Genomic DNA, 57,671 nt, shown 5'->3' with positions numbered 1-57,671 from the left:
GTGGATAATTGACTTCTGCGCCAGATGGCTGTGGAACATATTGACGAAAAGAAATGTCAGGGACAATACCCCGACCATATTCAATACCTGATCCTGGGACATCAGGCAGCGCACCGCAAGCGGAAGAATAGCTGGAATGGCGTAGGCAAAATAAGCGTATTTATAAACGGACAGGGCCGCCAGCGACCCGGCAACCATCCCGACAAGCAGCATCACCGTCAGAACCATCACCAGGACATTGTCCGTCACCGGAAGTATGATCCCCAGAGACCCCCATAACCCGCCGGAAAGTGCCGAAAAAAACACCAGAAGCACCAGAAGGTTCATATGGCTGTCAACAGTAATCCGTAAATCTCTGAGTGAACGATAATGCCAGTAGCGCATTGCCGAAACACCGCAAATTAACAGACACCAGATGGCAGCCACTTCTGTCGATACCCATTGCGTTATAAAAAAGGCGATCACCAGAGCGACAAGAACTGCAAGAAGAGCCAGGGACGGCACCTGTTTCAGCAAAAGCTTGGTTTGTTCAACCTGAGTATATCTGTCCTGAGCCGATGCGATCATGACAGGTCAATCCGACGTCTCGATGAGCCCCTCCTGCATGGCGGCATAAGCCGCCTCGGTCCGGTTGTTGACATTCAGAACCTGGAATATGGCCGAAATATGAACCCGGACCGTATTGTCGGCGATGCCCAGAGAGCGGGCGATCTCCTTATTGGATTTCCCCATCGTAATATGCTTGAGGATCTCCAGCTGACGAGCGGTCAGGGACTGAAAACTACGTTTGTTGTCATCGGTGGAGCTCAGAAGGATATTGTCGGGCACATATCTGCCCCCCTTCATGATCAGTTGCAATGCCTGCAGCATAATGTCGCTGGTGTGCGACTTGGGAATATACCCCATAACGCCCATTTCAAGGCCACGACGGACCAGACTGCCATCCTCGGAACCGGAAAGTATTACCACGGGGACAATCGGCGCAATTACCCTGATTTTCTTGAGCCCCTCCAGCCCGGACATGCCGGGAAGATCAAGGTCAAGAAGAATCAGATCAAAATCATCATCATTTTCCAGGACGACAAAGGCATCGTGACAATTTCCCGCCTCCAGGATTTCCACTTCCGGATCCAGCTGATTCAAAACAAACTTGAGACCATCCCTGAACAGGGCGTGATCATCAACAAGAAGCATGCGCATTCTTTTCCTCTCCTCGGACTCTTTTTTTTCTCTTGTCATGCTCTTGCTTCACATTTTTAGAGGCCCCTTGGGAAAAGGCGTTTGTTTAGTCGGACTTTGGCTCAGGAACTTTAGCACAGCTTAAAATATGATCCCAGATGTTTTACGAGACCTTTAACACTTATTCCGCGATTAAAATAGCACATATGGATTAGTTTAATAAGCCATTTATCGTATTTACGCCCCCCTACGCGGCACCTATTATAGAACCGGCAAGGATTGCTCTTGCGTCGGAATTTTTGCTGCAGGCAGTTTTGGGGGCACGATAGAAGGGACGTTTCACCTTTTTCCGCTTGGGGGATCGGATAGGTGAAACGTCCCTTTGCTCCAGAGGTAATTGACCATACCTCACTCTACATTAGACTTCAATAATATTTCACCGCCTGGACCGGATTTATTTTTCCTCCCTCCAGGCGCATTTCAATGATGCGCTTTTCCCATGCCAGAGTATCTATCCGTATATTCACATTAAATGTATTTGGGTGGTGCCCCCGGTCGGACTCGAACCGACACGGCCGTGAAGCCACTGGATTTTGAATCCAGCGTGTCTACCAATTCCACCACAGGGGCCTTCGACAAAGCGAAATCTGGAGTGTGGGCTGAATATTACTCATGCCCCCGAGCGGGTCAACCGGGAAATACATCCACGGCTAAAAAATTACTGAATGTTAAAACAGGATGAGCTATCAATAAGGCACCTTACAGACAGGCGGATAACGGATGTTAGAGACTCTTTACAACAAAACGCTCGAGCTGGCGGACAAACCCCATGCTCTCACCACACTGGCGATCATATCCTTTATTGAAAGCTCGTTTTTCCCCATTCCGCCGGATATCCTTCTGATCCCGATGGTACTGGCCGCACCAACCAGAGCCTGGAAAATTGCTTTTGTCTGCACCCTCAGCTCGGTACTGGGTGGATTGTTTGGTTATTATATCGGTTTTGCACTGTTTGATGTAGTGGGTCAGCCTCTGGTCGAATTCTACGGCTATGAGGAAAAATTTGCCAGCTTTACAGCGCAATATAATGAATGGGGCGCCTGGATCGTAGCCTTTTTCGGCCTCACTCCCTTCCCCTACAAGGTGATCACCATTGCCAGCGGGGTAACGCAACTCAGTCTGCCGACCTTCATACTGGCCAGTCTGGTCTCCCGGTCCGTGCGCTTCTTTCTGGTGGCTGCGCTCTTGTGGAAGTTTGGCGACCCCATCAAGAATTTTATCGAAAAGCGCCTGGGACTGCTGACAATTTTGTTTTTCATCATCCTGTTCGGCGGCTTTCTGGCCCTGAAGTATCTATGACCCGGCCCCGGTCACGGATTATTCATTTGCAGTTCAGACTGAAGCTTATATTCTGTGCCAAAGAACAAAGAGGGATATAAGCATGTCAGTCATTACCCGGCTCGGTTGCCTGGTTATCAGAACAATTCGCACCTGCCCGTCGCGGGCGGCGATCCTGTTTTCAGCCGCCATGTTGGCCGGGGCCTATAGTTTCGAGCATTTCGGCAACATGGTACCCTGTGATCTGTGCTGGACCCAGCGTTACGCCCATATGGGGATTATCAGCCTGGGCCTGTTTCTGATCATCCTGCATCAGCTTGTGAATGTTCCGGCTAAGATCCTTGATTTTCTTCTGGTGCCGGCCCTTTTTGCCGCAGCCGGCGTCGGCGCTTATCACGCCGGAGTGGAATATAAATGGTGGCAGGGCCCGGCCGACTGCACGGCACAGTCGATCGGTGGCAACTTCGATCCTGACCAGTTCCTGCAGTCGCTGCAAAGCGCCCCCATTGTCAGCTGCGACGAAGTTGTCTGGGAACTGTTCGGCATTTCCATGGCCGGCTACAATTTCCTTTTCACCCTTGCCATGGGCCTGCTAGTATTGTTTGCCCTTACAAGGAAAGAAAATGCCTGAGACGCAAACACCGAAACAAACCGCTGAGGCACGCCTGCCAGGTGATCCGGACAAGCAACAGCTGCTGGACCGTTTCCTGCGCGTTGACCACGCGGGGGAATATGGTGCCGTGCGCATCTATCAGGGCCAGCTTGCCGTCCTCGGCGATCGTCATCCCAAAAGCGCTATGATCCAGCACATGAAAGAACAGGAAGACGTTCATCTCGACCGCTTCAACAAACTCCTGATTGAGCGGAATGTGCGCCCGACCGCCCTGACCCCGCTGTGGCATATTGCCGGATTTGCGCTGGGTGCGGGTACAGCCCTGCTGGGTGAAAAAGCCGCCATGGCCTGCACCGAGGCTGTGGAAGAGGTGATTGACCGGCACTATGCCGCCCAGATTGAAGAACTTGGCGAGGATGAAAAGGAACTGGCCGCAGATCTTGAAAAATTCCGCCAGGAAGAGGCGGAACATCACGATATCGCCGTGGAACACGGTGCGCGGGAAACCCCCGGTTACACCCTTCTTTCAAACACCATCAAACTGGGGTGCCGCACTGCCATAAAAATTGCAGAACGGCTCTGACCCCTCAGCTTTCCAGTTCGGAATCCCAATATAAAAAATCCCGCCAGCTCTCGTGGAGATAATTTGGCGGGAAGGATCGTCCGTGGTTCTGCAGTTTATGAACTGTTGGCCTCATGGGTTTGGTCAACAGCCGCATACGAGCTTCCTGCGGCGTTCGCCCGCCCTTTCGCATATTGCAGGTCGGACAGGCCGTGGTAATATTCTCCCAGGTCGTCTTTCCGCCCGCCCGACGCGGAATGACATGATCAAAGGTCAGTTCCTTGCCGTTCGGGGCCCTGTGCCCGCAATACTGACAGGTGAACCTGTCCCTGAGGAACAGATTGAACCTTGTGAAGGCCGGGTGTTGACCCGGGTTCACATATTCCTTCAGGCTGATCACGCTGGGAATGCGAATTTCACATGACGGACTGTGAATCACGCGGTCATATTCCTCAATCACCTGAACACGATCCAGAAAAACCGCTTTCACTGCGGTCTGCCAGGGCCAGATAGAAAGAGGGAAATAGCTTAACGGCTGGAAGTCAGCATTAAGTACAAGTGCCGGACAATGTTCCGGCTTTACTGGCGATGGGCCATGGCCTGTTACGGGCACAGTCAATCTCCTTTTTGAGCCTAGCTCCGGTTAAGCGACCCAAATTGTCGCACTGCCATATTAGCGGGCTTTCTGTGACAGCCATATGACATGTTAACCATAATAGCGCTTTTGCGGCAAAGACCCAAGAGAAGTTTGCACAGACCGCTTCATTCCTACATTTTCTGCAGGAATTCCAATGCCTTCTGAAGACCGTCCGCACCGATGCTATGGGTAATTCCCGGGGAAACATGCGTCGTTACCTCGACACCGGCAGACTGCAGGGCCTCTTTCGCATCATGCATCATCTGGAGAGGCAGGACATCGTCCTGGTCACCGTGAATCAGCATGACCGGCGGTCGTGATGTCACTTCCTGCTGCCAGTTGTCCGGCAGGGTCATGGCGCCGGAAAAACCCAGAATACCGGCTATCGGGTTTTTACGCCTGAGACCGACATGGAGGGACATCATGGTGCCCTGGGAGAATCCGCTAAGCACAAGGTCCTTCTCTTCCAGGCCGTAACGATCCAGTTCCTGATCAATAAAGTTATGCAGCACCGGTGCTGCTTTCAGGGTTCCTTCAAGACGCTCCTCGCGGCTCAAGCTGGACAGGCTGAACCACTGGTAGCCCATGGGCGCCCCCGGACAGGCTTCCGGCGCATTGGGAGAGATGAAAACTGTATTGGGCATGACCCGCTGAAGGTGCGGAACCAGGCCGATCAGATCATAACCATTGGAGCCGTACCCATGGGACAGAATGACAAGCTTTTCTATTTTTTCGCCGGCTGGCGGCTCGACCCGCGGGCCGGAAAGTGTTGTGACCGTTGACATGGAAACTCCAATACATATGATTTGCAGGTTATAACCATAACATATAGTCAAATTTATCCATGGATCAATCTCCGGATCAGAAGAAGGCAGATATAGTTACCCGTTTCGCGCCAAGCCCGACGGGCCTTCTTCATCTTGGCCATGCCTACTCCGCCAGGCTGGCCCATAACTTCGCCCGTCAGCACGGGGGACAGTTCCTGCTGCGCATGGAAGACATCGATCAGACCAGATGCAAGCCGGACTTCATTGACCAGATTGTCGAAGACCTGCACTGGCTCGGCCTGACCTGGGATGGGGAAATCCGCCTTCAGTCGGAACATTTCGATGACTATCGGAAGGTTCTGGACTCTCTCGAGGAAGAAGGCCTGCTTTATCCCTGCTTCTGCAGCCGCAAGGAAATCCAGGAAGAAATTGCCAGAAGCGCCCACGCGCCACACGGCCCGGAAGGCCATCTCTATCCCGGCACCTGCAGGAAAATGAGCCTGGAAGAACGTAATCGCCGGATCACGGCCGGAGAAAGTTACGCCCTGCGCCTGGATATGAACCTGGCCCTGCAATCTCTTACAGCCCCCCTCACCTGGCATGACCGGGAAAAAGGCCTGCAGACTGCGACACCTGAAATCCTTGGCGACGTTGTGCTGGCGCGCAAGGATACTCCCGCCAGTTACCACCTCTCGGTCGTCCTGGATGATGCAGACCAGAGCATCAGCCACGTCATCAGGGGGGAGGATCTTTTTTATGCTACTCATTTGCACCGTTTGCTACAGCATATCCTGAAACTGCCGGTGCCGGAATATTTTCACCATCCGCTGATCCTGGACCACAAGGGCAAACGGTTTTCCAAAAGGGAGGAGAGCGTGACCCTGAAACATCTGCGCGAAACGGGCCACCGGCCGGACGAAATTTTTGCGCTCTGCTCCATTCCACCGACGCCAAGCTCCTAATTTATCTGACTTTTCAGGTTTTCTTCATAAACAGCTGTTACATATTTTGACCATATTTTTATTCCCTATTAGAATAGAAGCAGAAGAAACGCAAAAAGGTTGGAAAATGGTCCGGAAAATTCAATGTCTTGTTATCCTTGTCCTGGCACTTGCCCTGCCAGCTGTTTCCCATGCCCAGGTGGGGATTGAAAAGAAACATAAGTCCTATAAGGACAACTACATGGTGACAGGCTCGGTCAAGGGCCCCTTCTATGATCCGCATAGCAAGAGCTACTTCGAGCTGAGATGGCGAAAGAAAGGGCGCAAGTGGCGCCAGGCATATCTGGAAGCCCAGACCCTGGAGTATAAAGGTACAAAAGGCAGGCTTGCCCTGGTCAAGGACCTGGAAATCCATAGCTTCATCCAGACCCATTTCAATATATCCGCCGCCACCTGGATCGGCCTTCAGTATTATTGCGATGAACAACGCCTGAACTGGGCCGACAACAGCACCCTTCAGAAAGGGGACTTCAGTGCCTGGCATTATCAGTGGGCCCGGCGCGACGATATCCGATGCGGTTTTATGAGCAGAAAATTCACCCCCGGGCTGAACATGAAGTCCCACATGGGGGTTTCCTATATTCCGCTTTCGAAAGGCATGCCCGCCATGTGGCAGGCATCAGGTCCCGAAAAGGAATATGATTTCTTTATCGTAGAATATCCGACCGGCAAGGAATAAGCCCGCGGCTCTACAGTGACGGAAGTTCCCCGATCTGGCTTTCACGCTGCTTTTTCAGTTTTTCGAGCGCTTCGAGAAGTTCATCTTTCTGGGAAGCGCTAGCCGCACCTGAGGTGGTACTCCTGGCCTCCCTGATCAGGGTGTCGAGCTCCTTTGAAAGTTTTGTAAATCGATCCACCAGCTTTCCTGAGGCTTCGGAAATAGTGCCCATATCCTGGCTCGTTTTCTTAAGTCCCTGTACCAGAGAGTCCTTGTCTGCCATCGCGCCGTTGAGCACGGCCTGTGTTTCCTCTATCCGCGCCATATGTTCGCCGATAAATTCACCGTACTTCTTGTAGTTCTGGTCGATTTCCTCTTTCAGGCTTTCGAGTATTTTTTCGGTCTGCCTGGTCAGCTTCTGTTCGGAAGCCTTTTCGTCCTTATGAACAGCGTCCTTCATCTGCTCGAGCTGCTTGGCGAAACTATTGGCCGTGGATGAAAAATTCTTTTCCATCTTTTCGGCGGTCTTCTGCGCCTTGTCCAGGGAAATGGTCAGGGCAGACAATTGTTTGCCCGCATTCTTTTCCATTTCCTGCTCGAAAGCAGAAAGCGCCCCGGACAGAAATGCCTCAAGCCTGGCACCCTGGTCATCCGCCAGCGCCTTGGTTGCCTTGCCAATCACGTTCAGAGGGCGCTGCAATGCTTTTTCAACTTCGCCGGACAAAGAGTCCTCCTGCATCCTCTCGGACATATCCCGCAAATACATATGCAAGCCGTTATGATGGAATAGATAATCGATCAGAACGGGGATCTCCCCGGCATTCTGCCGCAGCACACCGATGCTGAACGTCACAAGCGCATAAATCAACAGAGCAGTAAATGTCGTATAGGCCAGTGCAACCAGACCCGGCTGCAATTGAGCGACAAAATCCCCGAGTGTGGTCATATTCACCTTGAGGGCCGGATCAAAGACACCAAGTACGAGAATATTGATAACCAGAATAAGCCCCCCCACGGCCAGAAGCAGCCTGGGCAGGGCCACCATAAACCACAGGAATAATCGCTGATCCACCAGTTGCGCCTGACTGAAAACGCTTTCCGCACCGGCTGCTGCAAGCACCGGTTCAACTGTCACCTTCTCTTCTTTGTCCTTCCTTGCAATGGCCCGGCTCGTCTTTGTCTTTTTCAGAACTTCTTCGGGCACTTCACGTGCAGGTAATTGTTCAAGGTTCCCACCGTAGATCACGGCAAGCTCATGAACAAAATCAAGACCCTCCAGACTGGAAAGAAACTTCTTCACCGTGGTCTGGCGAATCTTGTCACAAGCCAGCGGCAACTGTGCCAGACGTTTTTTGGCCCGCACCAGATAGACCCAGATATGCAGGGACGGTAAAAGATGCGCAAATATCACCATGGACATGAAAAACACGCAGACATATCCCGCAACAGCAACAAGGTCACTGGTCATAAGCATCTGGAGAAAATCGCGAGGCATTTTTTCAGTTGCCAGAAAAACCGTCAGACTCATTATGATCGGCACGGCAAAGTAGGCAACAACCGCCGAAACCAGAAGAGTAAGCAGAAAAAACAATATCCTAGGCACGATAGATCGATCCCCTCTTGCGATCCGGGCCGTCATTTGTTCCTGACGGACCAGAACTTTCCAGTGCATTTTGAGTGCAAGCTATTATAATCATTATCAAGTCAGTAGTTTTACCCTATTTTGGACGAAACTTAAATTGTTAATTCAGGCGAATATTATATAGAAACCCCATGGCTGAGGCTCCAACCGGCAATAAAAGACCGCATCTATTTCACGTGATCCCCAGCTTTGCACACGGGGGGGTCCCTATCCGGATTTCCTATCTGATCAACCATTTCGGCCCCAAGGCACGGCACAGCCTGATCGCGACAAACGGTGAATATGACTGCCGGTCCCGGATCGATGGCAGCATTGATTTCTCAATCCCCGACATCCCGCCCGCAGACGGTCTTCTTGGAAAAATATGCAGTTATCGCAAGGTGTTGAAAGATATCCGCCCGGACCTTTTGCTGACCTATAACTGGGGGTCCATGGACTGGGCCCTGGCCAACAGTTTTGCCCCGCTCTGTCGGCATATTCATCTGGAAAGCGGATTCGGGCCGGAAGAAGCAGAAGGAACCCTGTTCAAACGGGATATGTATCGCCGCCTGGCCCTCAGGAACATTGAATCGATCGTTGTTCCGTCCCATACCCTGGTTCAGATATGTCGAAAGAACTGGAAACTGCCGGAACGTAAAATCCGGCATATTCCCAACGGCGTGGACTGTGAAAAATATGGCACCGCCCCCCGCCCCGGCATCCTGCCGGGCTTTGACAAACGCGAGGGCGAGATTGTGATCGGCACCATGACTCCGCTACGCCCGGAAAAGAACCTGCCCCGCCTGATCCGCGCCTTTCACAGGGTAACAACAGACAACCCGGATATCGCCCTTCGCCTGGTGATCATGGGAGAAGGAAATGAACGGGGCAGCCTGGAAAATATGATTGCCGCCCTTAAGCATGAGGGCAAGGTCCTGCTTGCCGGTCATGTCGAGGAACCGGCGCAGGCGCTTGGCTGGCTTGATCTTTACGCCATTTCATCCGATACCGAACAAATGCCAAATTCGGTCAACCAGGCTATGGCTGCCTCGCTTCCGATCGTGGGGCTTGCCGTCGGCGACGTGCTGCCCATGGTTTCGGCGGAAAACCGGGCCTACATTGCCCCGGCGGGTGACGATGATGCCTTTGCCGGCGCCATGGAGGCCCTCGTCCGTGATCCGGGACTGGCGAAAAAAGTCGGCGAAATCAACAAGAACCATGTCAAGAATACCTATGACAAGGCGATCATGTACCGGGAATATGCAAAAATCTGGGGCGTGTCTGAATAGACAGACCTATTTCCTGATATTCGCCAGACGCTCGAACACGGCGGAATAGTTGGCAACGGAGTTCTTCCAGTTACGGACTTCCTCCACATAGCGACGACCGGCCGCAATCATCTCCGGCCATTTGTCACGGTTATCCAGCATGGCAAAGATAGTGCGGGCCAGATCAGCCGGATCATCCGGGCTGAACAGGGTACCGGTCACACCGTCTGTAATCAGTTCGTTATGCCCGCCAATATCGGAAGCCGCCACCAGCTTGTGCTGGGCCATGGCTTCCAGCGGTTTGAGCGGAGTAACCAGATCGGTCAAGCGCATCTTTTTGCGGGGATATATAAAAATATCAACCAGATTGTAATAGTTCTGGACCTGGTCGTGGGGCACCCGACCGGTAAAGATCACACTGTCCGAAAGCCCGAGGCGCTCCACCTGCTTCTTTAGATTGTTTTCTTCCTGGCCACCGCCCACAAGAAGAAGACGGGCCTCCGGCTTTTGCTCAAGAATCTGTGGAAAGCTTTCCACCAGGATATCGAGCCCTTCGTAATCATAGAACGAACCAATGAAACCCAGAATGATCTTGCCTTTCAGGCCCAGTTGTTCCTGAAGCTGCGGATCCGGCTCGCTGGGGCCGGAGAACTTGCTGATATCGACTGCATTGGGAATGATAGTGATCTTTTCCTCCGGCACACCGCGTGAAACCAGGTCCTGCTTCAGGCCATTACAGATGGTGGTCACCGCGTCCGCCCGCTGGACCACATAGGTTTCAAGCTTTTTGGTCAGATTGTAGCGCAGATCCCCTTCCCGGCAGGTGCCGTGACTGACCGCCGCATCTTCCCAGAAAGCGCGAATTTCATAGAGTACGGGAATACCCAGTTTTTTCCCCACATCCACGGCAGCAAGGCCGTTCAACGCCGGTGAATGGGCATGTATCAGGTCGACCGGGTTCTCCCTCAGGATCTCAAACATGCGCTTTTTTAGACTTCGCACCACTTCATACTGGTTCAGGATCGGCAAACTGGCGAAAAGCCTGTTGTATTGATTGGTACGAAAGAACCCCAGGTCTTCCACCAGTTCATAATCAGCCATGCTCGCGCCCTGCTTGATCCCGGTCACATGCAGGGTTTCATGACCAAGCGCCTGCTGCCCCTTGATCAGCTGATAGCTGCGGAAAGTATATCCGCTATGCAACGGAATTGAGTGGTCCAATACATGTAAGATACGCATTTTTATTTATCCCCGATCAATCCCCGATAGCCCGACGGATCATGCAGCCGTCAATAATATCGTCAAACAGACCCATGGCTCGGGTCCAGTTGTGATGACTGAGCACCCTTTCCCGCCCGGCCCTGGCGAATTTCTCCCGCTCTTCGGCGCTGTCGAAAATACGCGAGACACAGGCGGCATATTCCTCGGGCGTCGAGGCGGCAAGTATATGTTCGCCCACAACGGCATCAACACCCCGGGCGGCAAGCCGGCTGCTGACGACCGGTACGCCGAGAGCCATGCCTTCCAGAATTTTGTTCTGGGTGCCACGGGCAATTTCCAGCGGCGCGACAACCACTTCGCTATTGCGGACATAAGTGCGCACATCATCCACGGTGCCGGTTACTGTTACACCCGGCAGTTCCCCCATGGCCTGCACCGATGCCGGCGGTTCGGCACCGACGACCGTAAAGGTAACATCGGGGTATTTTTCCCGCAGGGTCGGCAGCACCTTTTGACAGAATGAAATCACACAGGCTTCGTTAGGATAATAATCCATGCGGCCGACAAAGCTGATATTATGCTTCTGAAAACTGCCATCCGTTGGTTTGAAAAAATCACTATCCACCCCGTTGGGAAAGAATGCGGACGTGATCCCGGCATTGTAACTGTCCAGGGTTTCCACTTCAAAATCAGTAGCGCAAACCCCGACATCAAATTTTCGGGCCAGCCTTTTTTCCTCGGCCTCCAGCTTGGTGCCTTCCAGCCAGTAGCCCCAGTTAAACGGCCATTTCTTAAACCCCGCATAGGCAAGCCATTTCTGGCTGTCCATATCGCAGTAATCAAGAATTTTCGGTATATCCTTCACCTGCTCCACATACTGGGCGGCAGACGAACTGAAGACCACGATCAGGTCGAATTTTTTCTCCGCCAACTTGCGATTGATTTTCGCCTGCAGGTCACGGGAATAAAAATAGCCCATGGACGACGGGGTCCTGGTGAGCAGGCAGCCCACCATGCGGATTTTCTGCCATACTTCGTTGATCCGGCTATAGATAAACTCGTGGCAATGATCCTTGATCCCCTGTATTTCCCGCTCTTCCTCTTCCGATCTGACGAGTGAGGCCACCGTTACCTTGTGACCGCTTTCATGAAGATGGCGGACCATATTAAAGGAACGGATCTTATCTCCCCGCGTCGGCGGAAAGGGAAATCTGTGACTGACAAATAGTATATTCACTCAGCTTCTCTTGCTCTACTGTTACGGTCTGTTTTCCGGGTACGGGGCCACATGGAAAGTGCGGCCCCGGATGCTCTATTTTCTCAGTTTTTGCAGAAGGGTCTTGGCGTCTTCAAGCCCCGTAAAGGAGACACCGGAAGTCACAACCTGTTCCAGTTCCTGACGTGCGGCGCCATTGCGACCAGCCTTGTGCAGCGCCACTGCCAGATGGTAGCGGATCTCCATATTGGTCGGGGCCTTGCTGATGGCCTTTTGAAGCAGGTCCAGCCCTTCTTCATGCCGCCCGGCGGCAACAAGTATCCAGGCATAGGTATCAATGATGGAGGCATTTTCCGGTGCCGCTTCATAGGCCCTCTTGCCGAGATCACTGGCTTTTTCCAGACTGCCCTGCTGGGAATAGAGCCAGGCCAGATTGTTCAGATTGACAAAATTGTCATCCTTCCGGGACAACAGCGCTTCATACTGCGCCACCGCATTGTCATGATCGGATGCCATCAGATAGCTGTTGGCCAGATTGCGACGGACGACAAGATTTTCAGGGTCCTCTTGCAGGTAATCCACCATGGTGGCATGTGAATTCTCCATATCCCCCATGTCCTTGTAGGCCTGGGCGATACTGACGATGAGACCACTTCCTTCTGCGCCCTTCGCCTTTGCGTCAAGATAAGCGTCAAGAGCCTTCTTGGGTTTACCCTCCGCAAGAAAGACACGCCCTTCCAGAACACTGGCCGCGGAATCATCCGCATTCAGATCCCGGATCGTACGAATATGTTCATGAGCCGAAGCAAAATTCTTCTGGTTCATTTCCAGACGTACAAGCTCCGTGAGGATGGCCTTCTTGTTTTCAGAGAATTCGAGGGCTTCCTTATAGGTATTCCGGGCACCGGAGTAATCTTCATTTTCCATCTGGGCGCGCCCCAGCAGAAGATAGCCCTTCTCGTTCTTGCCAATAATACCCAGAAGCTTCTGGAAGTTGGCGACGGCGGACGCCCGGTTCCCCATGATACGATCAAGCTTGCCTGACGCTTCATATCCAGCGCCGTTTTCCGGAAAATCCTGGACCATCTGGTTCGCAACGGCCTTGGCCTTGTCGAGACGACGTTCTTTCAGATATAGCTCGGACAACTGGACGCGAACGGATATATTTTCGGGCGCTGCCGACACAGCTTCCTGCAGATACTCTTCCTGTTTTCTAGTATCTTTCTGCCGTGCCGCTACATCACTGAGACCAAGCCAGGCGGCCAGATAGTTTTTGTCTTCAGCCAGAATGTCACGATAAATTTTCACCGCCTTGTCAGGTTCGCCATCGTGAATGTGAAGTTTGGCAAGATTGATCTTTGCCGTATTATAGCTGGGCTGGATTTCCAGCGCTTTCTTGAAAAACTCCCTCGCCTCGTCAATCCGCTTCAGACCAACCAGGGCTGTACCTTTCAGGTTATAACCCACCGGATTGTCCGGCATCTGCTGAATGGTGCGTTCTGCATCAATAAGCCCTTTACCGTATTCCCCCTGCCTCAGGGAAATCAGGGTCAGAAACACAGCCGCCTGGGAAGCTTCCGGATCCTTTTCCAGAATTTCCGTGAGCTGTTCTTCCGCAGATTGGGAATCACCAGCAGCAAGACGGCTCAGCGCCAGCTGCGTGCGAAGACGGCTCTCCTCCGGACGGGTTTCCACCGCCTTTTCGAAAAATGCCGTTCCTTTTTCATGATTTCCCAGCTTGAGGTGCGCACTGCCGAGCAGGGCATAAACCACTGAACCGGCTTTTCCGGATTCCGCAAGCGGCATCAGCGTTTCAATGGCCTGCTCCGGGTCCCCCTGGCGGATCAGTGAGGCGCCGAGAAGGCGACGGCCAACAACATGATCCGGGTTCAGGTCCACCAGTCTGTTCAGATAATAAATCGCCTGGGCATAGTTGTTCTGGGCATAATTGATCACGCCGCGCAGCATCAGGGCGGGTTCGAACTTATCCAGCGGCACACCGCCGCGGTCCAGATATTCGGTAGCCTTTTCACTTTCGTTCTTACGGGCATATATAACGGCCGCAAGATAGTTAGCCGTAGGATGCCTGGGAATAAGTTTAAATACGCCTTCCAGATTTTCCAGAGACTCGTCATCCCGTTTCAGGTCAAACAAAACACCAGCTTTCTTGATCATGGCATTGATGTTTTTCGGGGAATATTGCAGCGCATTGGAAAAATAATCGAGCGAGGCTGCAGGTCCCTCACGGCGGTGGACAAGTTCACCCTTCAGCATTAGCGCGTTAACATTCTTTGGATTGAGCGCCAGAGCCTTGTCGGCCATCTCTTCGGACTTTTCGAAATCCTCCTTGAAATTATAAATCTGGGCAATGCCGACAATGATATTGTCGTCATTTTTCTTCAGTTCCGCCCCCTTCTGAAGATACTCAAGGGCCTTGTCCGCGTCCGCCAGTCCCTGATGTGCCATACCGAGTACAAGATAGGCACGCGCCTTCTCTTCCCCTTCGACAGCGTCCACCTTGACGGTTTCAAGAACCTCGTCAAATTTTCTCAGGATCAGATAGGCTTGTCCCAGATCCAGAGAAACCTCTGATTCCGGTTTTCCCAGTTCGACCGCCCGCAGCAATTCCTTTTCCGCAGACAGCCCGTCCCCTTTTTTCAGATAGGCTTTTCCAAGCTGGAGCCTGACTTCCGCATTTTTCGGATCAACCCTGGCGGCATTCTTGTACTGAATAATAGCCGCTTCCAGATTGCCTTTTTTCAGATACTCCCGGGCTTCCTGGATATATTCGGCACTTTCACTGTTGTCCACCGCGGCCATTACCGGCGTTGCAACTCCGATCGTCAGAGCCAGGCAAGGTATCAAAAAACTTTTCATCATAAGTCCCCTTGGGTCATTCCAGTCTTGTGTAGCGGCACGCCGGTTTCCGGCACGCCTGTCCTACAGATTGATATTGTACTGTTTTATAAGTCCATAAAATGTCGGCCGGCTCACCCCGAGAAGTTTTGCCGCATGGCTGACATTGCCATTTGCATTGGCCAACGCCTTCCTGATGGCCTTGATATCTGCCAATTCCCTGATCTGCTTCAGGTTCAGGAGTTCCTCTTCCATTTCATCAACGGCCAGTTCCAGGTCCGTGGCATCGATCTTGGTACCCTCACACATGATCACAGCCCGCTTGATGCGATTTTCCAGCTCCCTGACGTTCCCGGGCCAGTGATAACCGGAAATGACCGCAATGGCTTCCTTGCTGAACCCTTTAACCGACCGCTTCAGTTCCTTGTTGAACTTGTTGAGAAAATTGTGGGCCAGCAAAACAGCATCCCCGTCGCGATCCGCAAGCGGGGGGATGTTGATGACAATTTCACTAAGACGGTAAAAAAGATCTTCCCTGAACAGGTTTTCCGTAATGTGTGTTTCCAGATCCTGGTGAGTGGCGCAAACGACGCGCACGTCCACCGGGATTTCCTTGCGCCCGCCGATCCGTTCAATCACTCTCTCCTGCAGGAATCTCAGCAGTTTGACCTGAAGGGGAAACGGCAGGTCGCCGATCTCATCCAGAAACAGTGTACCGCCGTGAGCCACTTCAATCTTTCCAACTGTCTGTTTGACTGCACCGGTAAAGGCCCCTTTTTCATAGCCGAAGAGTTCGCTTTCCAGAAGGTTTTCCGGAATTGCCGCACAGTTAATGGCGACAAATGCCTTGTCCTTGCGATCGCTGAGCTCATGCAGGGCCCGGGCCAGGAGTTCCTTACCGGTGCCGCTGGCCCCCAGAAGCATCACCGACACATTGGTCGGCGCCACACGCTCAACGATGTTGCAGACCTTGTTCATGCTTTCACTTGCAGTAATAACCCGGTTCAGACGGGAACTCTGCTGTCCGGTGGCAAGTTTGCGGTTTTCCTCTTCCAGGTCATACACATGGTAGGCCCGCTGCACGATCAGACCCAGTTGATCAGGATCCACAGGTTTTTGATAGAAGTCATAGGCCCCGAGCGAGATACTCTGGAGGGCGCTTTCCCGCGCACCGTGACCTGATGCAATAATCACCTTCGTATGTGGCGCCTTGGCCAAAATCTGCTCGAGACAAGCCAGGCCCTCGGAAGTTCCATCCTCATCCGGTGGCAACCCGAGATCAAGCGTGACCACCGCCGGCTGGTCGCGATCAACAATTTCCAGGGCCTCTTCGCGCGCCCCGGCAATCTGGACATCATAGTCCTCGAAATTCCACTTGTACTGCCTTTGCAAGCCAGGATCATCCTCGACGACCAGTAGTTTTCTTTTTATTGTATCTGACATTTACTTCGCCTTTATTGCGCTGCTTGATCGAGTATTTTTTCTTCCTGGCTGGCCAGTTTCAAATAAACAGTCATTGTCGTCCCTTCTTCCGGAATGCTTTTCACGCTCAACCGGCCGCCCATGCGTTTGATGATCTCACGGCTTTCGTATGCGCCAATGCCATATCCCTTTTCCTTTGTGGAGCGAAACGGCCGGAACAGCTCGTCCCGGATGAATTCCTTGCTCATTCCACATCCATTATCTATCAGCTTGACAATGGCATAGTCTTCTTCCGATGACAACCTGAGGCCGACCCGCACATCGTCGGGATCACAGGCGTCAATGGCGTTCTGGATCAAGTGCATAAATACTGTTTCAAGGCTCTCCAGATCCCCCTTCACCATCAGGGGCCCTGTGTTTTTCTGAAAACCGACTTCGGTACCGCTTTTTACCGTTCGGTCGATGATTTTTTCCAGAAGCCCCGACAGTTCGCTTGTCTCTTCTTCCTTCTCCTTCGAGGGTTCCCGTACTACAGTAATCCGGGACAGGAGGTTATTCATCTTATCCGCAGAATCCTTGACCGTCAGCAGCATATCCTGCTGGAATTCCGGGTTTCCCGCATGTTTATCGGCGTTACGCACAATCAGAGACAGCTGGCTGGCAAGGTTCTTGATATCATGAACCACGAACGCGAACTTGCGGTTGAAGGCTTCAAACTCGCGGGCCTCCGCAAGAGCCTGTTCGGCAATTTGCTCTGCCAGGTAACTTCCCACCTGCCGGCCAACAATTTTCAGAAGGTCCAGGCTTTCCCAGTTCAGGTCCTTGCTCCCCCTTGGCCTCAGCAGGAGAATGAAACCCACCGTGCGGTCATGGTGCAATAGTGGAACCACAAGCCATAATTCGGGAGATTCAAGAAGCCAGTTGGGGATGGGACAATCCGCTCCCTTAATTTTACCGTCCTCCACCTCGTCCAGATTAACCACCCATTCCTGTTGTTCGATAAAGCGGATAAACTCGTCATGGATATCCAGTTCGCCTTCCATTTTCGGATGGTAATTCCATTTGGCCGCCATAACATAGGCGTCGGGTTTTTCCCTGAGCCACAGGCCACCGCCAGGACTGTCCATAATATCGGCCATCGCCTGGATTGAGCGCTCCCTGAGACCATAGTGATGCTGAGTATCGGAGATGGTACCGATAAATCGCAGCCATTCATCCCGGTAATCATATTTGTAACGGAACAGATGCTTGCTTAGGAACACCCTGCCCCGGGCCCTGAACCGTCCGGAAGACAGCGCCGCAACAAGCAACAGAATGGCAACAACAACGAAGGTGGCCTGCAAAAGGTTACCCCATTTCCCACCGTGATTCTGTAGATAGTAGCCGGCGGCCGACATCCCGATCAGATAGGCGCCACTGCCGATCAAAGTGATGGTGTGAAAGGCCGCCTTGCGGGAAATCTGTACCTTCAGCGACCAGTCCGGATTGCGCGAGGCGGAAATGCCGATCAGGGGAACGACAAGAAAATTGATCAGTCCGCGGGCGTCATACAGTTTGGGGCCAATGGAGGTGAAAAGAATATTGTCCGCGTAAAGCAGAAAGTCGAAAACATATAGAGTACCGAGGGCAAGACACAAATATCGGATGCCCCAGCGGTTTTCCTCTGCCGTACTGCGATAAACATTCTCCACCAGCAACAGGACAAGAATGGCGACGAAAAGATTTTCATAAAGATTGACCTTGGCCGGAATGACAATATCGCTCCAGCCGGCTTTCCCGCCGACAGTCAGCAATTCAATGGTCAGCAGAATACCGAAACCAATACCGTAGATGCGGCCGATCTTGCGGGCAAGCTTTTCATTACCCTGCGCACACCAGATGTTGAACATCAGGTGTACAAGCAGGAATATCCAGGAACTATTGCGCAAAAAATCCACAAGAGTGAGGAACAGGCCCGAGCTGTTGCCCGGCAGATAATTCAGGGTATGAACCACCGCCCAGATAACGTTGATTATAAGGACAAAAACAAGCCACTTTTGGGTCGCGGAGATTTTCTTACGGCTGGTGGTCAGCAGAATTGCGGCCAGCAACAGAAAGCCGCCTGCTGCCAAGGCATATGTATAGAATCCTATTTCGCTGAAAACACCTTCCATCAGATTCTCACCTTACCCCGTCCGGCCACAATACTACACGCACGGTCTGAATCAGAATAAGGAAATCAAGAAATACAGAATAGTTTTTGATATAATAGAGATCATATTCCAGCTTTTTACGGGAATCTTCCTCCGATGCCCCATATGGATAGTTCAGCTGAGCCCAGCCGGTAATTCCCGGCTTCACCCGATGCCTCTCGTGATAATAAGGGATAGTCTGCCCCAGCTTCTCAACGAAGAAAGGACGCTCGGGGCGCGGCCCGACGAAACTCATATCCCCTTTGAGAACATTGAAAATTTGTGGAATTTCGTCAATTCGCGTGGTCCGGATTACCTTGCCGACGGCAGTCACGCGGACATCGTCCTTTTTAGCCCACTGAGGAACACCGTCCGCCTCCGCATCCACGGTCATGCTACGGAACTTCATCACATCAAAGGTCTTGCCTCCCAGTCCAACCCGCTCCTGACGATAAAACACCGGCCCATGACTAGAGGTTTTGACCAGCAGCGCAGTGATCATCAGAATCGGCATAGACAGAAAAAGAAGAAGCAGGCTGGCAGTAATATCAAACAGGCGCTTGATTAAAAGATCTGCGCTTTTTGCCCCCCCGAAGCCATCGGAAAAAATCATCCAGCTGGGATTTACGCTGTCCAGGTTCACCGTGCCGGTCTGCTGTTCGATAAAGGAAGTGGAATCCGTGACGGAACAGCCGTTCATTCTGCAGTCAAGCAGATCATCCATCGGCAACGTCCCGCGTCGCTCCTGAATGGCGACAACAATCTCCTGAATATGCTTTTTTGCCACATAGTCCCTCAGCAGGCCGACAGACTCATACGGTACGGCACCTTCAACATCCGTCTCCAGGTTGGTCATTCTCAAAAAGTCGGAAAATCGAACATGGGACCCCTGCCCGATCCCGCTGGCGCGAACCCGGCTTGCCCGCTCTCCGGCCCCCAGGACAAGCACATTCTTCTTGAACTGCCGTATGTCGACCACATGCAGGAAAATGTAGCGAATGATCAGCAACCCGAATGCGGAAAAGGACAAGGCATAGAAAACGACACTACGCCAAAGGCCGATATCGGGGAACATGTACAGAATGACGGATATGGTCAGCAGGGCGATAAACATGCTGACAACCAGACGCAGGATGGAAATACGAAAATCCCGACAGGCCTCCAGCTGATACATTCCCGTTGCCAGCATCACCACATAAACGGTCACAACGAAAGCGCTGATCTCCGGGATGTAGTCAATAAAACTCACCTCCCGAATACCAATCTGGGAAAAGCGTATGGTCATTCCTGCCCAGACCGCAGCCAGCAACAGCAAGCATTCAATTATCCCCAGAAACAGAAGCGGCTTTGGAATATAGTGCCTGAAAATCCTTATCATATGTTTTTACTTTTTCTTTCCGGTCCGGCATTTCATCCGATAAGTTTATATTCGTATAAACCGGGCTTTATTTTTATCCGCAAGTCGTTCAAATTGCTCCAACAATAATCGGCATATATGAAAAAATGATTTCCAAATCCTTATTCAAACCTTTACGGATTAAGGAATTAACCGATTTTTCTACATTTTTCGTTCAACAACATCATCCGGTTTCCTGCTTCCCCTTCATAAGGTCTTCCAGATCCCGGCGAACGGAACGGTCGGCAGGTTTGGACTGCCCCGAATATCCCAGACGACCCGCAAATACCACGCGCGCAGCCTTTTCGCCGGCGATTTCCTTCAGTGCCGCCACCAGTCCGGAAGTCTTGTCCGCAAAAGGTTTCTGAGCCTCGGAAAGTTCCTTGTCGTGCAACAGGCTGTTGGCAAAACACAGCGGCGCCAGGGAAGGTTGCAGCGAGAGGCCCATCTCGGCCGCCCGCAACCAGAACCGCTGAAGTTTTTCACCGGCCTTTAGAAAATCCTCAATGGTCCGCTCTTTGTCGTCTGGCCAGCTTAGAATAAAATGGGCGCTGCAGAACCATCCGGGGATCAGGTCCATCTGAACCCGCGCCAGAACAGTCCCCCCCATATATTTGTTCATAAAATCCATGCGGGGCCATTTTCCCATGGCCCATTTCATCATATTCAGCGACATGCTGTCGATTCCGAGAGCCGTGGCGGGGATACCTGTCTTGCTGTCCCCCTTGCTCCAGTCGATGATCTTTGTATGCACGCGATAGCATGCCTCCATACGAAGGCGAATATCGGTCGCGATGGCATTCAGTTTCGAAAATTGCCGACGCTCCCCGTTGCTTTCCAGCCATCTGATGTCAAAAAGCCCCTCCAGCTCCCTTGCCAGATCGGCCTTCTGGTGATCCGTCAGACGCAGGTTGCGATAAGGTCGCCGGTCAACGGACCGCAAAGGCACAAAGGGTGCCAGATCATCGGTGCTGTTTTCCTTGCTGTTGAGCGTCACGGCAATCTTCAGGGCCGATCCATCCCATTGGCCGCCCTCTTCAATCGTCCAGGAAACAGCCTGTTTTTCGCGATCGGCGGCAATCCTGATGGTCTCCAGAAGCATTCCCACGGAAAGATAGGTGGGCTGCCCGTTGTTATATTCATATGGGTTATCGCTTTCGATAGCGGGAATATGAACGATCAGCCGATTTTCATCCACCACTTCAAAACGCCAGGGCTGGGTATTGTCACCGCTGGGCGCCCAGCGCGCCTGGTCCAGTATCCTGTCCATCATGTTCTTCGGGGCCTCAGCGCTCTCTTCCAGAGATGAAGAAGGGGACTGCTTCGCCATTTTTGCGTACATGCGACGACCAATGGCAAACTTGAGCCGTTGTATCGGGTTGGCATTCCCCATCGGCATATAGCCCTTGATAAACCGGCAGCGATAGGCGTCAAAGAGCTGATATCGGGGCGCCGCGCGCACTTCTCCCCGGCCAAGCATGATCTTGACCGCTTCGGTCACAAGGAACCCCGCTGCAAGTTGCACTCCCGTAGGCGTCGAGGGCACCTTCTGTTCCTTCATATTAACGCGTGAGGGGTCAACCAGATAGGAGGGATGAAGAGGACGCGGTGTAAGGCCAATGAGAAACTTCACATAACGGTCTTCCCGAACTTTTTCTTCATCCAGCCGGAAATAATCGGCAGCGCTCATGCCGCCTGGCAGGAAGCTGAGCATGGCCACGCCCATGCCCACCGGTGCGGCTGTCACTGCAGGAATGGAGAGTTCATGACAGCGCTTGAAAACAGCCATCCTGGTATCCAGAACAAAAAAGTCGAATCCGTCAATGAAAATATCAGCCCCGTCCAGAAAGGCGTCTATATTCCCCGGCCGGCCCTCAAGGTCATCACGAATGCCGTCCCCGAAAACGGTGATTTCGGCCTCCGGGTTGATATCCCTGATCATGTCGGCCATGACATCGACCTTGGTTTTGCCGATGGTGGACATCATTGCCCCGACCTGACGATTGAAGTTGGCCTGTTCAAACACGTCCATATCTGAAATATGAAACCTGCGAACTCCAAACCTGGCCAGCAGTAACGCATGGGCGCCACCAACACCGCCCATGCCGGCAATGGCCACTTTCTTGTGCCGGAGTATTTCCATCTCCCGGTCAGTAATCCAGCCGAGATTACGGGAAAAGGCTTCTTTGTGATTAAACACTGGTGGCATTTGTCGCCTCACATTTCATTTATTTGTATGTCAGATTACTTCTCGATATTTTCCAACAACTCCATCGCCTCGATCTGGCCGTTGAAAATTCTGCCGTCGGCCTTGATATTCCTAAGAATTTCGAGAGCACGGTCGCGATCCCCTGACTGATGATAGGCCTGTGCCAAATGATACTTTATCTCCAGATTCTGCGGAGCCAGATCTGCAGCTTTCTGCAATTGCCTGACCGCCTCTTCGAACTTCCTCGCCTGAATGAGAATCTGTCCGTCCGTATCCAGAATATCCGGATTAAGCGGCGCCAGTTCCCGGGCCCGAGAAATAACCTTCCGGGCCTCATCCACCTGTCCCTGCTTCATACGGGACCAGGCGAGGTTGTTGAGAAGTGTCAGGTTGTCGGAATTCTGTTCGAGTAACTGGGTGTAATATCCCGCGGCGTCAGCATATTTCTCATCCAAAAGGTAAACATCTGCCAATAACCACCTGACCAAACTATCATTTTTATTCTCCTTCAGCCAGCTATTCATCAGTTTTTCTGCTTCGCCATATCGCGAAACAGCCATATAGGCATGGGACAGGTCGCGGACCAGATTGGAATTCTGGTTCTGTTCATAGGCCGCTTCAAAATATAGAATCGCTCTGCCAAAATCACGGCGCGCCATATTGATACGTCCGCGCAGTTCCAGAATTTCATAATCGCGGGACACCTCATCAACAAACTCGGCAAGTATGGCATCCGCCCCCGCCCAGTCCCCGGTTGCTGCCTTGACCTTGGCCTTATAGACCAGTGCCTTGCGGCCGTTAGGCAGCATGGCCAGCATCTCGTCGGCAACCCCATCAAGAGCTTCCCAATTCTGGGCCTGGTCATAGGCATTCGCAAGAAACGCCAGCGGTGCCAGATTGTCAGGTACTTCCTCCCTGAGCCTTTCGAATGTCATGATGGCCGCCACCGTCTGGTTCAGCGACAGCTCGGCAAGCCCCTTGACTTCAAGCAGAAGCGCATTGGACGGGTGAAGGGAAATTACTTTCCTGGCCACCTCAAGTGCCTTGTCCGGCTCGTTGCGCAGCAAATGATAACGAGCCATTTCCACCGCAACATTCGCTGAATTGGGGTTTTTATCATAAGCCTGGAAGAGATAATCATCGGCCTTGACCATGTTGCCGTTTTCCTTTTCCAGGTCATAGAGCGACAACAGCCCGTATTCATTTCCGGGGTTGAGTTTGACAAATTTCCTCAACACTTCTCCGGCCTTGTCCTTGTTATCGTCCTGGAAATATTTGTTGGCCATAACAATTGCAGCAGCAGTATGTCCGGGGTGTGTTTCAAGAATTTTTCCGAAAACCTCATAGGCTTTTGCCATGTCACCCGTGTTCATTTTCACATACCCGATACATGTGGCAGCATTGACATCATCGGGCTTTTGGGCGTGAAGCTTCTCACAGATATCCAGTGCCTCATCATATCTTTTCAGCGCAAGCATATTTCTGGCAAGGCGCATCTGGGCGATATAGGCATCGGACACCCCTCCCAGGGATATCTGCATATCCTTGATACCACTCTCCACATCACCGGAAAGGACCTTGAGCATACCCAGTTGGGCCTGGCTTGTCGGCTGATCCTTGTTTTTCTCGAGGGATTTTTCCAGATAGAGCCTCGCCTCTTCAATCCTGCCCCGCTTGAGCTCGATACTGGCAAGCAGATTCAGCAGATTGGTATCATCCACATTCTCGGCAAGGGCGTCTTTCAGAGCCTCACTGGCCTCATCTGTCTTGTTCAGCTTGATCAGAACCTGGGCAAGCAGTTTTCGGGATTGCAGGTCATTGGGAACCCGGTCCGTATATTTCATGATATGAGTATAGGCCTGTTCATAATCCTCCAGGGCATAACTGGACAGAGCGCTAATAAACAGAGCACGTGGTTCACTCGGATTGACTTCCAGCACCTTGCTGGAATATGTCCGGGCAGCTTCATAATCTTTGGCCGACATGGCCCGCAGCGCAGATACATAGTTTACCAGCGGATGATGAGGATATCTCTGCCTGAACTGCTTGAGGCGGACATCCGCCTGGTCCATTTTGCCCAGAAGCACCTGTGTCCAGGCAAGATAAAACTGGTTAGCCACGATATAGGGATATTTATCGGACAATTTCGAATATATTTTTTCGGCTTCTTCCACCTTGTTTGTTACCCAAAGGTGGTTTGCCTTAAGCTGCAACAAGAGCCTGTCGTCAGGTACAACCGCCTGGGCCTTGGCAAGATATTCCTCAACCTTGTCATAGTCGCGCAGGATGGAATAGATCTCCGCCCTTTTGACAAGCGCCATAATATTTTCGGGCGCCAGTTCCAGAACCTTGTCATATTGCGCGGCGGCTTCCGTCAGACGAAATTTCCCAAACAGAGCCTGGCCGATCAGGTTCCGTTTGGTAATCTGCTCCAGAAGGCTATCGTCCTGTTCGAGTGTGATCTTCTCCAGTACTTCGTCAAAATTACGCTGCAACAGCCATGACCGGGCAAGATGCGGAAGAACCAAATCTTCCGGCTTGCCGGCATTCATCGCTTTTTTCAGTTCGATTTCCGCCGCCGAGCCATTTTCCATTTCCAGCAGGACCTGCCCCAGCTGAAATCTCGCTTCCGCGTTGTCCGGATAGTCGCGGAGCGCATTTTTCAGTTCAATCACCGCAGCATTCATATTGCCGCTGTATTGCTGCTCGACTGCCCGCTGCATTCTTTCCTCGAGCGTCAGGTCGTCAGTTGCATCGCAAGCGGACAATAGCAACCCCACGGAAAGCACGGCCGCAATGGCCATTTTTCCGACTCCGGAATGGTTTCTCTTTGACTTGAATGGGAGTGGACTCGACATATTACCCCTTCTCCTGATCGCATAGTTTTACCCGAATGCACCCGTTTACCGGCACATTCATGGTTTGTGACTGGTCAGTTTGAATAGTAATATGACCGGGAGGTCTTGCAAAGGCGTTAATTTACCCGCCCGAAGTATGGATTATTTGTCACCGGTATAGGGATAGAGGGTGCCACACTCAGTAACCACGTTCCAGATTTCCGGGCGTTCCTCATAAATGCCGTTCAGCAGGCTATCCACGTCACTGTAATGTGTCCGGCGACGACCATGATACTCGATGATCGGCCCTATGGGTTTAAAATGAATACCCAGCTTGCGCAGCAGGCGCTGCAATGCGGGTTCCATTACCACCGCCCAGTGGGTGATATTGTTTTCAATGCTCATTTTGACAATGGCCTTCATAAGACCCAGGGTGATATGCGGAATAACACGCTGTGATTCTGCCTTGCCGGCATCTTCCTCTATGCCGGGAATGTGGGTATCATAATGACGCTGGCGAAATTTCTTGGAGACAGAAAAGCGTGAAATCTCAGCCGTCCGCCCTCGCGGAAGGCCATCCTCACCAAGCTCGCGAAGCTCTTCAGAGATCGTCAGTGCGGGAATTTCACGACCACCGCTCAGTTCCTCAGGAAGAATGATACGTACGGTGCCCGCAATACTTCCGGAACCCTTGTGCATCAAAAGGCTGGCGACGGACTGGCTGTCGTATATGTCCGTTTCCATCCCGTTTTCGAAATCATCCTTATTTTCGAAACCGGTTTCCAGACAATAAACCTGATAACGGAGACGATATGTCTCCTCCAGAATTTCCGGACTGTCAGCCGGCAGCACATCGAAAAGTTCCTTATAGACTTTTACCAGATGTGCATCATCCTTCTGAAGCTGCGAAGGCATGGCGGAGGCAATTGTATTTTGCGACTGCATATCGTCAATCAACCTGTTGTAGCATTGTGAATCGGGGAAACCCGGTTCCTCAACTCGATTCTGCCTCCAAATAGTTTAGAGGATGTTAAAGAACTTGAGTTTCACAGAATTTTACGAAAAATTTAATGAAATGGGTATATTGAACTCTATGAAACCAGATGAATTATTGTAGAATAAATGCAATTTTTCGTTGTAGAGAAAATAACGCCCAAAAAAACAAATGAACAGAGCAAAGACGATAAATATAGTCCGTTTTGCGATCTCGCTGTTGGCGGCATGCCTGTGGCCGGGACTTCTTTTTGCTGTTGTTCTGGACGAATCCAGCAGGCCCACGGCCCCGTCAACCGGGGATTCCCTGCTGGCTGGTTCATATCAGATGCAGAGCGAGAATCTGGAAAACGGTCATTTCTTCCAGTTGTCCGTGAACGGCAAAAACATGGTCAGGAGTACACAGCAGTTTAACCTGGCAGGGGACACAACTGCTTCCCGCGGCATCAACAACTTGCCGTCCCGGCAGGAAATATCCCTCTCCGACAGCAGCCTGTTCGAACAGAATATCGGCGCTTTTCTGGAAAACCTGAATGACTCACCTGCCCTGAAAACCATATATTTCAATTCACAGCAGCTCAAATTCACCGTCCAGAGCACGATTGCCAACGAGTTCGGCGACTTTCTCAATGACGACATGCCACTCGACAAACGCCTGTTCATGGACAACTCGGACAGGCTTGTCGGCACTTCAGCCATCTCAAGAGAAGTGAATTATTCCGGCAGCAGGCCCCTGTTCGACCAGGTTATGGAAAGCCTGCAGTCTCTCGGCGCGATTATCATTCTGTTTTTCGCCCTGATCTACCTTGCCTTCAGATATGTACTGAACAAATATGTTTGATATGCTCCGGTGACTTTGATTAAGTCCGGCTTCCCTGGGGGCGTATTCCGGAAACATCAGCAGACAATTTCTTCCCGGCCAAAGCGCCAAGCCAGTCCAGTCCCTTACGCAATTTCACCACTTCACCCACAACGATCATTGCAGGAGCCTCTATATTTTCCCGCCGGACATCGTCTGCACATCGATCGAGCGTGGTGACGACCACTTTCTGTTCGGCCGTTGTCGCCCGGCTGATAATGGCCACAGGTTCATCGGCAGGCCTTCCTGATTCCAGGAATTTCTCCGCAATCAGCCCAATTCGGCTTAGAGCCATATAGATAACGACTACCGGTGACGACTTTGCAAGGGCTTCCCAGTCAATATCCTTGGCCAGTCCGCCATCGGCGCCATGTCCGGTCAGAAAAGTCACAGCCGAATTGGTGTGTCTGTCGGTCAATGGAATACCGGCATAGGCCAGCCCGCCGACACCGGCGGTAATTCCCGGAATGATACGAAAGAAGATATCGTTTTCCACCAGGTGGCGCGCTTCCTCGCCTCCGCGTCCGAATACCAGCGGATCCCCGCCCTTCAGACGCAGTATCTTTTTGCCTTCACGGGCGAGACTGACCAGATGTTCTGAAATATCCTGTTGCCGGGAAGACGGCTGACCGCCTCTTTTACCGGCAAAATCCAGCCTCGCATGCTCCCCGGCCATGGCAAGGATTTCGGGACTGACAAGGGCATCATATACAATAACGTCCGCCTGCTGCAGGCCCTTCAGGGTTAATAGCGACATCAGACCAGGGTCACCGGGACCAGCACCGGCCAGCCAGACCTGCCCTGGCTCCATATCCGGCAACTTGCTCAACAGGGCATTTATATCCATACCAACCTCATGTTTTAAACAACAATGTCATATAGATTCACTTAAAAAAAGAAAAGTATGGATTTGTTCACCATATTTTCACTCATTTGGTAGTATAAGCTGTCAAATCAACTGATTAAGGCCAAAAACAACAGTGATTGAGGCCGAAAGTAAACGGAGGACAATATGCCGTCTCGTAAGATCAGCCCTGTTATTCTGTCCGGTGGGTCAGGAACCAGACTCTGGCCGCTGTCCAGGGCATTATACCCGAAACAGCTGCTGCCCCTGGTCGGTGAAAGTACAATGATTCAGGATACCGTGAAACGCGTATCCGATAAGAGTATATTTAATGAACCGTTGATTATTGCCAATGAAGAGCACCGGTTCATCGTTGCCGAGCAACTGCGCCAGATCGGAATGGATAACCCGAGGATCATTCTCGAGCCGGAAGGCCGGAATACAGCACCTGCCGCCGCGCTGGCTGCGCTCTTTCTGGAAAAGGAAGATCCTACCGGATTGATGCTGATCATGCCCTCTGATCATGTGATTGCTGACAGACCCGCATTCATCAGGGCCATCGAACGCGCCTTGCCGGCAGTGACTGAAAGTCACGCCCTCAGCACTTTCGGCATTATCCCGACTGCTCCTGAAACAGGATACGGCTATATCAGAAAAGGCAAGGAATACGAGACCTGCCCGGGTTGTCATCAGGTAGCCGAATTCAAGGAAAAACCTGATGTTTCCACGGCACGTTCTTATCTAAAAAGCGAGGAATACCTCTGGAACAGCGGTATTTTCCTGTTCCCGGTACGGACATTCCTGGAAATTCTGGGCAATGTCGAACCTGAAATGCTCGAAGCCTGCCGTGCTGCGTTTGCCGGACTTGAAAAAGATCTGTGCTTCCTGCGCCCGGACAAGGAAAGCTTCCTCAGCAGCCCCTCGGATTCCATTGACTATGCTGTTATGGAGAAGGCTGAAAATGTTGCCGTCGTGCCGGTGGAAATGGGCTGGAACGACATTGGATGCTGGGCCGCCCTCTGGGATGTACAGCACAAGGACAGGGACGGCAATGTCTGTCAGGGAGATGTTATCGCCCAGGGCAGTCGCAACTGTCTTCTCAAATCCGAAGGTCCGGCCATTGCGGCCATCGGCCTCGAGGATATTGTGGCGGTCGCTACTGACGACGCCATCCTGATCAGCCACAAAGACAGGACGCAGGAAGTCAAGGACGTGGTTTCCCACCTGGCCCGGGAAGGTCGGGAGGAGCATATTTCCCATACTGTGGTCTATCGTCCCTGGGGTTCCTACCAGACTTCCGATTTCGGAGACCGTTTCCAGGTCAAGAGATTGACTGTAAACCCCGGTCAGACACTGTCCCTGCAGAAGCACCACCACCGTGCGGAACACTGGATTGTTGTGCAGGGTCGTGCCGAAGTAACCGTAGAGAACGAAGTCAGGATGTTGAATGAAAATGAATCCTGCTACATTCCCGTTGGTTCTGTTCATCGGCTTTCGAATCCGGGTAAAATTCCCCTGCATATTATCGAAGTACAGTCAGGCTCCTATCTTGGCGAGGATGATATCGTCAGATTTGAGGATACATACGGCCGCGGCTAGGCTCATTTTATCTCAAAGGTAACCTGTTATTGCCTTTGACTTATTGAGTTCCGCGTCAAAGCAGACGATAGAGAAGATATAACGGGGTAGATTACGCCTGAGTCGTATCCTGTCGGTTTTACTGGCAAAAACGGCCTTAAGCGTTTATTTACCCTGTTTTTTATTGTTCCGTTAACAATGTTGGTAGTACAACATATTAGATTTTTATTATATTTTTATTTATAGAGTACCATGTCTCTTGCGGATTGAAGTGGATGGAATTTAAACTTAAGATATTGGCGGCCGTAGGGACAGTTGCGCTGGGCACCTGGATCTATACCGATTTTATCGACAGCGATTCCACTCGCAAGGTGGTACAGGAACAGGCTGAGCCTTTCCTTATTGTCGAGGATGGTGCCTTTGACAAGACCATCGACAACCTGCTGAAGGCACCGGGAGAAAAAGACAGCGACCCCATCGCCCAAATCGGTGAGGACGGCACTGTCAAAGAAATCCGCAAATCTTCCCTGACCCCCCAGGGCCCGGCCTTCAACAAACCGGTGCCCTCACCGGTTATTCCGGACAAACGGCCAGAGACACTCCAGCCCATAACAGCAGATGACGCCCTGGCAGCAGCCATTGATGGCTCCGAGGAGTCCCTGCGCCTGCTCCAGGATTATTTTGATGAAACAGCTGGCATTCCTGGTGAGATCAGCGAACGGACTTCCAGCCTGCTGGAGGCCCTCGGCAAGATGCCGCTGGAGAACGAGCCCTTGCAGGAAGCCGCCAGGCGCATCATTGACGCCGCGGCAAGGTCTGCCTCGTCAGCCTATACAATGCCGTTTAGCTCGGGTTCGGATTTCGGACTTGCAGCAGGCGACTACGGATGGGACTTTGGTCCGGACGGCAAGACGCCTCACCGGGGTTTCCTCAGGATCGGACCGAAAAGCGACCTTGTTGGCGGAAAGGGCCTTATTGCCCTTGAAGCGAGCAGCGAAAATGATTTTATCAAGGACGGCATTCTCAATGTGAGCGAGTTCGGCACCACAGATGTGGAGGCCGGCACCTATCGCCTCCATGTGGTGACAACCTCCCTGCCCTCCGGCGGCAGGCTCGCCTGGCCTTTCGGACGCAAATTCGGTTTCAATGGCAATGAGCTCAGGATGGTGGATGCCAGCACCGGTGGGAGTGATCGACACGCCAGACTGACTTCCGGCGGCATTGCCCTGGAGGGTGACACCGATGATACGGCAGGCGACGCACCACTTGTGCCGGTCCAGGCAACCGAGGGAGGTGAACCACAGGGCTGGCTCATGACGTCCCTGATCCGGACCAAAGGGGAAGCCCTGAACCTCTCCTTCGAAAAGCTTGGCAACGAGGAAACCTACATTGTTGGTATCGTTATCAGTCCGACCGATCTGACGGATCTTGAGGAAAAGCTCAACGAGCAGCTTCTTGCATTTCTCAATGATATCGCGCCGGCCGCCGGGGCGCGAGGGCCCACCGGACCGTTCGGCAATGATTTTACGGCCAGAACCCTCAGCCAGTTCTTCACCAATCCCAATACCCGTTCCGGCCTTGGCCCCAACGCCGGACCGGTTGATGCTTTCGGCGGCGGAGGCGGTGGTTTAGTCGTAGCGGATACAGACTCGGATAACGATACCGATACGGATACGGACACAGACACGGATACCGACACGGACACGGATACCGACACAGATACAGACACGGATACCGACACGGATACCGATACGGACACGGATGCCGACACGGATACGGACACAGACACAGACACAGACACAGACACAGACACAGACACAGACACAGACACAGACACGGATACCGACACGGATACGGATACGGATACCGATACGGACACAGACACAGATACCGATACCGATACAGATACCGATACGGATACAGACACAGATACGGACACCGATACCGATACAGACACAGACACAGACACAGACACAGACACAGACACAGACACGGACACGGACACGGACACGGACACGGACACAGATACGGATACGGACACGGACACAGACACAGACACGGACACAGACACGGACACAGACACGGACACGGATACCGACACGGATACGGATACGGATACCGATACGGACACAGACACAGATACCGATACCGATACCGATACCGATACAGATACAGATACCGATACGGACACAGACACAGATACCGATACCGATACCGATACCGATACAGATACAGATACCGATACGGATACAGACACAGATACGGACACCGATACCGATACAGACACAGACACAGACACAGACACAGACACAGACACAGACACAGATACCGATACGGATACAGACACGGATACCGACACAGATACGGATACGGATACGGATACGGATACCGACACCGATACGGACACAGATACCGATACGGACACAGACACGGATACGGACACGGACACGGATACGGATACGGATACGGATACGGACACAGACACGGATACCGACACAGATACCGATACGGACACGGATACGGATACGGACACCGATACCGATACCGATACCGATACGGATACAGACACGGATACCGATACGGACACAGACACGGATACCGACACGGATACCGATGATGATGAACTGGTGGCAGATGCCGGGGAAGATCAGACCATTGGTCTGGGCGAGGACTTTGACCTGGACGGCTGCGGATCGACATTCAATGATGTATCCATCTGCGAACTCATTGATTTAGACTCATTGTTTGATATTCGCTGGATTTTGAATGGCGATGAGCTCAACATTGGTGACAGCAATAACCCGTTGATCTTGTCTGATGTCATTGCGGACAACCCATCTCTGTTTATGGGCACTGGAACTTTTGAAATCATTCTCAACATCATCTATGATGGATTGCTGACCGAAACCGATGAGATGATCCTCCGTATTATCGGGATTTCTTTGCCACCTGTGCTGCCGCTGGCTATTATCGGGCTGATGCTGATTATCCGACGTAAATACCGGCCAAGATAAGCAAAAGAGAATTCACTTCTCCGGGGGAGTCATGAGAAAAACCCTTTCTGCCGTTACAATTCTTGTTGCTGGTCTTGTCATTTTTCTGCTGTTTTCCGGTAAGGAAACAACACCGGAAGAACCCTTCCCCGGCGCGAACCTGTTGTTTAAAGAAATCAGGCTCGCTCTACAGACTGGAAAAGAGAAAGAGCACTTCAACAAGCTTCCACCGCTGGAGCGATATGATCCCGGGGTTTCCCATCTTTACATCACGCTATTTCAGGCTGGCCAGAAGCCGCTGCGCTGGGGAACCCGGCGGGACAATCTGGCTGCCAGCCTGAGACGGATCACGGAGAAAATCCGCGCCCATCCCCGCTTTCGTGATTTTGACATGGCAGATCCGTCCCGGACCCGGATCATGCTGGAATATCTGACCCATCGGCAGCCGATTGAGGACACCTCCCTGCTTGGCACACGCCGTAAAGATCAATACAGGTTCGAACCCGGCATCACCGGTGTGCATTTCAGTTATCAGAATCGGGACTATTATTACCTGCCGACGGAAGCCTATACCCGGAGCCATATGTCTCTCAACCAGGTCTATGACTATCTGAGCCGGCGCCTCGGTTTTGACGACAGATCACGGCGCAAGCGGATCAATCGCGTAAAAGAAAGCATTTCCGGTGTAGAACTGATCGAAAGCCGGGCCTTTGTCAGCTATGAAGACAAGGTCCTGGCCCTCTATCGCGGATATCCCGATCCTTATCCTGTGGGTAAGGATCGTATCCAAAGTACTTTTCTTGCCGGCGTGGACTGGATGCTCGGCAACATGAAACCCGATGGCCGGTTTCTCTATTTTTATGACGGCCAGGCCGACAGTTCCGACGATTTCCAACACCCACGTAATCCGGACTATTATAATATCCTGCGCCACAGCGGCGGCACCATTACGCTGCTATGGGCCTATAAAAGAACAGGGGAACAGAAATATCTGGACGCAGCCCGGCGCTCCATCGAATTCCTTTTGCACCAGACCCGCACCCGCAATATGGATGGCGAAACAGGTCGATATGTCTTCTTCAACAGGAAAAGCAAGCTCGGCGGCGAAGGCATCGGCCTCACTGCTTTAATGCGCTATTATGAGTTGAGCGGCGACGGCCGCTTCCTTGAAGCTGCTCACCAGATGGCCCGGCATCTAGTGTCCCGGATTGAAGTGTCCGGAGAGTTCATGACCTATTATATCCATTTCAGATTTAATGACGGCAAGCCTCTTCTGACTATCCCGGAGAAAGACCGGAAAGAACTTTTCTCTTTTTACTACCCCGGAGAAGCCCTGATGGGCCTCGCGCTGTATGAAAAATACGCCCCCCTGTCGGACGAACGACGCGCAGAGATACGGGCGCAATCCCGAAAGGCCCTGGATTTTCTGATATACGAGCGGCCCAAAAAATACCCGGATCAGTTCCTGCCTCTTCCCGCAGATGGCTGGCTGATGCAGGCGATCGAGGAATGGTGGGCTCGTCCAGACATGCGTAACCAGGACTATGCGGATTATGTCTATGCAGATGCCCGCAAGATGATCGACCATATGTATCTGGAGAAAAACGCCCTTTACAAAGATTATGTAGGTCATTTCTTCTATACCCACGGCGATCACGCTTATCCGGATGGCGCCCGGGCCGAGGGACTTTTGTCCGCCTATTTCCTGGCAAAGATGCAGGGTCGCAGCGACGATATCGCCTATTTTCGGCATTATAACAGAAAAGTGGCCAGAGCCCTTCTGCAGACCTATAACAGCCCTGAATCCGTTTATTTCGCCCCGAACCCGGACCGGCTTGCGGGCTCCTTCCGTTTCAAACTGACCCGACAGTGGGTGCGGGTGGATTCCGTCCAGCATACCGCCTGCTTTTTTGCAAGACTCTATCCAGAGTTGTAATATTCTAGTTTAGATTGTATATTGCCTTCATGAGTGAGGGGGAACTTGTCTTTTTTGCGATCAGCTTTTTGCTTGTCCTGAAGCTGTTTATCTATCCGGTGGCCGGACTTGTCCTGGTCAGCGGGCTGGATGACCTGTTTATCGACCTGCTTTATATAAGCCGCTATCTGTGGCGCAAATTCTATACCTATCAGCGTCATCCGGCTATGCGTGATACGGAGCTGTCGGTCCGGCCGGAGCGACATTTTGCCATACTTGTTCCCTGCTGGCAGGAAGCCGCCGTCATCAGCGCAATGCTGGAAAATACCATCAGGAGCTATGAGTATGAAAAATACCATATCTTCATCGGCCTCTACCTCAACGATCCGGAGAGCCGCACGGAAGTACAGCAGGTTTCCCGGCAACACGAACATGTGCATGCCTGCCTGCTGCCCCATGACGGGCCAACCAACAAGGCAGACTGCCTGAACGTGATCCTCGCCCGGATCTGGCAGTTCGAGAAGCAAGCCGGTTTCCAGTTCACCGGGTTCGTCCTGCATGATGCGGAAGACATTGTACATCCTCTTGAACTGAAACTTTTCAATCATCTGATTGACCGCAAGGATATGATCCAGCTGCCGGTTATCCCTCTGGAAAGACCGCTATGGAACCTGACCGGCGGCCACTATCAGGACGAGTTCGCCGAAAACCATGCCAAGGAACTGGTCATGCGCGAGACCCTGACCGGCCTCGTTCCCTGCGCCGGTGTCGGATGTGCCTTCAGCCGCCGGGCCTTCCTGAAACTTCTGAGGCAGGGAGAGGTCTTCCGGCCGGGCAGCCTGACCGAAGACTATGATCTGGCACTCCGGCTCGCAAGCCTGGGATGTCGCGAAATATTTGTCCGCTTTCCCCTTTCCGCAAATAGTCCATATTCCGATATCATTGCCACCCGGGAATATTTCCCGGACAGAATTCCGGATGTGATCCGGCAAAAATCCCGCTGGCTGATCGGCATCGTCTTTCAGGCCTGGCGTCGACAGAAATGGCCGGGATCACCGGCCTTCCAGTATGGTCTACTGCGGGACAGGAAAGGCTTTTTTACTGCCTGGCTTGGCATGGCGGCCTATATCCTGCTGTTTGGACTGGTGTTCTATTGGGCGCTTACCGTGACACTTTTCAGGGATTATGACATGCCCCCCCTGGTCAGACCGGGCGAGCCACTGGAACATATGCTGTGGATCAATATGTGCCTGCTTCTCAACCGCACCCTGCACCGTATGCATTTCTGTTTTTCACTCTATGGGCCGGCCTCTGCTCTATTGTCGCTGCCCCGTCAGGTTTGGGGCAACGTCCTCAACTTTCTGGCCGGTTTCAGGGCCTTTCGGCTCTACAGCTTTCATCTGCTGACCGGTCGACCCCTTGCCTGGGACAAGACCGTACATGAATTTCCCGGGCCGGAGGATCTTGAGCCAAATACCGGGGAAGTTCCCCATGTCCACCAGGCTTAAATACCTTGCTCTTCTGACGGCGGCCGGGTCGGCCTGTATCCTTGTGTTCTCCTTTGTCTGGTCTTCCGGCTTCTTCCGCCGGGAGCGGGACTGGTATTATGCCTATCCCTATCGTATTGAAAACAGACAAAGTGCGCAGAACACAGTCTTTATCCCCCCTGTGCCTGTCGCCATCCAGCAAAATATCTCCTTTTCTCCCGGGCAGGATATCAAGAGGGCCGACCTTCTACCGCAACATGGAAAGTCCATAGAGCCAATGCATACCGCCCCTTTACCCGTCCCGCCGGATAAGAAACCCCTGCCTTCCCGGCCCGACATGCCTGAGGCGTTCACAAATCATATCGATCCAACCTCGCCACCGGTCCTGGACTGGTACGTCCATGCGGAAAAAGGATACCGTTTTCTCGCCGGCGGGGATCACGTCCGGGCGAGCGAACAATTTGAAAAAGCCATAATGCTCAACCCTGGCCACACGGACCTGAAACTGCAGCTCGCCTACAGTTACCTTCACCTCCATCAGAATAAGCGGGCGGCAAACTGGCTTGCCGCGACCATCAGGGATCAGGCGCCGGATCCTTCTTTTTCCCTGAGACGACAACTTGAGGAACTGAATAACCGATGGTCTGCCGACAGCTATCTGGTCTATCGGGACCAGAAAGAAGACTATGGTCCGCTGACGGGCCCGAACCTGGTCCAGTCCCAGGCTGGTGCCGAACTCGCCTGGCAACCACCGGATATTGGATACAACAATGGCCGTAAGCTCGCCATATACGGCAGACTGCTGTGGGCGCTGGAGGACAAAAGCCTCAAATTCCGTGATACAAGCTATCAGGGCGGGATCGGCATTCGCTATAAGCCGCTCTCCCGGCATAACCTTGTCCTGTCCGTCGAGAGATTGCTTGAAGTGGGTAGCTTCGCCCGCAATGACTGGATGCTGCGGGCCGGCTACTCCCTGGACCACCGGACCGACTGGCAGCCGGAAAAGGCATGGTGGAGCGGCAGCCTCTATCTGGATACAGCCCTGATCCGCCCTGATGACCCGGATATTTTCCTGACCTTTCAGGCCCGGGGCGGCCATGCCATTGGACTGTCTGAAAATCTTGTGCTTCGCCCGGACAGTGTAATCCATGCAACCTGGCAAAAAGACCGCTTCCGGGAAGCCCATCTTGTGGAAGGCGGCCCGGGTCTGACGCTCAGATATTATTTCAATGATACCCCGACCGAAGCCTGGCGCAGCCACCTTGAGCTTTCGCTGGACTATAGATTTCGGCTTGCCGGCAACAGTCTGGGCAAAAGCGGGCCCGTGGTCAGTCTGCTATTTCACTTTTAAATGGCACAGACTACGCTACAATGCAGAACGAAAACACCTTCAACTCAGACAATTCGGGAGCTTCCCATGCGTATTCTCACCGCCCTGTCTTTCATTCTGTTTGCTTTTCCGGCTCTTGCAGACGAGACCACTGAAAAGCAGAAACTGGTTGTCGAGATCATGAAAGAATCTCGAATGACGGAAACCATGAACAAAAGCCTGTTTGCCGTCGGTGAGCAACTGAAGACCAACCTGCAAAATCTCCAGGGCAAACTTTCTGATGAGAAAGTCGCCATTTTTCAGGAAGTCTTCGAAGAGGAAATGAACAAAGTCACCAACCGGACCGCTGCCTTTAGCGCCGGTTTCATAGTTGAAAACTACACCCTTGAGGACCTCAAGGTTATGCTGGAATTCTACAAGTCCCCAACCGGCAAAAAAAGCATGGCCCTGATGCCTAAAATGATGATGCAAACCCAACAGTTCATGCAATCGATCCTGCCCGGCACCATGACCAATATTCAGCAGAAACTGCAGACCCGCTTTGATGAGGCGGATGCGAAGAATCCGAGCTGACAGCTACTGCAAACTTTTTGACACGATCTCATAGACATCCGGGGACAGGCCCTTGAAGGACAGGATCCGCATCAGGGCCTTTTTCATCAATTGCTGACGATCCGCATCATACATTTTCCAGCGTGTCAGCGGCCGCACCAGCCCGGCTGATATCTGCGGATTTATAGGGTCCAGTTCCTCCAGAATATCGCCCAGGAATATATAGCCCTGTCCGGATTTATCATGGAAATTCACTGGATTAAGCGCGCAGAAGGCACTGACCAGCGAGCGTACCCGATTTGGCGTGCGGATATCGAAGTCGGGATGGCGGCGCAATCTTTTCACCGCTTCCAGAGTATCGGCGCGACGGCTTGTTGCCTGGACCGAGAACCATTTATCCAGAACCAGCGGCTCATCCTTCCATTTGTCATGGAAAGTCGCCAGTGACCCTTCCCTCGCCGGGCTGTCACTGTTGACCAGCACCGCCAGGGCGGCAATCTCGTTGGTCATGTTGTCCGCATTCATAAACTGCTTGATGGCAAGCTTGCCAATGTCGTCCTCGCCCAGTTCCATCAGATACCCCAGCGCCATATTGCGCAGGCGCCGTTTCCCAACTGCTTCCGGACTGAATTCATAGCCGCCCTGATCATCACACAGGGTGTAGATACCGCGAAACTCGCCTTCCAGCGCGTGAGCCAGCTGGCCGCGGACAAATTCCCGGGCTGCATGAATGCCATCCACATCCACCGGTGTGCGCATCTGGCCGAGCACGGCCTCAGACGGCAGGGACAGAATTTCCGCCTTGAAGGCATTGTCCAACGTTTCTTCGTCCAGCACCTTGCCTATGGCATTAATGAACTTCTGGTCAAGCGCCATGGGTTTGTGGGCGGCCAGGTCATCCACCAGCCCCAGAATGATGTTGGCAGACAAAGTCTGGGCCGCTTCCCAGCGGTTGAAACTGTCACTGTCATGGGCCAGGAGAAACAGGAACTGATCCTCATCCAGCCCGGCGTTCAGCTTCACAGGTGCGGAAAATCCGCGCAGGATCGAAGGAACCGGTTTTTCCGGTACATTGACAAAGCGAAAGGTCTGGCTGGCTTCTTTGAGGTCCAGAACCCGTGTACCATTCACATCCAGGGGGGCATTTTCGCCTTCCAGCTGCAATGGCAGGTCAGTACCATCAAGGCCTACGAGCCCAACCGCCACCGGAATATGCATGGGCTTTTTCCCGGTCTGCCCCGGTGTATCCGGCACAGTCTGGCTCAGGGTCAGTTCAAAAATATTATCAGCCTCACTGTAACGGCTTTCCACCGTCACTTCCGGTGTACCCGCCTGGCTGTACCAAAGGCTGAATTGTTCAAGATCCGCACCGGAGGCATCCTGCATTGCCGCCAGAAAATCATCGCAGGTCACTGCCTGGCCGTCATGACGCTCAAAATAGAGATCAATACCCTTGCGATAGTTCTCCGGTCCCAGCAGGGTATGGTACATGCGGATCACTTCCGCCCCCTTTTCATAAACCGTGACCGTATAAAAGTTATTGATTTCAATATAGTTATCAGGACGAACCGGGTGCGCCATGGGGCCACTGTCCTCGGCAAACTGATACTGGCGCAGCATGCGGACGTCCTCAATCCTTTTCACCGCGCGGGACCCCATATCAGCGGAAAATTCCTGATCCCTGAAGACTGTCAGGCCCTCTTTGAGGCTGAGCTGGAACCAGTCCCGGCAGGTGACCCGGTTACCGGTCCAGTTATGGAAATATTCATGAGCCACCACGGCCTCAACTGCAGCAAAATCTGCATCGGTCGCCGTCCTGGGATTGGCCAGAACACATTTTGTATTAAAGATGTTGAGGCTCTTGTTTTCCATGGCCCCCATATTGAAATGACTGACCGCGACAATATTGAAAATGTCCAGGTCATATTCCAGGCCATAGACTTCCTCATCCCATTTCATGGACTTTTTCAGGCTGTCCATGGCATGCCGGCATTTGTCCAGATCCCGGGGAGCGACAAAAAGCCTTAACGTGACCTTCTGTCCGGACTTGGTAGTGAAGTGATCCTCCAGAAAATCCAGGTCGCCCGCCACCAGGGCAAAGAGATAACAGGGTTTTGGAAATGGATCATCCCAAACTACAAAATGCCGTCCCTCGCCCAAAAGGCCCTGGTCCACTTCGTTGCCGTTGGACAACAACACCGGATATTTTTCCCGGTCCGCTTCGATCCTGACCCTGTAAGTGGCCATCACGTCGGAACGGTCGAGGAAATAAGTTATACGGCGAAACCCCTCCGCTTCACACTGGGTACAGTACATCCCTTTGGAAATATAAAGTCCCTCGAGTGCCGTATTGGTGGACGGATCGATATCATTGCGAATGACCAATTCAAATTCTTCCGGAAGGCCGTTGATGGTCAGGGATTCCTCGCCGACTTCATAGCCCCCCTCCGGCAATTGCTCCCCATCCAGCTCCACGGAAACCAGCTTCATGTGGCTGCCATCCAGAACCAGCGGTGTGTCGAGGCCGCCTGCACGGCGTCGCACCTGCAGACGCGAGGTAACATGCGTCACCCCCTCTTCAAGCTGAAACAGGAGATCGACCTTGTCGATATCATAGTCTGTTTGCCGATAATCGCTGAGATATTTGGTCTGGGGACGGGCTGCAGCCCGGGATGCGTCTGCCATGAGTACTTCCTTACATGAGGTCACGGGACTTGCACCCGGTTTTCGAATAGGATCCGGCTATTTTAAAGCCAACCGGGGGGCATTGTAAATGATTGGCTGGGTCGGCAAGGCGACGAATAATTGAAAACTATTTCAGCTGAGAAGCGGACCTTTCCAGCCCTTCATCTTGCGGTAAATGGTAGACGGATTAATTTCCAGATATCCTGCCGCCCTGGTGATATTGCCGTCACACAGACGGATCGCCTCCTCGATAATTTCCCGTTCCTGATCCTGTAACGGACGAATGGCCTTGGGGGACATTTTCGGCAGGACCACAACATTGTCACCGGCGCGGGCCACCTGTTCAATTGCCGTTATGGACGGTGTACCTACCGTATAGTTGTTAAACGGTGCCGGCAACATATCCATGCTGACTTCCTCGCCGTTATTCAGTACCACGACGTTACGGATGATATTCTGCATCTGGCGCACATTGCCCGGCCAGGGGTGATGCAGGAAAACTTTCTCCACTTCAGGAGAAAAACGAACAAAATGCTTACCCTCTTCCCGGGTAAAATTATCAAGCAGGGCATAGGCTATTTCCAGCTTATCCCGTCCTCTTTCCCTGAGCGGCGGCATGTGAACCGGCACCACATTCAGGCGATAATAGAGATCTTCCCGGAACAGCCCCTGTTCCACCATTTTCAGAGGGTCCCGGTTGGTGGCGCAAACAAAACGGATATCCACCTTCTGGGTATCGGTACTGCCCACCTTCTGGAAAGTACCGGATTGAATGAAACGCAGCAGCTTGGCCTGCAGGTCGATATCCATCTCCCCTATTTCATCAAGGAACAGGGTGCCCCCGTCGGCCCTGAGCGCCGCTCCCTCACGATTGTCGATGGCGCCTGTGAAGGCTCCCTTCACATGGCCGAAAATCTCGCTTTCCATCAGGTCCTTGGGAATGGCCCCGCAGTTGAGCACCACAAATTCCCTGTCCCGGCGCGGGCTCAGCTCGTGAATGGCCTCGGCCGCCAGCTCCTTGCCGGTGCCGCTCTCACCGGTAATAAATACGGTCGCCTTGCTGCCGGCCACATTTTCGATGATTTTATAAACCGACTGCATGGGCAGGGAGCTGCCCAGCATGCTGCAGAATTCCCGTCGCTCCTCGAACTGGCTCTGATAGGTATGAACGACCTTTTTCAGCCGCACCCTCTCCAGCGCATTTCTCACGGTATAGACCAGCCGGCTCTTGTCGAAGGGTTTGAGCAAAAATTCAAAGGCGCCAAGACGCATGGCGTCCACAGCCCGGGAAATGGAACCGTGGGCCGTTATGACAACCACACTGGTCTCTATTTTCTTTTCGGAAATATGCTCGAGGATCTGCATCCCGTCCATATCGGGAAGCTGCATGTCCAGAAGAACAACCTCGGGACGCCCCTGTTCGAGATAGTCGAAGGCCTCTCCGCCAGTGGCCACATGAATGACCTGAACATTTTCTTCGCTCAGGTATTCCTTATAAATGGACGCAAGTGGAAGTGTATCTTCAACAAGCAAAATGGTCGGATTAACCAAGGTTCACCCTGTCGTGCTGTGATGACCTCCGGAAGGCCACTTTAGTATCTAAATATTTCTCTAAAATACTTGTCTGACAGCAAGATATCAAGCGACAAATAGGCGATCCACCTCGTCTACCAGATCCTTGAGATGGAATGGCTTCTGCAAAACCTTGGAGTTGGTCGGCCTGTCTCTTGTCTTATCCATGGCCACTGCAGCAAAACCTGTAATAAACATGACCTGCAAATCCGGCTGCATTTTGGTTGCACGACGGGCCAGCTCGATGCCGTCCATGCCGGGCATAACGATATCGGTCAGCAACAAATCAAATCCGCCGCCGGCGAGCAGCGGAAGGGCATCCGTTCCAGTTCCTACGGAAATCACCTTGTATCCGGCCTTTTCAAGAGAACGCGCCAGAAAACTGCGCATGGTTTCATCATCTTCGGCCAACAAAATTCGCGCCACTGAGTGTACCCTTAAATTTTAGTCTGGAAATCCCACACGGGCTCCCGACCATTAGAAAATATCAAATATATTCATAAACTATATTTGAAATCTTAATTTTTCCACAAAATATTTGGACCATTGTTTCGCTTTTGTTTATCTTTGATCTCCCTGAAATAGATATTTTGAGGGCCGGAACCCAGGACCCCCATGGAAACATATTCGATTATTTCCCCCGACACCTCTTCGAACGGTATCGTCTATAACAGTCCGCACAGCGGCCGTTACCTGCCCGAAGAGTTTCTGCGTATTTATGAAGGAGACGAGGTAAAGCTGCACCAGTCTGGAGACAGCCGCATGGACGAGGTCGTCAGCGGCATCACCAGTGCCGGCTCCTGCCTTTTTAAAAATCTTTACGGCAGAATTTACGTCGACACCAACCGCGATGTACGTGAACTGGATCCTCATAGTCTGAATAACTGTCCGCGCAATATCAGATGCATAAGAAGTGAGAAAGTGGCCCGCGGTTTTGGCGTCATTCCCATAAAAACCTATGATGGCGCAGATATTTACACGGAAAACCAGCTTACATACGACTGCGCACAGGCCAGGCTCGACAAAGTGTATCGTCCGGTGCACAAGGCCCTTAACGAGCTCCTGGACATGACACGTGAGCAGCATGGCTATTACCTTCTTGTGGACTGCCACTCCATGCCTTCCTACCGCTTCATGAATTCCCGTCTGCCATCAGACAGACAGGCCGATGTGGTCATCGGCAACAACTTTGACAAAAGCTGCAACAGGAAAATCTCCCGTTTTGTGGCAGAACATTTTGAATCCGCAGGACTGGCCATAAGGTTTAATGCCCCCTATGCGGGCGGCTACAATACCGTTCACTATGGCCAACCGGCACAAGGCAGGCATGCCATCCAGATCGAGCTCAACCGCAGACTCTATCTGAATGAGGAAGATTTATCGCTTAATCAGGGGTTTGAGAAACTGCAGGAGTGTATTACCGATCTCTCCCTGAAACTGGACAGGGAAATCCTTAACCTGATGTCCTGATCGGGCTGGAAAAAAGAGAAATAAAAAAGGGCCACATCAAAGGACATGGCCCAAGTTTAGGGAGGAAACGCCCACGTAGGGCTCAAGCGTGTATTCCTACACCAAGAACAACGCTCACCTCTTTATGTAGTGACTTGCCAGGTAAAATCAAGAAGAAAAAAGTTATTATTTTACAACGACTTAGCATTAACATAAATGTCACACTGTGCTAAATATGCAACATGTTATATTTTATTGGAAAATCCTTGATTTTCAAAAGGATACATTCGGATCAGGAAAAATTCCGGCCAAAATATCACAGTAGCTTCCTGCAGAAATATCACAGCCCTGATGTATGTCCGACGCGGCAATAATCGGTTTTATATTTTTCTTGCAGGGTGATTCGTTTTGCGACATTGTTTGGTTGCCGGCACCCCGGCGACTTCAGAAACAATATATACACGGGCAGGACGACCACGGGACAGCATGATCGATTTTAACGACCCCTATATACTTTTAGGCCTGCTGCCATTTCTCCTGACAGTCGCCATGATGGCCCTTTTACGATTTTACATGGGTGAAGGACTTGGCAACACGCTGGCCAGTTCCTCTCTCGTTGTCGCTTTCCTCGTCACTTTGACCATTTATGCCGGTTTACCTGGCTGGCCCGCCTCCGGACAAGAAGAAGTCCTGACCTATCTCTGTCTGTTCTCGCTTTTATACGGGTTCCTGCTGGACCGTTTTCCCGGTCTCGACGCTGCCAATATTTTCTTCAAATCGGTTATTCCTGTGGCAGGTGTATTCTGGACATTTTCACCGTCGGACGCCCTGAGTTTCAGCGGCGCCGAGTTCAGGGGACTTGCCCTGGTCACCATTCTGGCGTTGGGATATTTTCTGAAAATGGAACAGGACTGGCAGGACGGGCTTGATCTTGCCCTGCCGCTTTGCGCTGTTGGCCTCGGTGGTATGATCATCGCCTGGTCAGATGGTCAGGGCGTCACCGGTGATATCCTGCTGGCCTATGTCTCGGCTCTGGCGGGCTATACCATTCTTAATTTGCCCAAGCGGCGTTTCCCACTGGGAGCAGCCGGCTTCTTCCCGTCATTTCTGGTAATCCTGACCTGCCTGCTGGCGATTGTCATGGAAAAGCCCTCGCTATCACCGGCCATTATCCTGCTTTCACTGATCATGATGGCCGACAATATCGGCAGGCACCTGCCAATCCAGTTGCCATACCAGGGCAAACGGGCAGTCGTCATCGCCGGCCTGCTGATCCTGTCAGTGGCCGCCGCAAATATTTGATCAAACCGGATTACAGACCGTTGTTGCGAAGCGCCTGCTTCAGATGAAGCTGTATGGCGGCATTCCCGCCATCCTGTTCAAGAACTTCCAGACCGCTACGCCATTCCTGCCGGGCCCTGACTTTGTCATTCAGGCGCAGATACACAGTCCCGAGCTTGTAGTGAACATAACTCTTTTCACTGGCGCTGGATGCATGTGACTTTGCATCATTATAGAGACTTTCAGCTCTGGAGAAATTTTCCAGCAGGAATTGCTGATCCGCCTCCTGGATGTCTTCCATATATTCAGAATTATTCTGTGCCTGCCCCGTGGAAAAACTTGCCAAAAACAGAGAACCTGCCAGCAAAAAAGAATGAATTTTCATGTCTTGCCCCGCTTAAAACTATAACACACACCCCAACTCATGAGACATTTCGATATCTATAGTTAATTTAAAATCCGACGGATAACAACTCTATTGTTACGTTTTTGTTACCAAAAAATACCAATAACAACAGTTAGTTAAATATTGCAAAACCTGCTCCGCACAGCATCCTCTAATGATCAGGTAATCCCGAAACGCTGCAACACTTCCGCCAGGTCGTTGCCGAAATGTTCGCCGCGCCGGATAATTCCCACACTCATGGGAAGAGCTTTCAGATCCGGATGATCAAGCTCCATACTGGTCAATATCGCCACGGCAACATTCTTTGTTGTCGGCATGGATTTCAACGCACAGGCCAGATCGATTCCGGACAGGCGCGGCATAACTGCAGTGGTGATCACCAGGTCCGGTTTAGTCTCCAGAATAATTTCAAAGGCATCCAGGGAATCCAGCACAGTAGACACCCGGTAACCGCATTCCACAAGCTCTCTCTCGACCACCCGGGCCGCCGCTTTTTGCGGAAGAACCAATGTCACATCCTTATCGGTTTTCTTGACCTCGCCAACCTCAAAGGTTGAGTGATGGGGCAGCGCCTGGATATCGGCGGCTACATCTTCAACCGGTGCCGACGTCCCATCCAGAAGGCTCATAATCTTGTCACTGAACTGCTGCAGATCCTTGATGTTCCCATCCTTGATCTCGTCCATATGCCAGAGATAGTCATCAAGACGTTGACAGATGGCGGACAGACCCGGCAATTTTACGGCTTTGACCTTGAGACGCAGATTGGAGGCGTCCTGGGCCAGCGTGGCCTTGGCTTTTTCCCCCTTGATTTCACCGCTCAGCACCTGCTGCAGACGCACCTCTAGATTTCCTGCCACATCACGGGCTTCGTCAAGTGCCTCAGATTCATAAAGATTTTCGAGTTCCTGTTCGGAGAGAATGCTCATCACTACCCTAACTTCGTTGCATATCAGAATGACGAAGAATGATACGGAGAAGAACTTAATAGATGGCTAATGAATCAGAAAAATCAGGAATCCTTCCTGACCTTTGGCGAAATTTTCCAACTGCCAACCCGATGGCAGATTTCCAACCTCCGATCAACTTCACCGGGCGGCGCAATATGCCAATCCCATTCAAGCTGCGGACTGCCAAGCCTTTGCCGGATACTGTCCGGCAAAGCCTTCTCCTGCTCGAGAAGGCTTTTATTTTCAAGGTAGTTCCGAGTCATATCTGACAAGAGCACTACCGGACATCCAAAGTGCTCCAGCCAGTCAAGATGCTGAAGCATGATCGTGTCAGTGAACTTACTCTCCACCAGCACCCCGGCTTTCTCAAGACACTTGGCCGGCACAAGAGCCAATTGTGACAATATATTCAGCGAAACAACCAGATCCGGCGGAGAATCAAGCGCCAAGTCCGGCGGAGAACCCGCAACCAGATCCTGTCGATAATAGACCTCATCCACCCGGCCAGTGACATCCACTTCGATAAAATGAACATCCTCATCCTGTCGGTAACGCCTGCGGGTGGCCGGAAGATGGACAATATCCACCAGACTGAGCCGCAAGCCGCGCTCCCGCAATTCCTCCAGGGGCACATCATAAAGTCCCCCGGATCCGACAATAACGATATGACTTCCCGGGGTCAGGCTGCCCGCGGCCAGGAGTATTTCCCGACGGCAGGCCTCCAGATGGCTCTGCCAAGCGTTGCGACACCGTTTATAACGGCTTTCAATGGCTATTGATTCCCGCACGTAGCCCAGGGACTTCACCGCGGGATCTGCAGATATCAGAAGATGCTGGAGAAATTCCCTAAGCATCGGCCCCCATCATGACCACCACCTTCCCGGATGACTTTCTGTCCCGAAGAGAGCGAATTGCCTCCACAGTCTCTTCAAGAGGGAATTTTTTACTGATATGCGGTTTGATCTTGCCGTCTTCATACCATTGCAAGAGCCGTTTTGCACTGTCCACCAGCACCTGATTTTTGAATTCCTTGTAGGCCCCCCAGTAAAATCCGATCAGTTCAATATTTTTGACCAGAAGATGATTGGCCGGCACCTGGGGAATATCACCGCTGGCAAAACCGATCACCAGGATCCGGCCTTCCGGCGCCATGGCCCGGAAGCAGGCCCGGAAAATATCGCCGCCGACCGCATCATAGACCACATTGACACCCTTGCCTTCTGTGATTTCCTTGAGCCGTTCGCGCACGTCCTCGTCCTTGTAGTTGACGGTAAATTCGGCGCCTTTGCTGCGGGCCACCTCAAGCTTGTCGTCGTCCCCGGCCAGGGCAATCACCCGCGCCCCCATCAGGTGGCCGATTTCCACCGCCGTCAGTCCGACACCGCCGCCGGCACCGGTGACCACGAGCCATTCACCTGCCTGCAATCGTGCCCGGTAATCAAGAGCCACGTGGCTCGTGCCATAGGCCACCACAAAACTTGCAACATCTTCATGGGGCATGCCGGCGGGTACCTTGAGAAGGGCATCGACGGGCACAGCTACCTTTTCAGCAAAACCGCCCCAGTTGGTCAATGCCTGAACCTGATCTCCGACGGCGAAGCCTGTCACCCCCTCACCCAGTTCGGCCACATATCCGGAAACTTCGAGACCGGGGCTGAAGGGTTTCGGCGGCCTGACCTGATAGGTACCTTCCACCATCAAACTGTCAGCAAAATTGACACTACAGGCCCTGACACCAACAACCACCTGTCCCGGACCGGCGACCGGATCAGCAACTTCCTCAAGCTGCAAATTGGACAAGGGACCGTTTTCCCTGACGATCATGGCTTTCATCAATTCCTCCCGTCATAATAGATTCACATGGACAAAGGCCGCAGGATGGCTATACTGCGCCGAATTTTTGCCCTATATTGCACCGCACAGTGATAGGCGTTCGCGGGTGGCAGATCAACAGTTTTAATTGATACGAGTTTAAATACATGACGTTACGTAATATTGCCATCATTGCCCACGTTGACCACGGCAAAACAACCCTGGTGGATACCATGTTCCGCCAGAGCGGCCTTTTCCGTGATAACCAGCGCGTTGAAGAGCGGGCCATGGACAGTAATGACCTGGAAAAGGAACGCGGCATCACCATTCTTGCCAAATGTACGGCTGTGGAATGGCACGGTACCCGCATCAATATTGTGGACACTCCCGGCCACGCCGATTTCGGCGGTGAGGTTGAGCGCATTCTCAGCATGGTGGACGGTGTGATCCTGCTGGTGGATGCTGCCGAAGGCCCCATGCCGCAGACAAAGTTTGTACTTTCCAAAGCCCTGGCCCTCGGCCTGAAACCCATTGTGGTGGTCAACAAGGTGGATAAACCTGACCGCCGTCCCGATGAGGTGCATGATGAGGTCTTTGACCTGTTTGTCGCCCTGGATGCCAATGATGAACAGCTTGACTTCCCGACCCTGTTCGCCTCCGGCCGTGATGGTTGGGCCGATACGGAACTGGAAGGAGAGCGCAAGGACCTTGCCCCTCTGTTTGAAACTATCATCAGCCATTTCAAGGCCCCGGAAGTCGCGACAGAAGACAATATTGCCAAACCTTTTACCATGCTGGCGACTCTTCTGGACCGCGACAACTTCATGGGCCGTGTTCTGACCGGACGTGTGCAGAGCGGAAAAATCAAGGTCAACGACCCGATCAAAGTTCTGAATGCCAAAGGCGAAGTTGTGGAACAGGGCCGCGCCAGCAAGCTGATGTCCTTCCACGGCCTGGAGCGCGTACCTGTGAATGAAGCCCAGGCAGGCGATATTATTGCCATTGCCGGTTTGTCCGTCGGAACCGTCGCTGATACCTTCTGTGCCCCTGAAGTAACGGAAGCTCTGCAGGCTCAGCCTATCGACCCGCCAACCCTGAGCATGAAATTCAGCGTCAATGACAGCCCGCTTGCCGGACGCGAAGGCAAGAAGGTTACCAGCCGTCTGATCCGGGATCGCCTGGAACGGGAATCCGAAGGCAATGTGGCCATCCGCATTACCGAAAGTGAAGACAAGGACAGCTTCGAGGTTGCCGGACGCGGGGAACTGCAGCTTGGCGTTCTGATTGAAACCATGCGTCGGGAAGGTTTCGAACTTTCCATCTCCCGTCCCCAGGTTCTGCTTAAAAAGGACCCGGAAACCGGTGAACAGCAGGAGCCATATGAAGAAGTTGTTGTTGATGTGGATGAAGAATATTCCGGCGGTGTAGTTGAGAAAATGAGCCTGCGCAAGGCCGAAATGACTGATATGCGCTCCAGTGGCGCCGGCAAAACCCGGATTACTTTCCTTGCCCCGTCACGTGGCCTGATCGGTTACCATGGCGAGTTCCTGACCGATACCCGGGGCACCGGTGTTATGAACCGGGTCTTTCACAGCTATGGTCCCTACAAGGGCGCCATCGCAGGGCGTCGCCAGGGTGTACTGATTTCAAACAGTAACGGCAAGGCCGTCGCCTACGCTCTGTGGAACCTGGAAGAACGCGGTATCATCATGGTCAACCCGCAGGAAGATCTTTATGAAGGCATGATCATCGGGGAACATTCACGGGACAATGACCTCGATGTAAATCCGATCAAAGGCAAGCAACTGACCAACGTCCGGGCCTCCGGCAAGGACGATGCCGTCAAGCTGACCCCGCCCAAGAAAATGGGTCTGGAAGAAGCCATCGCCTACATCAATGATGACGAACTGGTGGAAGTCACGCCAGAGAACATTCGCCTGCGCAAGAGGTATCTTGACCCTAATGACCGAAAAAGAGCCTTGCGCACCGCCAAGGCCAGCTAACCAGGAATACAGGAAAAGCCGGGTTCGCCCGGCTTTTTTTCACGTTAGGCTGCAAAAACCTGTGTTAAAAACACCTGCATGACCAATCCCGAAAACATAGAAAGCCCCTGCATCGGTACCTGTCAGCTTGATGAAACAGGCGAATGGTGCATCGGTTGTGGCCGGTTGCGGAGCGAATTATTCAACTGGCAAGACAAGTCCTTGAAAGAACGATCAGAAATTATTTCCGGCGCTCGTCAGAGACTGAAAAACAATCGCAACAGATAATCTTTTGTTTACCTAACCTTAATGGCTTTTTTGTAAGATCTGCAGGTTAACGGACAAAAAGGTTTCAAAAATGACACATTTTCTGGTGACTGACGAAAATCCGGACGGTTTCAAGCTGGAAGATATTCTGAGTATTATCCGTAAGGATATTATCAAACGGGCGACATTGATCATGGACGATGAACGGCCGGAAGCCCAGCACGTCCTCAACAATAATGTAGAAATTCTGGGGCTCCTCACTGAAGCTATTGATTTAGCCAAAGACAGCAGCTTGACCCTGCAGAAAAGCTTTGGCCCTTCTTCAGGCGATCATCCGCGCATCGGCAAATAATCACCTCCTGAAACGAACAGGTGAAATTTCAGCGACCGGGAGGTCCATGCTGTCCTCTTTACCTGTAATCAGACCGCACACAAGCCGGCCAATGGCCGGTGATGTCTGAATACCGAATCCTCCCTGCCCCACGCACCAGAAAAAACCCTCACAGGACGGATCAAAACCGACCACCGGTGAACGATCCTCTGCAAATGTTCTGAGACCAGACCATTTGCGCCTGACATGACGTACTTTCAAGTCGGTGGCCGCCTCAAACCTGTCAATGGCCCGGGCCACGTCAATTTCCTCCGGCTGCACATCACAGGGCGGCATCGGCGTTTCATCACAAGGGCTGAGCAGTACACCGCCCCCCTCGGGCTTGAAATAAAAGCGATCTTCTGTGTCCAGGACCAGCGGCATCTCCGGGGAAAGGTTGCCGGAATTGTCCACGTCAAGGCAGATAACGGTACGCCTGCGGGGTTCAAGATTTATCCCCTGCAGGCCGGCCAGTCGGGCAACCTCATCCCCCCATGCGCCAGCAGCATTAATCAGGATGCGGCCCTCGAAGGCGCCTCCATCTGTCTCGACACGCCAGCCACCGGCCTGTTTTTCCAGCCGACGTACAGGCCGGTTGCAGAGGATGTGGCCATCCCTCGCCCTGATCCCCCTGAGATAGCCCTGATGCAGGGCGTGTACATCAATATCCCTGCACCCCGGCTCCAGGTAGCCGGCTACGGCATAATCCCGGCGCAGGCAGGGAACCCTGTCCGCGATTTCCACGGCGGTCAGCATACTGATTTCCGGACTGATTGCTTTCTTGACCTCAAAGGATTGCTTCAGAACATCCTGCTGCTCCGGGGTGGCGACATATACGGCCCCTCGTCCGGTCACCAGCGCTGTATCCGAAAAGTCCTCTGGCGGTGATAGCAGGAAAGCACCCGATGCACGGGTCAGCTTCTGGACAACCGAATTGCCATAAGTTTCCGCAAAAAAAGCCGCCGACCGGCCCGTGGTATGATATCCTGGAAAATCTTCCCGTTCCAGAATCAGGGTACGGCCATGCGAACTGAGGAACCAGGCCGCTGAAGCGCCGGCAATTCCGCCGCCAATGACAATGAAATCATATGTTTCGATCATACTCTTTCAGACTTCACTTCTTGACAATCCTGCGAAAATCCCTGACACAGAATGAAACAGGCCCGCTTTCCCGGCGTCAAGCTTTGGAATGATACATACATATGTCAGATAACCTAAATCCCGATGAAATCAAGGAATATGTCGATTTTCTGCATATCCTCGGTGATGCCGCAGCAGAGGTTACCCTTAATCTTTTCCGCGCCCCGCTGAATGTTACCAACAAGGGCAGCAAGCTGCAGTCCGACTTTGACCCGGTGACAAAAGCCGACCAGGATGCCGAAGAGGTCATTCGCCGGATCATCCATGAAAAGTATCCCGATCACAATCTTATCGGTGAGGAACACGGCAGCGAAAACTTTTCCGGAGCCGGTGCGGAAATGAACTGGATTATCGACCCTATTGACGGCACGCGTTCCTTTATCGCCGGCATCCCACTCTGGGGAACCCTGATTGCGCTGAATAACGGCAGCGGACCGGTGGTCGGCATGATGGACCAGCCCTATCTGAAGGAAAGATATATCGGGTCCCCGCTGGGCAGCACTTTGAACGGCAATGCCATCAGCTGTCGCTCCTGTCCCGATATTTCCCGGGCCACCCTGTCCACAACTGATCCGGTACAGCTGTTCGCCACTGATGATGACCGTGCGGCCTTCGAGAAAGTGGCGGCAAAGGCCAATATGGTTCGCAACGGATATGACTGTTACGCCTATATGATGGTGGCGTCAGGCCATATGGATGTGGTGATCGAAAGCGGCCTCGAAAGCTATGATATCCAGCCCCTGATCCCCATTATCGAAAATGCCGGCGGATTTGTTACCTGTTGGGACGGCGGTTCTCCGGACCAGGGTGGTCAAATTGTCGCCTGCGGTGACAGGACCCTGCATACCCAGGTTCTGGATATCCTAAACAGCTAGAAATTCATCCATGATCCGCCACATTTCACGGCGGACTTCGTCTGTTTCCCGGTAGATTTCGTGGAACGCTCCCTTGATGATTTCTATCCTGCCCTCAGGCAAACGTCCGAGGATATCCTGAGCCTCCTTATTGACAACAAGCTTCTCCTTTTCCGCCAGAAGAGCCAGAACAGGCAACGGGATGGCTTCCGCATAGCCGCGTTGCTTTATAACAAAAATGCTGTCCAGTGCCGCTTTCAGCCAGCGGAAGGTGGCGCCACCCGAATAAAGGTCCGGATTGGCCGCAATGACGCGGTTTTCCGTTTCATATCTGGACAGGTCATGGGTCAGTAGCTCACGGACCAGAGGTTCAAACCCCTCTCCCAGTCCGGGGCCCTGTCCCGGCGCATATTCCTTGTCAAAGCCGAACAGGCAGGAAAATTCTATCCACCAGCGGGACATCATGGCTTTGACCGGCGGGCCTAGGTTGATCCCCATCATGGGCGACAGAAGCACTGCCCTGTCAAAAACATCCGGATGATCATGCAGAAAGCGAAAGGCAATATGCCCCCCCATGGAGTGCCCCATTAGAAAAAGCGGGAGATGCCGGTCCTGCCGGTCAAGCAACCCGTAGTGGGACATCATTTGGGCAAGATCGGAAAGATAGAGATCGAAACTGTCGATATAGCTTCTGTGCCGATCCTCCAGAAGCCGGCCGGACAGGCCCTGCCCCCTCAGGTCCATGCTGAAAACCTGGAAGCCCCGGTCGAGGAACTCCTGGAAGAATTCCCGGTATTTCTCCATATATTCCCGGTGACCGTTAATCACAACAACCTGCCCCCGAACTTCACAGGCAGGCATGATCGCGGCAGTGCGAAGCCTCATGCCGTCAGGCAGGTCAAGCCAATCGATATTGGTGCCTTCGGGAAAATACGCGCTGGACATCAACTATTCCGCCCCTTCGTTATAGGTTTTCCGACAAGATAGCAAAAAAGGCACCCGCTTGAGCGCCTTTTTTGATGATATGTTGAAGAATATCCCGCAGAGGATTACTTGGACAGCCTCAGGCTGGACAGCTCATTGGCGATCTCCTCGAAGATGGAGTTCAGCGTATCCGCATCCGGTGCGAAATAATAGTGATCCGCATCGGTCGCCACAGCAGTCAGCAGGGTTGCCAGATCCCCGCTACTTTCGGCAAACTGGATCGTATAGATCTTAATGTCGTTGTTCGGATCGTTCTTGATGGCATTGGCCACGTCCAGAAGCCTCTGGTCACGGTCGGACAGCATCCGGTTATAGGTATCGCCGGAACGCCTGGTGTTTTCGCCGTCAGTGAGTAGAATAATGGCCCGGTTAATGGTGTTGGTGTTATTGGCCAGAACGGATGCCTCGTTAAACGGCAGCCCCGGCGTCAACACACGCCATGCCCAGACAAGTCCCTGGGGAATATTTGTATACCCGCCGTCAGTGGCTTCGAGATCATCCACAGCATCCCAGACAACCTGCTTGTCGTGCTGCAGCTTGGTGATGCCATACTCGGGACAGGGCGTACAATTATGTGTCTGATTGCTCAGACGGCCCAGGTCGCAACGATAACCGTCAAAGAACCTTTCTCCGTATTCGATTTCACCGTCATTATCCAGGTCGAATTCAATGTAGTTACGGTATTCGATTTCCGATCCGATCGGATACCAGCCGATCCAGGATTTTCCGTTCACAATGTCTACCGGACCATCATAGATATCCGCCGCCTCATCCAGAGACGTATCATTGTCGGAATCCGGTGTATTTTTATACTCCCAGGCCTCCTCGCGGGCATAGCGGGCATAGACACAACCTGTCCAGCCTGACTCCGGCTCTGCCAACAGCGGAACAGATGGTGCGTTGTGGGCATAATAAATATTGTTTACCGTGGCCTGATAATTTTTCAGCACCTCGTAGCCGTTACCGGGCAGCTCGGCCGTACAGTCCGGGTTCCAACCAGGACCGGTACATAACTTATTAAAGGAGTAGTTCTGAATTTCATAGGGGTTGGCCACGGCTGGAGTCACTGCAACTGTCGTAAAGAGATCCGCCGAACCCACCGGCGTGACGCCATCGGATTCGAAACCGTATTTTGTGCCATTGCCAGTGATATTGACAGACCCGGACCAGGGCACAATGCCGATCTGCAGAAGGTTGTTCTGCAGATTGTCGCCGAACAGGACATTAATCATGGTCTTGGCGGCTTCCTTGGCGGCATAAATCCTGGTGTTGCCGTCCATATCGTCTGTATTCATTGACCCGGAAAGGTCGATGGCAACCACCACATCCAGCAGGGAAATTTCCTTCGTTACCTCGGTTTCAGTGCTTACATTCATGGCATCATGACCAAAAATCTTCATAAATACCGTACTGACATTTGCCCTGGCCTCCAGGCGAAGTACTTTCTCGCTGGCGGAATATTCATAATTTTCGGGCAATACATTACCGTCCGCGTCCATCTCGAATGGGCCTTCCACGGTCGCGCCCATGAATCCGTTGGGAAGGTTGGCGGAAAAATACTGTTGAATCTGGGTCCGGCGCACTGCCGCTTCCTCGTTCAGCACACGGCCGCCGGCCAGAGCCGCGGCGTCTAGAGCTGTCCCCAGACGCTGCTTGACAATATAAGCGCGGCTGACATCTGTCGCCACGCCAACGATCGCGATGATTGGAATAATAGTGGCAACCATCACAACACCGGACATCCCCCGATTGTCCTGCCATAACCTGCGATACAGAGCTTTAATGCCCTGTGACAATAAGGCATTTTCCCGCCCGGTCGCCAAAGCCTTCACAGACTTTCTGAAATTCTCCGGTATTATTTTCATTTCATGTGACCTCTTGATAGTTCACGCATATGACCTACATGTTCTGTGAAATACATTAAGAAACATTTATGAAACCAAAGACTTGTATTAATATTTTGGTAAAATTAAGCGGCGCTTCCCAGGGGAAAATTTTCAGACTATATTGCTTCCGAAGAAGCGCTTTTCGCTGCCAAAATACATCTTGACTTAAAGGCTGATTCTTCTATTTATTAGAACAATTCTAAAATTCAGAACCCACAGAAAACTCACAAACGGAGAACTGAAATGTCACATCTTATCGGTCAGAAAGCCCCCGACTTCACAGCCCAGGCTGTCATGGAAAATGATGAAATGAAGGAACTTACGCTGTCAGAATATCTGAAAGGCAGCTATGGCCTCATCTTTTTCTATCCGCTGGACTTCACCTTTGTATGTCCGTCAGAAATCATTGCCTTCAGCAACCGCATGGACAAGTTCTCTGCCCTGAACACCAAAGTTGTCGGTGTAAGCGTTGATTCCCAGTTCTCTCACTATGCATGGCGCAACACCCCGACCAACAAAGGCGGTCTGGGACAGATCAAATTTCCCCTTGTTGCCGACCTGACCAAACAGATTGCCACCGACTACGGCGTTCTGATTGAAGACGCCGGCGTTGCCCTGCGCGGCAGCTTCCTGATCGACAAGGAAGGCAATATCCGCCACTATGTCATCAACGACCTGCCGCTGGGCCGTAACGTGGACGAAAGCATCCGCATGGTCGAAGCCTTGCAGTTCCATGAAGAGCATGGCGAAGTCTGCCCTGCCGGCTGGCAGAAAGGCGAAGAAGGCATGAAAGACACCGCGGAAGGTGTGGCAAGCTACCTCGCCTCACATGCGGAAGAGCTTTAGGCTCTTAGCCAAATTCTTCCAGAAAGGCGGGAATATTCCCGCCTTTTTTATTGGTGCAGCGCAAAGTTAACCTTTACACTATAAATAGTTTCTATATGGCAGCATTCGAGTGAACGATTGACATGATGGATTGGGATAAACTCAGAATATTTCACACTGTGGCTTCTTCAGGCAGCTTCACCCATGCGGGCGAAAAACTGAACCTCAGCCAGTCGGCGGTCAGCCGACAGATCAGATCTCTCGAAGAAAGTCTGAATGTCTCCCTTTTCAATCGCCATGCCCGTGGCTTGAGCCTCACGGACGAGGGGGAAACGCTGTTCAAAACGGCCGAGGACGTGGTCTCGAAAATCCATTTCACTGAACAGCAACTTCTTGAAGGCAGCGACGTGCCCATGGGAGAGCTGAAGGTCACCACGACCCTCAGCTTCGGCTCAACATGGATGATGCATCATATTCGCGGTTTTATCGAAAAGTACCCGGAAGTGGATGTCCAGCTGATCGTATCCGACCAGGATCTGGACCTGACCACAAGGGAAGCCGATGTGGCCATCCGTTTCCGCCCGTCGGAACATCTGGAAATGATCCAGAAGCGGCTGGGCACGTTTCACCACCATCTATACGCCTCACCGGAATATCTGAGCCGCAAGGGGCGTCCGAGAACCGTGGATGACCTGGACGATCACAATCTGATTTCTTATGGCGAAGTGCCTACCATCCCCGTGCAGGGCATGAACTGGGCCCTGACAGAAGGCACTTTGGAACCGCGCAAACCAATCCTTCGGGTCAATAGCATTTACGGTGTACTTCAGGCGGTCAAGGCAGGTATCGGCATCGCCGCCCTGCCTGATTACCTGGTCCAGGGCTCCATGAATGTGGTGAGGGTGCTGGAAGAAACAGAAGGGCCTGAATTTGACGCCTATATTACTTATCCACAGGAACTTCGCACCTCGAAGCGTATCGCAGCCTTCAGAGACTATATCATCCAGCAGTTCAAGGGCACCCGCTTCTGATTTCAAGCCATGCGTCTGGCGCATATCTGTGTTGTGATTTCAATGGTGGTCACATCAGAGCGATGTGGCTATGTTTAATTCAGATGTTGCGTTGCATCATCTCCTGAAAGAACCTCCCAAGTAATTTCAGGCGCTATGATCGGATGTCCTCCCAGATGAAGATTATAGCTTGTTTCATTGTCTCCCAGACATGAAGCCTCCCTATATTTTTGACTATGCCGGGCTTTGTCCCGGCATTTTTTTTGGCTTTGCGCCATATCATAAAGTACATATATTTTTGCACCGCATTATATTGCGAAGAATGTATACAGAAGCTCGTTTTTTCTTTCTTTATAACATTTTTTTCACAAAAATACCCTTTACAACATCCTTTTTCGCACCTATATTGATAAAAGATGTTGCATTGCAATATCTTCAAAGTGACATCATGTTGCTTTGTGCTGTGGCTTATATGCCTCCCATATATAAGTTACAGTTTGTTTCATTGTCTCCCAGACATGAAGCCTCCCTATATTTTTGACTATGCCGGGCTCGTCCCGGCATTTTTTTTGCCTCTTTCAGATGATTTGGCACCGCAAAATTATCCGGACGAGACGAAATTTAACGCTCAAATCTGAGGCACAAGGTCTGCATTTTTTGCAATGCTCGTCGCCA

46 protein-coding genes and 1 tRNA gene (1 of these 47 cut by a window edge) are annotated in these 57,671 nt (G+C 52.2%); 21 read left to right on the top strand and 26 right to left on the bottom strand.

The window, feature by feature from the left end; all coding sequences use genetic code 11:
• From ACN0YD_RS04750 to ACN0YD_RS04740, 3 genes are all read right to left on the bottom strand, one after another.
• Positions 1-567, bottom strand: partial view of a hybrid sensor histidine kinase/response regulator gene (locus tag ACN0YD_RS04750; RefSeq protein ID WP_417317501.1) — the 5' end (the start) only. 1,194 nt of this gene lie to the left of the window's left edge; 567 of the gene's 1,761 nt are visible here — the first part of the coding sequence; the start codon lies at positions 565-567; its stop codon lies off the left edge, out of view.
• Positions 568-573: 6 nt separating this feature from the next.
• A complete protein-coding gene (locus tag ACN0YD_RS04745; protein WP_417317500.1) occupies positions 574-1,200 on the bottom strand; it encodes a response regulator in 627 nt (208 codons plus the stop codon).
• Positions 1,201-1,722: 522 nt separating this feature from the next.
• Positions 1,723-1,809, bottom strand: a tRNA-Leu gene (locus ACN0YD_RS04740).
• Positions 1,810-1,959: 150 nt separating this feature from the next.
• Here ACN0YD_RS04740 and ACN0YD_RS04735 point away from each other — a divergent pair.
• From ACN0YD_RS04735 to ACN0YD_RS04725, 3 genes are all read left to right on the top strand, one after another.
• Entirely contained in the window at positions 1,960-2,538 is a 579-nt protein-coding gene (locus tag ACN0YD_RS04735; protein WP_417317499.1) for a YqaA family protein, read from the top strand.
• Between the two features lie 82 nt (positions 2,539-2,620).
• Positions 2,621-3,148, top strand: a complete 528-nt coding sequence (locus ACN0YD_RS04730; RefSeq protein WP_417317498.1) for a disulfide bond formation protein B — start codon at positions 2,621-2,623, stop codon at positions 3,146-3,148.
• A complete protein-coding gene (locus tag ACN0YD_RS04725; protein WP_417317497.1) occupies positions 3,141-3,713 on the top strand; it encodes a demethoxyubiquinone hydroxylase family protein in 573 nt (190 codons plus the stop codon). The genes ACN0YD_RS04730 and ACN0YD_RS04725 overlap by 8 nt, the downstream gene beginning before the upstream one ends.
• Positions 3,714-3,717: 4 nt before the next feature.
• Here the strand turns inward: ACN0YD_RS04725 and ACN0YD_RS04720 are convergent, their stop codons facing one another.
• Both ACN0YD_RS04720 and ACN0YD_RS04715 read right to left on the bottom strand, forming a co-directional pair.
• Positions 3,718-4,305, bottom strand: coding sequence for an HNH endonuclease (locus ACN0YD_RS04720; protein WP_417317496.1), 588 nt, complete (start codon positions 4,303-4,305; stop codon positions 3,718-3,720).
• Positions 4,306-4,460: 155 nt separating this feature from the next.
• Entirely contained in the window at positions 4,461-5,114 is a 654-nt protein-coding gene (locus ACN0YD_RS04715) for an alpha/beta hydrolase (RefSeq protein ID WP_417317495.1), read from the bottom strand.
• Between the two features lie 59 nt (positions 5,115-5,173).
• Here ACN0YD_RS04715 and gluQRS point away from each other — a divergent pair, with 59 nt between their 5' ends.
• A complete protein-coding gene (gene gluQRS / locus ACN0YD_RS04710; protein ID WP_417317494.1) occupies positions 5,174-6,058 on the top strand; it encodes a tRNA glutamyl-Q(34) synthetase GluQRS in 885 nt (294 codons plus the stop codon).
• A 106-nt stretch (positions 6,059-6,164) separates the two neighbouring features.
• On the top strand, positions 6,165-6,776 hold the full coding sequence (locus ACN0YD_RS04705; protein ID WP_417317493.1) for a C-type lectin domain-containing protein: 612 nt from the start codon (positions 6,165-6,167) through the stop codon (positions 6,774-6,776).
• A 10-nt stretch (positions 6,777-6,786) separates the two neighbouring features.
• Here ACN0YD_RS04705 and ACN0YD_RS04700 read toward each other — a convergent pair whose 3' ends face one another.
• Positions 6,787-8,427 carry a hypothetical protein gene (locus tag ACN0YD_RS04700; protein ID WP_417317492.1) on the bottom strand — a complete coding sequence of 547 codons (1,641 nt, stop codon included), beginning with the start codon at positions 8,425-8,427 and terminating at the stop codon, positions 6,787-6,789.
• 101 nt (positions 8,428-8,528) lie between these two features.
• Here ACN0YD_RS04700 and ACN0YD_RS04695 point away from each other — a divergent pair, with 101 nt between their 5' ends.
• The gene (locus ACN0YD_RS04695) at positions 8,529-9,665 is read left to right on the top strand and encodes a glycosyltransferase (RefSeq protein WP_417317491.1); all 1,137 of its coding nucleotides are present in this window, start codon (positions 8,529-8,531) and stop codon (positions 9,663-9,665) included.
• A gap of 6 nt (positions 9,666-9,671) precedes the next feature.
• On the opposite strand, the gene ACN0YD_RS04690 is transcribed toward ACN0YD_RS04695, so the two are convergent.
• The 9 genes from ACN0YD_RS04690 to ACN0YD_RS04650 form a co-directional block, all read right to left on the bottom strand.
• Positions 9,672-10,883, bottom strand: a complete 1,212-nt coding sequence (locus ACN0YD_RS04690) for a TIGR04063 family PEP-CTERM/XrtA system glycosyltransferase (RefSeq protein ID WP_417317490.1) — start codon at positions 10,881-10,883, stop codon at positions 9,672-9,674.
• A 16-nt stretch (positions 10,884-10,899) separates the two neighbouring features.
• Positions 10,900-12,102, bottom strand: a complete 1,203-nt coding sequence (locus ACN0YD_RS04685) for a TIGR03087 family PEP-CTERM/XrtA system glycosyltransferase (protein ID WP_417317489.1) — start codon at positions 12,100-12,102, stop codon at positions 10,900-10,902.
• A 75-nt stretch (positions 12,103-12,177) separates the two neighbouring features.
• On the bottom strand, positions 12,178-14,961 hold the full coding sequence (gene prsT, locus ACN0YD_RS04680) for an XrtA/PEP-CTERM system TPR-repeat protein PrsT (protein WP_417317488.1): 2,784 nt from the start codon (positions 14,959-14,961) through the stop codon (positions 12,178-12,180).
• 60 nt (positions 14,962-15,021) lie between these two features.
• Positions 15,022-16,380 (bottom strand): PEP-CTERM-box response regulator transcription factor, encoded by a 1,359-nt coding sequence (gene prsR, locus ACN0YD_RS04675; RefSeq protein WP_417317487.1) that lies wholly within the window; start codon positions 16,378-16,380, stop codon positions 15,022-15,024.
• 11 nt (positions 16,381-16,391) lie between these two features.
• On the bottom strand, positions 16,392-18,512 hold the full coding sequence (gene prsK, locus ACN0YD_RS04670) for an XrtA/PEP-CTERM system histidine kinase PrsK (protein ID WP_417317486.1): 2,121 nt from the start codon (positions 18,510-18,512) through the stop codon (positions 16,392-16,394).
• A 7-nt stretch (positions 18,513-18,519) separates the two neighbouring features.
• Positions 18,520-19,908 carry a TIGR03013 family XrtA/PEP-CTERM system glycosyltransferase gene (locus tag ACN0YD_RS04665; RefSeq protein WP_417317485.1) on the bottom strand — a complete coding sequence of 463 codons (1,389 nt, stop codon included), beginning with the start codon at positions 19,906-19,908 and terminating at the stop codon, positions 18,520-18,522.
• A 202-nt stretch (positions 19,909-20,110) separates the two neighbouring features.
• On the bottom strand, positions 20,111-22,135 hold the full coding sequence (locus ACN0YD_RS04660; protein WP_417317484.1) for a ThiF family adenylyltransferase: 2,025 nt from the start codon (positions 22,133-22,135) through the stop codon (positions 20,111-20,113).
• Between the two features lie 35 nt (positions 22,136-22,170).
• Positions 22,171-24,939, bottom strand: a complete 2,769-nt coding sequence (prsT, locus tag ACN0YD_RS04655) for an XrtA/PEP-CTERM system TPR-repeat protein PrsT (protein ID WP_417317483.1) — start codon at positions 24,937-24,939, stop codon at positions 22,171-22,173.
• Between the two features lie 195 nt (positions 24,940-25,134).
• Positions 25,135-25,917, bottom strand: a complete 783-nt coding sequence (locus tag ACN0YD_RS04650) for a PEP-CTERM/exosortase system-associated acyltransferase (RefSeq protein ID WP_417317482.1) — start codon at positions 25,915-25,917, stop codon at positions 25,135-25,137.
• A 220-nt stretch (positions 25,918-26,137) separates the two neighbouring features.
• Here ACN0YD_RS04650 and ACN0YD_RS04645 point away from each other — a divergent pair, with 220 nt between their 5' ends.
• Positions 26,138-26,806: a hypothetical protein gene (locus ACN0YD_RS04645; protein WP_417317481.1), complete on the top strand. Its 669-nt coding sequence runs from the start codon at positions 26,138-26,140 to the stop codon at positions 26,804-26,806.
• Positions 26,807-26,825: 19 nt separating this feature from the next.
• On the opposite strand, the gene cobA is transcribed toward ACN0YD_RS04645, so the two are convergent.
• Positions 26,826-27,671, bottom strand: coding sequence for a uroporphyrinogen-III C-methyltransferase (gene cobA, locus ACN0YD_RS04640; RefSeq protein WP_417317480.1), 846 nt, complete (start codon positions 27,669-27,671; stop codon positions 26,826-26,828).
• Positions 27,672-27,836: 165 nt separating this feature from the next.
• On the opposite strand from cobA, the gene ACN0YD_RS04635 reads away from it, so the two are divergent.
• From ACN0YD_RS04635 to ACN0YD_RS04610, 6 genes are all read left to right on the top strand, one after another.
• The gene (locus tag ACN0YD_RS04635; RefSeq protein WP_417317479.1) at positions 27,837-29,267 is read left to right on the top strand and encodes a mannose-1-phosphate guanylyltransferase/mannose-6-phosphate isomerase; all 1,431 of its coding nucleotides are present in this window, start codon (positions 27,837-27,839) and stop codon (positions 29,265-29,267) included.
• 254 nt (positions 29,268-29,521) lie between these two features.
• Positions 29,522-32,260 (top strand): hypothetical protein, encoded by a 2,739-nt coding sequence (locus ACN0YD_RS04630; RefSeq protein WP_417317478.1) that lies wholly within the window; start codon positions 29,522-29,524, stop codon positions 32,258-32,260.
• 31 nt (positions 32,261-32,291) lie between these two features.
• Complete coding sequence (locus ACN0YD_RS04625; protein WP_417317477.1) at positions 32,292-34,175, top strand: protein containing Six-hairpin glycosidase-like domain protein; 1,884 nt, start codon at positions 32,292-32,294, stop codon at positions 34,173-34,175.
• Positions 34,176-34,204: 29 nt separating this feature from the next.
• On the top strand, positions 34,205-35,662 hold the full coding sequence (locus ACN0YD_RS04620; RefSeq protein WP_417317476.1) for a glycosyl transferase family protein: 1,458 nt from the start codon (positions 34,205-34,207) through the stop codon (positions 35,660-35,662).
• Positions 35,646-36,992, top strand: a complete 1,347-nt coding sequence (locus ACN0YD_RS04615) for an NfrA family protein (protein ID WP_417317475.1) — start codon at positions 35,646-35,648, stop codon at positions 36,990-36,992. The genes ACN0YD_RS04620 and ACN0YD_RS04615 overlap by 17 nt, the downstream gene beginning before the upstream one ends.
• Before the next feature lie 66 nt (positions 36,993-37,058).
• A complete protein-coding gene (locus tag ACN0YD_RS04610; RefSeq protein ID WP_417317474.1) occupies positions 37,059-37,544 on the top strand; it encodes a DUF2059 domain-containing protein in 486 nt (161 codons plus the stop codon).
• A gap of 3 nt (positions 37,545-37,547) precedes the next feature.
• Here the strand turns inward: ACN0YD_RS04610 and pepN are convergent, their stop codons facing one another.
• The 3 genes from pepN to cpdR all read right to left on the bottom strand — a co-directional run bounded on the left by pepN (position 37,548) and on the right by cpdR (position 42,206).
• On the bottom strand, positions 37,548-40,208 hold the full coding sequence (gene pepN / locus ACN0YD_RS04605) for an aminopeptidase N (RefSeq protein ID WP_417317473.1): 2,661 nt from the start codon (positions 40,206-40,208) through the stop codon (positions 37,548-37,550).
• A gap of 132 nt (positions 40,209-40,340) precedes the next feature.
• Entirely contained in the window at positions 40,341-41,759 is a 1,419-nt protein-coding gene (locus tag ACN0YD_RS04600; RefSeq protein WP_417317472.1) for a sigma-54-dependent transcriptional regulator, read from the bottom strand.
• 87 nt (positions 41,760-41,846) lie between these two features.
• Entirely contained in the window at positions 41,847-42,206 is a 360-nt protein-coding gene (gene cpdR, locus ACN0YD_RS04595) for a cell cycle two-component system response regulator CpdR (RefSeq protein ID WP_417317471.1), read from the bottom strand.
• Between the two features lie 189 nt (positions 42,207-42,395).
• On the opposite strand from cpdR, the gene ACN0YD_RS04590 reads away from it, so the two are divergent.
• The gene (locus ACN0YD_RS04590) at positions 42,396-43,250 is read left to right on the top strand and encodes an N-formylglutamate amidohydrolase (RefSeq protein WP_417317470.1); all 855 of its coding nucleotides are present in this window, start codon (positions 42,396-42,398) and stop codon (positions 43,248-43,250) included.
• 465 nt (positions 43,251-43,715) lie between these two features.
• Entirely contained in the window at positions 43,716-44,531 is an 816-nt protein-coding gene (locus ACN0YD_RS04585; RefSeq protein WP_417317469.1) for a hypothetical protein, read from the top strand.
• Between the two features lie 10 nt (positions 44,532-44,541).
• Here the strand turns inward: ACN0YD_RS04585 and ACN0YD_RS04580 are convergent, their stop codons facing one another.
• The 4 genes from ACN0YD_RS04580 to ACN0YD_RS04565 all read right to left on the bottom strand — a co-directional run bounded on the left by ACN0YD_RS04580 (position 44,542) and on the right by ACN0YD_RS04565 (position 47,699).
• A complete protein-coding gene (locus ACN0YD_RS04580; RefSeq protein ID WP_417317468.1) occupies positions 44,542-44,895 on the bottom strand; it encodes a hypothetical protein in 354 nt (117 codons plus the stop codon).
• A gap of 179 nt (positions 44,896-45,074) precedes the next feature.
• The gene (locus ACN0YD_RS04575; protein ID WP_417317467.1) at positions 45,075-45,845 is read right to left on the bottom strand and encodes a response regulator; all 771 of its coding nucleotides are present in this window, start codon (positions 45,843-45,845) and stop codon (positions 45,075-45,077) included.
• Between the two features lie 83 nt (positions 45,846-45,928).
• A complete protein-coding gene (locus tag ACN0YD_RS04570; protein ID WP_417317466.1) occupies positions 45,929-46,720 on the bottom strand; it encodes a hypothetical protein in 792 nt (263 codons plus the stop codon).
• Positions 46,713-47,699, bottom strand: coding sequence for an NADPH:quinone oxidoreductase family protein (locus tag ACN0YD_RS04565; protein WP_417317465.1), 987 nt, complete (start codon positions 47,697-47,699; stop codon positions 46,713-46,715). Before ACN0YD_RS04565 ends, ACN0YD_RS04570 begins: the two co-directional genes overlap by 8 nt.
• A 146-nt stretch (positions 47,700-47,845) precedes the next feature.
• Here ACN0YD_RS04565 and typA point away from each other — a divergent pair, with 146 nt between their 5' ends.
• From typA to ACN0YD_RS04550, 3 genes are all read left to right on the top strand, one after another.
• Complete coding sequence (typA, locus tag ACN0YD_RS04560) at positions 47,846-49,681, top strand: translational GTPase TypA (RefSeq protein WP_417317464.1); 1,836 nt, start codon at positions 47,846-47,848, stop codon at positions 49,679-49,681.
• A 78-nt stretch (positions 49,682-49,759) separates the two neighbouring features.
• Entirely contained in the window at positions 49,760-49,948 is a 189-nt protein-coding gene (locus tag ACN0YD_RS04555; RefSeq protein ID WP_417317463.1) for a DUF1289 domain-containing protein, read from the top strand.
• A gap of 70 nt (positions 49,949-50,018) precedes the next feature.
• Positions 50,019-50,279, top strand: coding sequence for a histidine kinase (locus ACN0YD_RS04550; RefSeq protein WP_417317462.1), 261 nt, complete (start codon positions 50,019-50,021; stop codon positions 50,277-50,279).
• On the opposite strand, the gene ACN0YD_RS04545 is transcribed toward ACN0YD_RS04550, so the two are convergent.
• The gene (locus ACN0YD_RS04545) at positions 50,280-51,398 is read right to left on the bottom strand and encodes an NAD(P)/FAD-dependent oxidoreductase (RefSeq protein ID WP_417317461.1); all 1,119 of its coding nucleotides are present in this window, start codon (positions 51,396-51,398) and stop codon (positions 50,280-50,282) included. It abuts the gene before it with no gap.
• A 101-nt stretch (positions 51,399-51,499) separates the two neighbouring features.
• On the opposite strand from ACN0YD_RS04545, the gene hisN reads away from it, so the two are divergent.
• Positions 51,500-52,312, top strand: coding sequence for a histidinol-phosphatase (gene hisN / locus ACN0YD_RS04540; RefSeq protein WP_417317460.1), 813 nt, complete (start codon positions 51,500-51,502; stop codon positions 52,310-52,312).
• Here the strand turns inward: hisN and ACN0YD_RS04535 are convergent.
• Together ACN0YD_RS04535 and ACN0YD_RS04530 are read right to left on the bottom strand one after the other, a co-directional pair.
• A complete protein-coding gene (locus ACN0YD_RS04535; RefSeq protein WP_417317459.1) occupies positions 52,301-53,236 on the bottom strand; it encodes an alpha/beta fold hydrolase in 936 nt (311 codons plus the stop codon). The genes hisN and ACN0YD_RS04535 overlap by 12 nt on opposite strands.
• 104 nt (positions 53,237-53,340) lie before the next feature.
• Positions 53,341-55,140 carry a vWA domain-containing protein gene (locus ACN0YD_RS04530; protein ID WP_417317458.1) on the bottom strand — a complete coding sequence of 600 codons (1,800 nt, stop codon included), beginning with the start codon at positions 55,138-55,140 and terminating at the stop codon, positions 53,341-53,343.
• A gap of 264 nt (positions 55,141-55,404) precedes the next feature.
• On the opposite strand from ACN0YD_RS04530, the gene ACN0YD_RS04525 reads away from it, so the two are divergent.
• Positions 55,405-56,007: a peroxiredoxin gene (locus ACN0YD_RS04525; protein WP_417317457.1), complete on the top strand. Its 603-nt coding sequence runs from the start codon at positions 55,405-55,407 to the stop codon at positions 56,005-56,007.
• A 122-nt stretch (positions 56,008-56,129) separates the two neighbouring features.
• On the top strand, positions 56,130-57,017 hold the full coding sequence (locus ACN0YD_RS04520) for a LysR family transcriptional regulator (protein WP_417317456.1): 888 nt from the start codon (positions 56,130-56,132) through the stop codon (positions 57,015-57,017).
• Positions 57,018-57,671: the final 654 nt, after the last annotated feature.

Origin of the sequence: Emcibacter sp., assembly GCF_048269205.1 — a bacterium.
Taxonomy (GTDB): Bacteria; Pseudomonadota; Alphaproteobacteria; order Sphingomonadales; family Emcibacteraceae; genus Emcibacter.
The sequence above is the reverse complement of the archived record's forward strand: the minus strand, read 5'-3'. Positions and strand labels throughout refer to the sequence as shown.

What these genes read in the sequence shown, in the direction of transcription:
- ACN0YD_RS04745 (WP_417317500.1), bottom strand. Translation starts at nt 1,200, where the DNA reads ATGCGCATGCTTCTTGTTGATGATCACGCCCTGTTCAGGGATGGTCTC.
- ACN0YD_RS04735 (WP_417317499.1), top strand. Translation starts at nt 1,960, where the DNA reads ATGTTAGAGACTCTTTACAACAAAACGCTCGAGCTGGCGGACAAACCC.
- ACN0YD_RS04730 (WP_417317498.1), top strand. Translation starts at nt 2,621, where the DNA reads ATGTCAGTCATTACCCGGCTCGGTTGCCTGGTTATCAGAACAATTCGC.
- ACN0YD_RS04725 (WP_417317497.1), top strand. Translation starts at nt 3,141, where the DNA reads ATGCCTGAGACGCAAACACCGAAACAAACCGCTGAGGCACGCCTGCCA.
- ACN0YD_RS04715 (WP_417317495.1), bottom strand. Translation starts at nt 5,114, where the DNA reads ATGTCAACGGTCACAACACTTTCCGGCCCGCGGGTCGAGCCGCCAGCC.
- gluQRS (WP_417317494.1), top strand. Translation starts at nt 5,174, where the DNA reads ATGGATCAATCTCCGGATCAGAAGAAGGCAGATATAGTTACCCGTTTC.
- ACN0YD_RS04705 (WP_417317493.1), top strand. Translation starts at nt 6,165, where the DNA reads ATGGTCCGGAAAATTCAATGTCTTGTTATCCTTGTCCTGGCACTTGCC.
- ACN0YD_RS04700 (WP_417317492.1), bottom strand. Translation starts at nt 8,427, where the DNA reads ATGCACTGGAAAGTTCTGGTCCGTCAGGAACAAATGACGGCCCGGATC.
- ACN0YD_RS04695 (WP_417317491.1), top strand. Translation starts at nt 8,529, where the DNA reads ATGGCTGAGGCTCCAACCGGCAATAAAAGACCGCATCTATTTCACGTG.
- ACN0YD_RS04690 (WP_417317490.1), bottom strand. Translation starts at nt 10,883, where the DNA reads ATGCGTATCTTACATGTATTGGACCACTCAATTCCGTTGCATAGCGGA.
- prsT (WP_417317488.1), bottom strand. Translation starts at nt 14,961, where the DNA reads ATGATGAAAAGTTTTTTGATACCTTGCCTGGCTCTGACGATCGGAGTT.
- prsR (WP_417317487.1), bottom strand. Translation starts at nt 16,380, where the DNA reads ATGTCAGATACAATAAAAAGAAAACTACTGGTCGTCGAGGATGATCCT.
- prsK (WP_417317486.1), bottom strand. Translation starts at nt 18,512, where the DNA reads ATGGAAGGTGTTTTCAGCGAAATAGGATTCTATACATATGCCTTGGCA.
- ACN0YD_RS04665 (WP_417317485.1), bottom strand. Translation starts at nt 19,908, where the DNA reads ATGATAAGGATTTTCAGGCACTATATTCCAAAGCCGCTTCTGTTTCTG.
- ACN0YD_RS04660 (WP_417317484.1), bottom strand. Translation starts at nt 22,135, where the DNA reads ATGCCACCAGTGTTTAATCACAAAGAAGCCTTTTCCCGTAATCTCGGC.
- prsT (WP_417317483.1), bottom strand. Translation starts at nt 24,939, where the DNA reads ATGGCCATTGCGGCCGTGCTTTCCGTGGGGTTGCTATTGTCCGCTTGC.
- ACN0YD_RS04650 (WP_417317482.1), bottom strand. Translation starts at nt 25,917, where the DNA reads ATGCAGTCGCAAAATACAATTGCCTCCGCCATGCCTTCGCAGCTTCAG.
- ACN0YD_RS04645 (WP_417317481.1), top strand. Translation starts at nt 26,138, where the DNA reads ATGAACAGAGCAAAGACGATAAATATAGTCCGTTTTGCGATCTCGCTG.
- cobA (WP_417317480.1), bottom strand. Translation starts at nt 27,671, where the DNA reads ATGGATATAAATGCCCTGTTGAGCAAGTTGCCGGATATGGAGCCAGGG.
- ACN0YD_RS04635 (WP_417317479.1), top strand. Translation starts at nt 27,837, where the DNA reads ATGCCGTCTCGTAAGATCAGCCCTGTTATTCTGTCCGGTGGGTCAGGA.
- ACN0YD_RS04630 (WP_417317478.1), top strand. Translation starts at nt 29,522, where the DNA reads ATGGAATTTAAACTTAAGATATTGGCGGCCGTAGGGACAGTTGCGCTG.
- ACN0YD_RS04625 (WP_417317477.1), top strand. Translation starts at nt 32,292, where the DNA reads ATGAGAAAAACCCTTTCTGCCGTTACAATTCTTGTTGCTGGTCTTGTC.
- ACN0YD_RS04620 (WP_417317476.1), top strand. Translation starts at nt 34,205, where the DNA reads ATGAGTGAGGGGGAACTTGTCTTTTTTGCGATCAGCTTTTTGCTTGTC.
- ACN0YD_RS04615 (WP_417317475.1), top strand. Translation starts at nt 35,646, where the DNA reads ATGTCCACCAGGCTTAAATACCTTGCTCTTCTGACGGCGGCCGGGTCG.
- ACN0YD_RS04610 (WP_417317474.1), top strand. Translation starts at nt 37,059, where the DNA reads ATGCGTATTCTCACCGCCCTGTCTTTCATTCTGTTTGCTTTTCCGGCT.
- pepN (WP_417317473.1), bottom strand. Translation starts at nt 40,208, where the DNA reads ATGGCAGACGCATCCCGGGCTGCAGCCCGTCCCCAGACCAAATATCTC.
- ACN0YD_RS04590 (WP_417317470.1), top strand. Translation starts at nt 42,396, where the DNA reads ATGGAAACATATTCGATTATTTCCCCCGACACCTCTTCGAACGGTATC.
- ACN0YD_RS04585 (WP_417317469.1), top strand. Translation starts at nt 43,716, where the DNA reads ATGATCGATTTTAACGACCCCTATATACTTTTAGGCCTGCTGCCATTT.
- ACN0YD_RS04580 (WP_417317468.1), bottom strand. Translation starts at nt 44,895, where the DNA reads ATGAAAATTCATTCTTTTTTGCTGGCAGGTTCTCTGTTTTTGGCAAGT.
- ACN0YD_RS04575 (WP_417317467.1), bottom strand. Translation starts at nt 45,845, where the DNA reads ATGAGCATTCTCTCCGAACAGGAACTCGAAAATCTTTATGAATCTGAG.
- ACN0YD_RS04570 (WP_417317466.1), bottom strand. Translation starts at nt 46,720, where the DNA reads ATGCTTAGGGAATTTCTCCAGCATCTTCTGATATCTGCAGATCCCGCG.
- ACN0YD_RS04565 (WP_417317465.1), bottom strand. Translation starts at nt 47,699, where the DNA reads ATGAAAGCCATGATCGTCAGGGAAAACGGTCCCTTGTCCAATTTGCAG.
- typA (WP_417317464.1), top strand. Translation starts at nt 47,846, where the DNA reads ATGACGTTACGTAATATTGCCATCATTGCCCACGTTGACCACGGCAAA.
- ACN0YD_RS04555 (WP_417317463.1), top strand. Translation starts at nt 49,760, where the DNA reads ATGACCAATCCCGAAAACATAGAAAGCCCCTGCATCGGTACCTGTCAG.
- ACN0YD_RS04550 (WP_417317462.1), top strand. Translation starts at nt 50,019, where the DNA reads ATGACACATTTTCTGGTGACTGACGAAAATCCGGACGGTTTCAAGCTG.
- ACN0YD_RS04545 (WP_417317461.1), bottom strand. Translation starts at nt 51,398, where the DNA reads ATGATCGAAACATATGATTTCATTGTCATTGGCGGCGGAATTGCCGGC.
- hisN (WP_417317460.1), top strand. Translation starts at nt 51,500, where the DNA reads ATGTCAGATAACCTAAATCCCGATGAAATCAAGGAATATGTCGATTTT.
- ACN0YD_RS04535 (WP_417317459.1), bottom strand. Translation starts at nt 53,236, where the DNA reads ATGTCCAGCGCGTATTTTCCCGAAGGCACCAATATCGATTGGCTTGAC.
- ACN0YD_RS04530 (WP_417317458.1), bottom strand. Translation starts at nt 55,140, where the DNA reads ATGAAAATAATACCGGAGAATTTCAGAAAGTCTGTGAAGGCTTTGGCG.
- ACN0YD_RS04525 (WP_417317457.1), top strand. Translation starts at nt 55,405, where the DNA reads ATGTCACATCTTATCGGTCAGAAAGCCCCCGACTTCACAGCCCAGGCT.
- ACN0YD_RS04520 (WP_417317456.1), top strand. Translation starts at nt 56,130, where the DNA reads ATGATGGATTGGGATAAACTCAGAATATTTCACACTGTGGCTTCTTCA.